55 protein-coding genes (2 of these 55 only partly in view) are annotated in these 56213 nt (G+C 64.6%); 37 read left to right on the top strand and 18 right to left on the bottom strand.

The window, feature by feature from the left end:
* The 3 genes in view from B0G82_RS17080 to B0G82_RS17070 are tightly spaced (each overlapping or abutting the next) and all read right to left on the bottom strand, a layout consistent with a single transcriptional unit that may run on beyond the window.
* Positions 1-153, bottom strand: the start of a protein-coding gene (locus B0G82_RS17080) for an efflux RND transporter permease subunit (RefSeq protein ID WP_121308053.1). Its footprint begins 2898 nt before the window's first position; 153 of the gene's 3051 nt are visible here — the first part of the coding sequence; the start codon lies at positions 151-153; its stop codon lies off the left edge, out of view.
* Entirely contained in the window at positions 150-1268 is a 1119-nt protein-coding gene (locus B0G82_RS17075) for an efflux RND transporter periplasmic adaptor subunit (protein WP_121308052.1), read from the bottom strand. The genes B0G82_RS17080 and B0G82_RS17075 overlap by 4 nt, the downstream gene beginning before the upstream one ends.
* Positions 1258-2733, bottom strand: coding sequence for a TolC family protein (locus tag B0G82_RS17070; protein WP_121308051.1), 1476 nt, complete (start codon positions 2731-2733; stop codon positions 1258-1260). Before B0G82_RS17070 ends, B0G82_RS17075 begins: the two co-directional genes overlap by 11 nt.
* A gap of 217 nt (positions 2734-2950) precedes the next feature.
* Between B0G82_RS17070 and B0G82_RS17065 the strand changes: the two genes are divergently transcribed.
* Positions 2951-3610: a response regulator gene (locus tag B0G82_RS17065; protein WP_106284342.1), complete on the top strand. Its 660-nt coding sequence runs from the start codon at positions 2951-2953 to the stop codon at positions 3608-3610.
* Entirely contained in the window at positions 3610-4974 is a 1365-nt protein-coding gene (locus tag B0G82_RS17060; RefSeq protein ID WP_121308050.1) for an ATP-binding protein, read from the top strand. Before B0G82_RS17065 ends, B0G82_RS17060 begins: the two co-directional genes overlap by 1 nt.
* Positions 4975-4999: 25 nt before the next feature.
* Here B0G82_RS17060 and B0G82_RS17055 read toward each other — a convergent pair whose 3' ends face one another.
* A complete protein-coding gene (locus B0G82_RS17055; protein WP_121308049.1) occupies positions 5000-5989 on the bottom strand; it encodes a LysR family transcriptional regulator in 990 nt (329 codons plus the stop codon).
* Positions 5990-6296: 307 nt separating this feature from the next.
* On the opposite strand from B0G82_RS17055, the gene B0G82_RS17050 reads away from it, so the two are divergent.
* The 9 genes from B0G82_RS17050 (at position 6297) to B0G82_RS17010 (ending at position 18537) form a co-directional block, all read left to right on the top strand.
* Entirely contained in the window at positions 6297-7781 is a 1485-nt protein-coding gene (locus B0G82_RS17050; protein ID WP_121308048.1) for a UbiD family decarboxylase, read from the top strand.
* Positions 7774-8400 carry a UbiX family flavin prenyltransferase gene (locus B0G82_RS17045; protein ID WP_121308739.1) on the top strand — a complete coding sequence of 209 codons (627 nt, stop codon included), beginning with the start codon at positions 7774-7776 and terminating at the stop codon, positions 8398-8400. The genes B0G82_RS17050 and B0G82_RS17045 overlap by 8 nt, the downstream gene beginning before the upstream one ends.
* On the top strand, positions 8397-11435 hold the full coding sequence (locus B0G82_RS17040; protein WP_121308047.1) for a molybdopterin cofactor-binding domain-containing protein: 3039 nt from the start codon (positions 8397-8399) through the stop codon (positions 11433-11435). Before B0G82_RS17045 ends, B0G82_RS17040 begins: the two co-directional genes overlap by 4 nt.
* On the top strand, positions 11432-12253 hold the full coding sequence (locus tag B0G82_RS17035; RefSeq protein ID WP_106284347.1) for an FAD binding domain-containing protein: 822 nt from the start codon (positions 11432-11434) through the stop codon (positions 12251-12253). Before B0G82_RS17040 ends, B0G82_RS17035 begins: the two co-directional genes overlap by 4 nt.
* Positions 12226-12807, top strand: a complete 582-nt coding sequence (locus B0G82_RS17030; RefSeq protein ID WP_116141606.1) for a (2Fe-2S)-binding protein — start codon at positions 12226-12228, stop codon at positions 12805-12807. Before B0G82_RS17035 ends, B0G82_RS17030 begins: the two co-directional genes overlap by 28 nt.
* Positions 12800-14377 carry an AMP-binding protein gene (locus tag B0G82_RS17025; RefSeq protein ID WP_121308046.1) on the top strand — a complete coding sequence of 526 codons (1578 nt, stop codon included), beginning with the start codon at positions 12800-12802 and terminating at the stop codon, positions 14375-14377. Before B0G82_RS17030 ends, B0G82_RS17025 begins: the two co-directional genes overlap by 8 nt.
* Before the next feature lie 4 nt (positions 14378-14381).
* Complete coding sequence (locus B0G82_RS17020; protein WP_121308045.1) at positions 14382-15188, top strand: enoyl-CoA hydratase-related protein; 807 nt, start codon at positions 14382-14384, stop codon at positions 15186-15188.
* 144 nt (positions 15189-15332) lie between these two features.
* Positions 15333-17066 carry a GMC family oxidoreductase N-terminal domain-containing protein gene (locus tag B0G82_RS17015; protein WP_121308044.1) on the top strand — a complete coding sequence of 578 codons (1734 nt, stop codon included), beginning with the start codon at positions 15333-15335 and terminating at the stop codon, positions 17064-17066.
* 94 nt (positions 17067-17160) lie between these two features.
* Positions 17161-18537 carry an MFS transporter gene (locus B0G82_RS17010; protein WP_121308043.1) on the top strand — a complete coding sequence of 459 codons (1377 nt, stop codon included), beginning with the start codon at positions 17161-17163 and terminating at the stop codon, positions 18535-18537.
* Here the strand turns inward: B0G82_RS17010 and B0G82_RS17005 are convergent.
* Positions 18534-19457, bottom strand: a complete 924-nt coding sequence (locus B0G82_RS17005; protein WP_121308042.1) for a LysR family transcriptional regulator — start codon at positions 19455-19457, stop codon at positions 18534-18536. The two genes, B0G82_RS17010 and B0G82_RS17005, sit on opposite strands and share 4 nt — an antisense overlap.
* Positions 19458-19657: 200 nt before the next feature.
* Between B0G82_RS17005 and B0G82_RS17000 the strand changes: the two genes are divergently transcribed.
* The gene (locus B0G82_RS17000; RefSeq protein ID WP_121308041.1) at positions 19658-20476 is read left to right on the top strand and encodes a ProQ/FinO family protein; all 819 of its coding nucleotides are present in this window, start codon (positions 19658-19660) and stop codon (positions 20474-20476) included.
* Between the two features lie 15 nt (positions 20477-20491).
* On the opposite strand, the gene B0G82_RS16995 is transcribed toward B0G82_RS17000, so the two are convergent.
* Complete coding sequence (locus B0G82_RS16995; protein ID WP_121308040.1) at positions 20492-21844, bottom strand: TAXI family TRAP transporter solute-binding subunit; 1353 nt, start codon at positions 21842-21844, stop codon at positions 20492-20494.
* Between the two features lie 129 nt (positions 21845-21973).
* On the opposite strand from B0G82_RS16995, the gene B0G82_RS16990 reads away from it, so the two are divergent.
* The 19 genes from B0G82_RS16990 (at position 21974) to B0G82_RS40085 (ending at position 39653) form a co-directional block, all read left to right on the top strand.
* On the top strand, positions 21974-22444 hold the full coding sequence (locus tag B0G82_RS16990; protein ID WP_199730099.1) for a DUF2946 domain-containing protein: 471 nt from the start codon (positions 21974-21976) through the stop codon (positions 22442-22444).
* Between the two features lie 106 nt (positions 22445-22550).
* A complete protein-coding gene (locus B0G82_RS16985) occupies positions 22551-23456 on the top strand; it encodes a hypothetical protein (RefSeq protein ID WP_199730098.1) in 906 nt (301 codons plus the stop codon).
* Between the two features lie 15 nt (positions 23457-23471).
* Positions 23472-23864: a copper resistance protein CopC gene (locus tag B0G82_RS16980; RefSeq protein ID WP_116141589.1), complete on the top strand. Its 393-nt coding sequence runs from the start codon at positions 23472-23474 to the stop codon at positions 23862-23864.
* Positions 23865-23998: 134 nt separating this feature from the next.
* Complete coding sequence (locus tag B0G82_RS16975; protein ID WP_121308038.1) at positions 23999-25054, top strand: HoxN/HupN/NixA family nickel/cobalt transporter; 1056 nt, start codon at positions 23999-24001, stop codon at positions 25052-25054.
* Between the two features lie 335 nt (positions 25055-25389).
* A complete protein-coding gene (locus B0G82_RS16970; protein WP_116117091.1) occupies positions 25390-26448 on the top strand; it encodes a hydrogenase expression protein HypE in 1059 nt (352 codons plus the stop codon).
* A 53-nt stretch (positions 26449-26501) separates the two neighbouring features.
* Positions 26502-28316, top strand: a complete 1815-nt coding sequence (locus B0G82_RS16965) for a nickel-dependent hydrogenase large subunit (protein ID WP_116141585.1) — start codon at positions 26502-26504, stop codon at positions 28314-28316.
* Positions 28313-28906, top strand: coding sequence for a NifU family protein (locus B0G82_RS16960; RefSeq protein WP_158608151.1), 594 nt, complete (start codon positions 28313-28315; stop codon positions 28904-28906). The genes B0G82_RS16965 and B0G82_RS16960 overlap by 4 nt, the downstream gene beginning before the upstream one ends.
* Positions 28903-29541, top strand: a complete 639-nt coding sequence (locus B0G82_RS16955) for a DUF5947 family protein (RefSeq protein WP_121308037.1) — start codon at positions 28903-28905, stop codon at positions 29539-29541. Before B0G82_RS16960 ends, B0G82_RS16955 begins: the two co-directional genes overlap by 4 nt.
* Positions 29534-30193 carry a DUF6084 family protein gene (locus B0G82_RS16950; RefSeq protein WP_121308036.1) on the top strand — a complete coding sequence of 220 codons (660 nt, stop codon included), beginning with the start codon at positions 29534-29536 and terminating at the stop codon, positions 30191-30193. The genes B0G82_RS16955 and B0G82_RS16950 overlap by 8 nt, the downstream gene beginning before the upstream one ends.
* Complete coding sequence (locus B0G82_RS16945) at positions 30190-31602, top strand: hypothetical protein (RefSeq protein ID WP_121308035.1); 1413 nt, start codon at positions 30190-30192, stop codon at positions 31600-31602. Before B0G82_RS16950 ends, B0G82_RS16945 begins: the two co-directional genes overlap by 4 nt.
* Positions 31599-32150 (top strand): hydrogenase maturation protease, encoded by a 552-nt coding sequence (locus B0G82_RS16940; RefSeq protein ID WP_121308034.1) that lies wholly within the window; start codon positions 31599-31601, stop codon positions 32148-32150. The genes B0G82_RS16945 and B0G82_RS16940 overlap by 4 nt, the downstream gene beginning before the upstream one ends.
* A 186-nt stretch (positions 32151-32336) precedes the next feature.
* Entirely contained in the window at positions 32337-34748 is a 2412-nt protein-coding gene (gene hypF, locus B0G82_RS16935) for a carbamoyltransferase HypF (RefSeq protein ID WP_121308738.1), read from the top strand.
* A 30-nt stretch (positions 34749-34778) separates the two neighbouring features.
* Complete coding sequence (locus tag B0G82_RS16930; protein WP_116117083.1) at positions 34779-35054, top strand: HypC/HybG/HupF family hydrogenase formation chaperone; 276 nt, start codon at positions 34779-34781, stop codon at positions 35052-35054.
* A 31-nt stretch (positions 35055-35085) separates the two neighbouring features.
* Positions 35086-35793 carry an SIS domain-containing protein gene (locus B0G82_RS16925; RefSeq protein ID WP_121308033.1) on the top strand — a complete coding sequence of 236 codons (708 nt, stop codon included), beginning with the start codon at positions 35086-35088 and terminating at the stop codon, positions 35791-35793.
* Positions 35790-37043 carry a hydrogenase formation protein HypD gene (gene hypD, locus B0G82_RS16920; protein ID WP_121308032.1) on the top strand — a complete coding sequence of 418 codons (1254 nt, stop codon included), beginning with the start codon at positions 35790-35792 and terminating at the stop codon, positions 37041-37043. Before B0G82_RS16925 ends, hypD begins: the two co-directional genes overlap by 4 nt.
* On the top strand, positions 37040-38122 hold the full coding sequence (gene hypE / locus B0G82_RS16915) for a hydrogenase expression/formation protein HypE (RefSeq protein WP_121308031.1): 1083 nt from the start codon (positions 37040-37042) through the stop codon (positions 38120-38122). Before hypD ends, hypE begins: the two co-directional genes overlap by 4 nt.
* 20 nt (positions 38123-38142) lie before the next feature.
* On the top strand, positions 38143-38472 hold the full coding sequence (gene hypA, locus B0G82_RS16910) for a hydrogenase maturation nickel metallochaperone HypA (RefSeq protein ID WP_121308030.1): 330 nt from the start codon (positions 38143-38145) through the stop codon (positions 38470-38472).
* Positions 38473-38513: 41 nt separating this feature from the next.
* The gene (hypB, locus tag B0G82_RS16905; RefSeq protein WP_241974605.1) at positions 38514-39389 is read left to right on the top strand and encodes a hydrogenase nickel incorporation protein HypB; all 876 of its coding nucleotides are present in this window, start codon (positions 38514-38516) and stop codon (positions 39387-39389) included.
* A gap of 66 nt (positions 39390-39455) precedes the next feature.
* Positions 39456-39653, top strand: a complete 198-nt coding sequence (locus B0G82_RS40085) for a hypothetical protein (RefSeq protein WP_181916750.1) — start codon at positions 39456-39458, stop codon at positions 39651-39653.
* A gap of 28 nt (positions 39654-39681) precedes the next feature.
* Here the strand turns inward: B0G82_RS40085 and hpaC are convergent, their stop codons facing one another.
* The gene (gene hpaC / locus B0G82_RS16895) at positions 39682-40221 is read right to left on the bottom strand and encodes a 4-hydroxyphenylacetate 3-monooxygenase, reductase component (RefSeq protein WP_121308028.1); all 540 of its coding nucleotides are present in this window, start codon (positions 40219-40221) and stop codon (positions 39682-39684) included.
* A gap of 259 nt (positions 40222-40480) precedes the next feature.
* Here hpaC and B0G82_RS16890 point away from each other — a divergent pair, with 259 nt between their 5' ends.
* The gene (locus tag B0G82_RS16890; RefSeq protein WP_121308027.1) at positions 40481-41143 is read left to right on the top strand and encodes a response regulator; all 663 of its coding nucleotides are present in this window, start codon (positions 40481-40483) and stop codon (positions 41141-41143) included.
* 57 nt (positions 41144-41200) lie between these two features.
* Here B0G82_RS16890 and B0G82_RS16885 read toward each other — a convergent pair whose 3' ends face one another.
* From B0G82_RS16885 to B0G82_RS16865, 5 genes are all read right to left on the bottom strand, one after another.
* On the bottom strand, positions 41201-41944 hold the full coding sequence (locus B0G82_RS16885; protein ID WP_121308026.1) for an SDR family oxidoreductase: 744 nt from the start codon (positions 41942-41944) through the stop codon (positions 41201-41203).
* Positions 41945-42008: 64 nt separating this feature from the next.
* The gene (locus B0G82_RS16880; protein ID WP_121308025.1) at positions 42009-43133 is read right to left on the bottom strand and encodes an amidase; all 1125 of its coding nucleotides are present in this window, start codon (positions 43131-43133) and stop codon (positions 42009-42011) included.
* Positions 43130-43645 (bottom strand): nuclear transport factor 2 family protein, encoded by a 516-nt coding sequence (locus B0G82_RS16875; RefSeq protein ID WP_121308024.1) that lies wholly within the window; start codon positions 43643-43645, stop codon positions 43130-43132. Before B0G82_RS16875 ends, B0G82_RS16880 begins: the two co-directional genes overlap by 4 nt.
* A gap of 20 nt (positions 43646-43665) precedes the next feature.
* Positions 43666-44043 (bottom strand): hypothetical protein, encoded by a 378-nt coding sequence (locus tag B0G82_RS16870; RefSeq protein ID WP_106284362.1) that lies wholly within the window; start codon positions 44041-44043, stop codon positions 43666-43668.
* Between the two features lie 56 nt (positions 44044-44099).
* Complete coding sequence (locus tag B0G82_RS16865) at positions 44100-45302, bottom strand: acyl-CoA dehydrogenase family protein (protein ID WP_121308023.1); 1203 nt, start codon at positions 45300-45302, stop codon at positions 44100-44102.
* A gap of 236 nt (positions 45303-45538) precedes the next feature.
* Here B0G82_RS16865 and B0G82_RS16860 point away from each other — a divergent pair, with 236 nt between their 5' ends.
* Positions 45539-47035 (top strand): ATP-binding protein, encoded by a 1497-nt coding sequence (locus B0G82_RS16860; RefSeq protein ID WP_121308022.1) that lies wholly within the window; start codon positions 45539-45541, stop codon positions 47033-47035.
* A 10-nt stretch (positions 47036-47045) separates the two neighbouring features.
* Here B0G82_RS16860 and B0G82_RS16855 read toward each other — a convergent pair whose 3' ends face one another.
* The 4 genes from B0G82_RS16855 to B0G82_RS16840 are packed head-to-tail and all read right to left on the bottom strand — an operon-like array spanning position 47046 to position 50599.
* Entirely contained in the window at positions 47046-48362 is a 1317-nt protein-coding gene (locus tag B0G82_RS16855) for an MFS transporter (RefSeq protein WP_121308737.1), read from the bottom strand.
* A 40-nt stretch (positions 48363-48402) separates the two neighbouring features.
* Positions 48403-48786 (bottom strand): tautomerase family protein, encoded by a 384-nt coding sequence (locus B0G82_RS16850; protein ID WP_116141548.1) that lies wholly within the window; start codon positions 48784-48786, stop codon positions 48403-48405.
* Between the two features lie 32 nt (positions 48787-48818).
* Positions 48819-49319 (bottom strand): aromatic-ring-hydroxylating dioxygenase subunit beta, encoded by a 501-nt coding sequence (locus B0G82_RS16845; protein ID WP_121308021.1) that lies wholly within the window; start codon positions 49317-49319, stop codon positions 48819-48821.
* The gene (locus B0G82_RS16840; RefSeq protein ID WP_121308020.1) at positions 49316-50599 is read right to left on the bottom strand and encodes an aromatic ring-hydroxylating dioxygenase subunit alpha; all 1284 of its coding nucleotides are present in this window, start codon (positions 50597-50599) and stop codon (positions 49316-49318) included. Before B0G82_RS16840 ends, B0G82_RS16845 begins: the two co-directional genes overlap by 4 nt.
* A gap of 105 nt (positions 50600-50704) precedes the next feature.
* Between B0G82_RS16840 and B0G82_RS16835 the strand changes: the two genes are divergently transcribed.
* Positions 50705-51625: a LysR family transcriptional regulator gene (locus B0G82_RS16835; protein ID WP_121308736.1), complete on the top strand. Its 921-nt coding sequence runs from the start codon at positions 50705-50707 to the stop codon at positions 51623-51625.
* 21 nt (positions 51626-51646) lie between these two features.
* On the opposite strand, the gene B0G82_RS16830 is transcribed toward B0G82_RS16835, so the two are convergent.
* Complete coding sequence (locus tag B0G82_RS16830; protein WP_121308019.1) at positions 51647-52534, bottom strand: LysR family transcriptional regulator; 888 nt, start codon at positions 52532-52534, stop codon at positions 51647-51649.
* A 103-nt stretch (positions 52535-52637) separates the two neighbouring features.
* Between B0G82_RS16830 and B0G82_RS16825 the strand changes: the two genes are divergently transcribed.
* The 3 genes from B0G82_RS16825 to catC all read left to right on the top strand — a co-directional run bounded on the left by B0G82_RS16825 (position 52638) and on the right by catC (position 55198).
* Complete coding sequence (locus B0G82_RS16825; RefSeq protein ID WP_121308018.1) at positions 52638-53795, top strand: muconate/chloromuconate family cycloisomerase; 1158 nt, start codon at positions 52638-52640, stop codon at positions 53793-53795.
* Positions 53796-53858: 63 nt separating this feature from the next.
* The gene (gene catA / locus B0G82_RS16820) at positions 53859-54767 is read left to right on the top strand and encodes a catechol 1,2-dioxygenase (protein WP_106284371.1); all 909 of its coding nucleotides are present in this window, start codon (positions 53859-53861) and stop codon (positions 54765-54767) included.
* A gap of 140 nt (positions 54768-54907) precedes the next feature.
* Positions 54908-55198, top strand: a complete 291-nt coding sequence (gene catC, locus B0G82_RS16815) for a muconolactone Delta-isomerase (protein ID WP_106284372.1) — start codon at positions 54908-54910, stop codon at positions 55196-55198.
* 49 nt (positions 55199-55247) lie between these two features.
* Here catC and B0G82_RS16810 read toward each other — a convergent pair whose 3' ends face one another.
* Positions 55248-56213 carry the 3' portion of a PDR/VanB family oxidoreductase gene (locus tag B0G82_RS16810; RefSeq protein ID WP_121308735.1) on the bottom strand. Its footprint extends 12 nt past the window's final position, so 966 of the gene's 978 nt are visible here — the last part of the coding sequence; its start codon lies beyond the right edge, outside the window — the gene reads right to left on this strand; it ends in the stop codon at positions 55248-55250.

Here is a 56213-nt window from a genome sequence, read left to right as displayed (position 1 = left end):
CGCGTCGAGCGAAACGACCGCGCGCGGAAACGCGACGTTCGGAAACAGCGAGATCGGCAGGCGGAACGCGGTCAGCGCGCCCGCTATCGCCAGCAACGCGATCACGAACAGCAGCGAGCGGCGGTGCTTCTGCATCCATTGACCGAAATTCATCGCGGCGCGCCTGCGCTGGTTCGCACCGCCATGCCGTCCTTCAACTCATAGTTGCCGCTGACCACGAGGCCTTGCGCGGCGTCGAGCGGGCCATCCACGCCGTAACGGTCGCCGTTCTCGACCTGGGTGGTCACCGCCACGCGGCGCGCCTTGTTCTGCGGCGTGATCTGGAACACGTACGCGCCTTGGCCGTCTTTCAGCACAGCGGCACGCGGCACGATCCAGTGCGTGCCGCTGCGGGTCTCGATGTCCGCGCTCACGCGCGTGCCGGGAATGAAGGCCGTCTGACCGAGCGGCACGTTCGCGCCGACATCGACGAGCTGGCTCTGCTGATCGATCGAGGCGCCGACCAGTGCCACGTGGCCGTTCGCCGAAGTCTTCGCGAGCGACGTGGACAGACCGTGCAGCGCGACGAGGTCGCCGGCGTGGATCGCGGCGGCATCGGCGGGCTCGACGCCGAGCATCACGTTGGCGCGCGCGTCCTTGCCGCTGCCGCCCGCGAGTTGCAGGATCGCCGTGCCGGCTTGCACCTGATCGCCTTGAGCGGCCGAAACCTGCAGCACGACGCCGTCGTTCGGCGCGGTGATGATTTTGTTGCCGCTTGCCACGCCGGTCTGGTTCTGCGCGGCGAGCGCCTGCTGCGCGTCGTCGGCGGCCTTGCGGGCGCTGGCGAGTTGCGACTGCGTGGCGAGTCCTTTGTCGTACAGCGATTGCGTGCGCGCCAGCTCGCCTTGCGCGAGCGTCACGGCGCTTTTCGCCTGGGTTGCGGCAAGCACGGCGGCCGGGTCGGCCTGCACGAGGAAGAGCGGCGCGCCACGCGTCACCGTTTGCCCGGATTGCACGCGCATCTGCACGATGCGCGCGGTGTACGGCAGATTGACAGTGGTGAGGTTCGACGCGGACGCCGCGACGACGCCATACGCGCGCACCGGCTGCGCGATCTCGGCGCGCTGCACGCGCACGGTTTGCACGGCGACCACGGGTTGCTCGGCGGTGTCGCCGGCGCTTGCCGCGCGGGCCGTATGAACGCCCGCGCACAGCAGCGTGGCGCAAGCGATCGAAATCGCACCGGCGGCAATGCGCGGCCGCAGCGCTGAAGTCAGGCTATTTCGCATGAGTGTCGGTCAAGGTGAGAGCGGTGGAGTAAGCGTCGGGAATCGCGCTGCCGAGCAGCGCCTGCAAGCCCACGCGTTGTTCGGCGAGCGACTCGCGCAAGGTCGCGACGTCGATCTGTTTGGTGAGCGCGGCGCTTTGCGCGTCGGTGTAGGCGCCGAGCGCGAGGTTGTGATCCGCGTAGGCCGCGGCCGCGTGCTGGGCGGCGAGGTCGACCTCGGGCAGCGCGGCTTCGGTTTGCTGCAATTGCCGCGTGAGGACCGCGTTGTCCGCACGCAGATGCGCGACGTCGCCGTAAGCGCTGTTCAGCCGTGTTTGATATTCGTCGCGCAAACGCTGGCGGCTGGCCTGCTCGATTGCGACGTTGCCTTGATTGCGGTTGAAGATCGGCAGGCTGAGGTTGATCTGGAAGCCGCTCGTGTAGATGTTCGACGTATCGCGCGCCCGCACGAAGCCCACCGACAGACTCGGGAACTGGCTGAGGATCGCGGCGCGATATTTCTGTTCCTGCGCCTCGTAGCCTGCTTGCAGCGCGATCAGATCCGGGCGGCGCCGAGGCAGCCGGGCGAGCGCGGCATCGAGCGTCGCGTCGGAGAGCGGCTCGATGTTTTCGCCGCCTGTGAGTTGCAGTTGCACCTCCGGCGAGATGCCGAGCAGCGCGTTCAGATCATGGTGCGTCTGCTCGGCTGCGCGCTCGGCATCGGTGTATTGCTTGCGGGCGTCGCCATAGGCGAGGAGCGCGGCCGTCAACGTGTCGTCAGTGAGGTTGCCGTCGCGGCGCGCTTCGGCCATGCGTTCATAGCGCGTGCGCGTGAGGTCACGCTGGCGCTGCAAGAGGGGCAGCGTGTCCTGCTGAAAACGCGTCTTGATGAACAACTGCCGCGCTTGCGCGACGATCTGCCATTCCTGCCACAGCAGACCGAGGTCGGTTTTCGCCACCGTGGCGTCGGCGGATTGTTTGTTGGCGCTGCGCAGCACGATCGCCATCACGTCCATGCTCAAGCCGTAGTTGAACGCGCGCACGGTGCCGATCTGGCCGGGATAATCGCTCGCTATGCTCAGTTGCGGGTCCGGCAGCAGGCCCGCTGAATAGGCCTGAGCGCGGGCAATGCCGAGGTCGTCGCGGGCCAGCCTCAGGTCTGGGTTGTTGGCGACCGCGAGCATCGCGACCTCGTCGATATCGAGTCCGTCGGACGGATCGAAACGATGCGCGGCCAGCTCCGGTAGAGGCATGCTCGCCGGATCGATGCGGATGCGTTCGAGCGAATGGGCGGAGGTGGACGTATCCTGCGGCGCGAGCGGCTCGCGGTGATACCACGTGCAGCCGCCCATCAGCAGCGCGCAGAGTGGCACCAGCGCGCGCAACCGTTCGTAGCGTCGCGGTGTGTGTCCGGCCACGGGCCCGGCAGCGGCGAACACAGACACGGCCGCCGATATAGCCGCGGACGCGGCATTGAGAACGGGCAAAATGCGGCTCCTGAACAAAGAAACGGGGCATCCGCGCGGGAAGGCCACGGAAAAGAAGCGATTTTGCTGATGGACTGCTTAAGACATGCTTAACGCCGATTTAAGCGGCCCTTCAGCGTCCCTTCAGTGTCCCTTCAGCAAAACATAAGCAAGCCATAAGGAAGCGTTAAGCTACCGGGCGGGACAATGCCGGAGCCAATAAGGGAGAGGAGAGGCCATGCGTCTGCTACTGGTCGAAGACGACGACATGATTGCGGAAACGGTTCTGGGCGCGATGCGCCGCTCCGGATACGCGATCGACTGGGCCGAAGACGGCCGCGCGGCGGAGCTGTCGCTCGGCAACGGCGTGTATGACCTCGTGCTGCTCGATCTCGGCCTGCCGAAGAAGGACGGCATCGACGTCCTCAACGCTTATCGCAAGAACGGCGGCGCCGCACCGGTCATCATCCTGACGGCACGCGACGCCGTCGACGAACGGATTCGCGGCCTCGACGCCGGCGCCGACGACTATCTGATCAAGCCATTCGATCTCGACGAACTGGCCGCGCGCGTGCGCGCACTGCTCAGGCGGCGCACCGGCCAGAAGCAGCCAGTCTACGCGCACGGCGAGATAACGCTCGACCCCGCGGCGCACGAGGTCAGCAAGTCCGGCGAGCCAGTACCGCTCGTACCGCGCGAATTCGCATTGCTGCAAGCGCTGATCGAAGAGCCGACGCGCGTGTTCACCAAGACCGAGCTCGAAGAAAAACTGTACGGCTGGGGCGAGGAAGTGGGCAGCAATACCATCGAAGTGCACGTGCACAGTTTGCGGCGCAAGATCGGCGCGGACCAGGTGGTGACCGTGCGCGGCGTGGGCTACCGTCTGAAGAGGTGCTGATGACGTCGATTCGCCGCTGGCTGCTGGGCTGGCTGATCTTCGGTCTGGCGGCCGCCTCGGGCGCGGCCGGCTACGGCATCTTTCATACGGCGCGTGAGGAAGCGAGCGAACTGTTCGACTATGAGTTGCGCACGATCGCGCTGTCGCTGCCGTTGAATCTCGCCGGCACGGGCGACCGCGAACATCGCGACCCCGACCTTGGTGGTCTGTCCGACGACCGGGTCGTCATCGAAATCTGGGACGGCGCGGGCAAGCTGATCTATCACTCGCTGCAGGCGCCGGTGTTCGCGCGCCAGCCGCCGGGCTACGACACGGTGGAGCGCGGCGAGTATCACTGGCGCACGTTCGCCGTGCAGCAGGGGGAACGCTATATTCAGGTGGCGCAGCCCATCTCCGTGCGCGAGGACCTCGCGATGCGCCTCGCGCTGCATACGCTCTGGCCGCTCGGCGTGCTGGTGCCGGTGACGATCGTGCTGGTACTGCTGGTGGTGGCGCGCGGGCTGGCGCCGATTGGCGGGCTGTCGCGCGCATTGTCCACCCGTACGATCGATTCGCTGGAACCGCTGCGCCTGGACAGCAGCATGCCGGTCGAGATCAGGCCGCTGGTCGAAGCGCTCAACGATCTGCTGCAGCGGCTGCACACGGCGTCGCAAGCGCAACGCACCTTCATCGCCGACGCCGCGCACGAGTTGCGCTCGCCGCTCGCCGCATTGAAGCTGCAATTGCAGGCCGCGTCGCGCGATGGTTCGTTAAAGGGCGAAGGCCAAACGCTCGAACGCGTCGAGGGGCGCGTCAACCGCATCATTCACCTGGTGCAGCAACTGCTGGCGCTCGCGCGTGAAGACGCGCATCCGGTCACGGCGATGCTGCCGGTCAGCCTGCGGCGCATCGGCGAGCAGGCGGTGGGCGATTTTTCGCTGCTGGCGGAAACCAGGGAGATCGACATCGGCCTGGAGTGCGAAGGCGCGCGCACGGAGGGGGATGCTTATACCGTGCTGGCCGAGCCGCACGGCATGAGCGTGCTGCTGGGCAATCTGATCAACAACGCGATCCGGCATACGCCGCGCGGCGGACGCGTCGACGTGATCCTCAAGCGTGACGGCAGGCGCGTTGGCTTCGAAGTTGCCGATACCGGCTCGGGGATTCCGGAGGCCGAACGCGAACGGGTCTTCGACCGTTTCTATCGCGGCGAAGGGGCGCAAGGCGAAGGCAGCGGCCTTGGGCTCGCAATCGTGTCGCGCATTGCCGCGCGGCATCAGTTGGATCTGTCGCTGCGCAACAACGAAGGCCGGCCCGGCTTGCGGGTGTCCGTGTCCGGTCTGAAGGCGCATGAGGTCGGCGCGCCAGTGGCCCTTAGAATCTGACAGTGTTCGAGTCACACCGCCACGTTCAAGCGCCGCGTTCGTTGCTGGACGAAAGCGCCGGAGGCGGATCGTTCGACGCATCGCCGGACTCGGTGCTCAGCGTCGCGTCCAGTTCCGGCGCGTTCGACACCTGGCGCAACTCGTCAGCGATGATCGACACCAGCGCATCCGCCGCGGCGCTCAACGGGCGTCGTGGATGGCTCACGCACACGATATGCCGCACGATGCGCGGCGCGAGAATCGGATAGGCGCGCAGGCTGCCCCGGCGCACCGCGCGCTGCACGGCGATCCGCGGCAGGATGGTCGCGAAGTGGGTGCTCTCCACCAGCTTCACGATCGTGCTCAACACGTCGATTTCGAAGCGCGGCGCGAGCAGCACGTCTTCATGCTGTGCCGCCGTATCGAGCACGCCACGCAAGCCGTGACGCTTGGTCGGCAGCACCAGTTCCAGTTCCGGCAGTTGCGCGAGTTCAATGGCGTGCGGCAACTCGGGGCCGTGCTCGGCGCTCGTCACCAGCACCATTTCCTCGTCGAGCAAGGGCTGCGCGTCGAGTGAGAAGCGCGCGCGCGGTTTGTTGATCAAGGCCGCGTCGAGCTGGCCGCCCGTTACCCAGTCTATGAAGGTCGCGCTGTAGCCGTCCGCCACGGTTACTTCGACATGCGGATAACGCGCGTGAAAACGCGACAATGCATCGGCCAGCACGCTTTCCGTGACCGACGCGATCAGCCCGATCGACACGTGGCCGGTCACCACCTCGTCGCGCTGCACGAGTTGCTGACGCGCGTGCGCGAGATCGCGCATGATCGGCAGAAACAGCCGGTACATGAGCCGGCCGGCAGCGGTCGGCGCCATGCCGTGCGCGTTGCGCTCGAAGAGCTGCTGGTGCAGTTCGTCCTCGAGTTTGGCGATCTGCATGCTGAGCGCGGGCTGCACGATGTTCAGGCGTTTCGCCGCCCGCGTGACCGAACCGTCCTCGAAGAGCGCGATGAAATACTGGATTTGCCTGAGGTCCATGTTGGTATGAATAAAACATCAGCAAACGTAATGAGAAAGACGCGCCGTATCAGATAAAGACAGGAACCGCGCTCCATGGATGCTCCTGAACCCTGGCTCCAGCTCCGCAGAATGCGCCGCGAGCCGCGCGGTGTCTATTGATATCCTGCCTACAATTGGCTGTCATTGGTGCTAACGCGCATATCATCGGGAATGATTCAACGCATCAATAATCAATATTAGAAGTTATACGCCGATCTCGTTACGCTTCCATCATCAACTGGCAGTCCGGTTCGGACATGAAGCCGGGGCACGGATGGAGACGTAGATGAATACTCGCGAAGCCGCATCGCACGGTACTTTCCAACTGACGTGGGGCCGCCCGTCCGGCGTGCTTACGCTGCGCGACTGGCTGGCGCATCTGGCGCGCACGGGCCGGCTGGCCACGATCGACAGGCCGGTGGCGCTCGAACACGAACTTGCCGCGATTGCCAAGCGCCTCGACGCCACGCAAGCCGCGTTCTTCACGAAACCGGGCGGTCACGACGTGCCGGTGGTCAGCGGTTTCATGTCGCGCCGCGCCTGGATCGCCGAAGCGATGGGTGTGGCCGAGGCCGATCTGCTGAAGCGCTTTCGCGACGCGGCCGATCAGCCGATTCCCTCGAAGGAAATTTCACGCGCCGAAGCGGCCTGCCAGCAGGTCGTGCATACCGGCGGCATCGACCTTCACAAGCTGCTGCCGATTCCCACGCACAGCGAGCACGACAACGGGCCATATATCACCGCGGGTCTCGTGATCGCGCGCAATCCGCGCACCGGCGTGCAGAACGTGTCGATCAACCGCATTCAGGTGCATGGGCCTGATCGCATGGCGATCCTGCTGCTGCCGCGCCACTTGTACGCATTCCAGAAAGCCGCGGAAGAGGCCGGCGATGCGCTCGACGTCGCCATCGCGATCGGCGTCGATCCGCTGACGATGCTCGCCTCGCAAGCCATTTCCCCAATCGATTCAGACGAACTGGAAATCGCCGGCGCGCTGCACGGCGCGCCGCTGCCGGTCGTCAAATGCGTGAGCAACGGCGTCAATGTACCGGCCTTCGCCGAGATCGTGATCGAAGGGCGCATTCTGCCCAACGTGCGCGAACTGGAAGGTCCGTTCGGCGAATTCCCGAAGTACTACAGCGCACAGGAAGCGCGTGAAGTGATCGAAGTCACCGCGCTCACGCATCGCGAGAAGCCGATCTTTCATACGATCGTGCCGGCGGAAATGGAGCATCTGCTGCTCGGCGCGATTCCGCGCGAGGCGACGCTGCTCGCCCATCTGCAACGTAGTCATCCTAACGTGAAGGACGTGCATCTCTCCGTGGGCGGCGTGTGCCGCTATCACCTGTGGGTGCAGTTCGATAAGAAGCGCGAAGGCGAAGCGAAGAACGTGATTCTGTGCGCGTTCGGCGCGCACTACGACATCAAGCAGGTGGTCGTGGTCGACACCGATGTGGACGTGCACGATCCGGCCGAAATCGAATGGGCCATCGCCACGCGCTTCCAGGCTGATCGCGATCTGGTCGTGATCGAAGGCGCGCAAGGTTCGCCGCTCGATCCGTCCACCACCGTCGGTCAGCCGGAAGACGCGCCGCCGCATCTGCAAGGCGTGAGCGCGAAGATGGGACTCGACGCCACGCGGCCGGTGGTGTATGCGTCGCACGTGTTCACGCGGGTGCGCATTCCGGGCCAGGACACGGTAAATCTGGACGAACTCGTCGCCGCCGACAACGCCGCGTTCGACAGCTATCTGGATGGCGCGCATGACTGAGCTCGCACATAAGCCGCAGCGCATCGTCGTCGGCATTTCCGGCGCGAGCGGCGCGTCGATCGGCGTGCGTCTGCTTGCGGCGCTGCGCCGCCTCGGCACGCACGAAACGCACCTGATCGTGTCGGCCTCCGGCGCGGTCACGGCGGCGCAGGAACTCGGCATGACGCGCGGCGATCTGGACAGTCTCGCCGACGTGGTCTACAACGTGCGCGACATCGGCGCGGCGGTGGCAAGCGGTTCGTTCATCACGGCAGGCATGGTGATAGCGCCTTGCTCGATGAAGACGCTCGCGGGCGTGGCCAACGGTTTCGCCGACAACCTGCTCACGCGCGCCGCCGATGTGATGCTCAAGGAGCGTCGCCGGCTCGTGCTGGTCGCGCGCGAAACGCCGCTCAATCTCGCGCATCTGCGCAACATGACTTCCGTGACGGAGATGGGTGGGATCGTGATGCCGCCGGTGCCCGCTTTCTACGCGCATCCCAAGTCTATCGAGGACGTGGTCGATCACACGGTGGGGCGCATTCTCGATCTGTTCGGTATCGAGCATCGCGAGATTGCGCAGCGCTGGAGCGGGCTCGCCGACGAATTCACGGAGCGCCGCTCGGGAGTGGACGAATGAATCAGCGCGACTTGCTTCACGCAGGCGACACCGCGACGCGTGAATGCGAACCAGAACTGGATAAACGCCCGCGACGTCATCTCGGCCGCCCGATGGAGCGTCTGGAAGATCCCGCGATTCTCACGGGTCGCGGCCGTTACGGCGACGACATCGGCATTCGTCCGGGCACGTTGCACGCCGCGATCCTGCGCTCGCCGCACGCGCATGCAGAGTTGGTGTCGATCGACACCGATGCCGCGTCGAAGCTGCCTGGAGTGCACGCGATCCTGACACGCGACGACCTGCGCGCCTGGTCGCGGCCTTTCGTGGTCGGCGTGAAATCGCCGATGGAACAGTGGGCGCTGGCAATGGACCGCGTGCGCTATGTCGGCGAACCGGTGGCGGTGGTGCTCGCGCAATCGCGCGCCATCGCCGAAGACGGGCTCGATCTGCTCAAGGTCGAATACGCCACGCTCGACCCGGTCACCTCGATCGAGCAGGCGGCGAGCGATGCATCGCCGGTGTTGCACGAGAAAGTGGGCAGCAACGTGATCAGCGACCGGCATTTCCGCTACGGCGAGCCGGAAGCCGCGTTCGACAAGGCGCCGCATCGCGTGAAACTGGTGGCGCATTATCCGCGCAATACCTGTGCGCCGATCGAATGCGGTGTGGTGATCGCCGAATACCTGGCCGGCGACGAAGGCTACGACGTCACGTCCAATTTCATGGGGCCGTTCTCGCTGCACGCGGTGATGGCGATGGCGCTGAACGTGCCCGCCAACCGTTTGCGTCACAAGGCGCCGCGCGATTCGGGCGGCAGCTTCGGCGTGAAGCAGGCGGTGTTTCCGTACGTGGTGCTGATGTGCCTCGCTTCGCGCAAGGCGGGCGCGCCGGTGAAATGGGTCGAGGACCGGCTCGAGCATCTGAGTGCGGCGACCTCCGCGACCGCGCGCCTCTCGACGCTCGAAGCCGCCGTGGAAAGCGACGGCCGCATCACGGCGCTCTCCTACGATCAACTCGAAGATTGCGGCGGCTATCTGCGCGCGCCGGAACCGGCCACGTTCTATCGCATGCACGGCTGCCTGACTGGCGCGTACGCAATCGACAATCTGCTCGTGCGCAACCGCGTCGTGCTGACCAACAAGACACCGACGGGTCTGGTGCGTGGCTTCGGCGGTCCGCAGGTGTACTTCGCGCTCGAACGGCTGATGCAGCGCATCGCGCTCGAACTGAACCTCGATGTGCTCGACGTGTACCGCCGCAATTTCGTCGCCGCCGATGCGTTCCCGTATCGCGCCGCGGCGGGTGCGCTGCTCGACTCGGGCAACTATCCGGAAGCGCTGCGCCGCGCGCTGAGCGAAGGCGGGTATGACGAGCTGCTTGCACGTCGCACGGCGGCACGCAAGGAAGGGCGGCTGTACGGGATCGGCTTCGCGGCGATCGTCGAGCCGTCGGTGTCGAACATGGGCTACATCACGACCGTGATGCCCGCCGAGGCGCGCAAGAAAGCCGGGCCGAAGAGCGGCGCGATCGCGAGCGCGACCGTGAGCGTCGATCTGCTCGGCGGCGTGGTGGTCACGATTGCATCGACGCCCGCGGGCCAGGGGCATATGACGGTGTGCGCGCAAGTGGTCGCGGACGTGCTCGGCGTGTCGCCGGATGACGTCATTGTCAATGTCGAATTCGATACGCACAAGGACGCGTGGTCGGTGGCGGCGGGTAATTATTCCAGCCGCTTCGCCGGCGCGGTGGCGGGCACGGTGCATCTCGCGGCCGTGCGCGTGCGCGACAAGATCGCGCGCATCGTGTCGAAGCAGATGGGCTGCGCGCCGGACGATATCCGTTTCGAAGAAGGCAGGATTTTTGCAAAGGGTGCCGAGGATCGCGCGCAGCCGTTCGGCCGCGTCGCCGCCAATGCGCCGCATTGGGCGCCCGCGCTGTTGCCCGAAGGCGAAGAGCCCGGCTTGCGCGAGACGGTGTTCTGGAATCCGCCGAACATGGCCGCGCCGGATGAGAACGATCGCGTCAACACATCGGCCGCCTACGGTTTTGCTTTCGACATGTGCGGCGTCGAAGTGGATCACGCCACCGGCCGCGTGCGGATCGACCGCTACGTCACCGCGCACGACGCCGGCACGCTGCTGAACCCTGCGCTCGCCGACGGCCAGATTCGCGGCGCGTTCGCGCAAGGACTCGGCGCTGCGTTGATGGAGGAATTCCGCTACGGCGCGGACGGCAGCTTCCAGTCCGGCACGCTCGCCGACTATCTGATGCCGACCACCTGCGAAGTGCCCGATCCGGTGATCGTGCATCTGGAAACACCGTCGCCGTTCACGCCGCTCGGCGCGAAAGGACTCGGCGAGGGCAACAACATGAGTACGCCGCCGTGCATCGCGAATGCGGTGGCGGACGCGCTCGGCGTCGACGATATCCGTTTGCCGCTGACGCCTTCGAAGGTCATGGCGCTGATCGGCATCGACGATCCGGAGCCGTCGCGACCCGAGTTGCGTGAAGCGCCCGCCGCCAAACCGGCGACGCCGGGTGGCGGCAAGGCGCTCACCGCGCAGGGCAGCGTCGATTTGCCGGCGTCGCCGGAAGCGATTTTTGCCGTGCTGCTCGATCCGAACGCGCTCGCGAAAGTGATACCCGGCTGCCACGCGCTCGAAGCCGAAGGCACGAACCAGTATCGCGCCGACGTGACGGTTGGCGTCGGCATGATCAAGGCGCGTTTCGAAGCGAAGATCGGCTTGTCCGAAATCGACGCGCCGCGTCGGCTGCGTCTGGCGGGCGCGGGCATATCGTCGCTCGGCAGCGCGCGTGGCAGCGGCCTCGTCGAACTGACGCCGATCGAAAACGGCACGCGTCTTTCCTACGACTACGAAGCGCAGGTATCGGGCAAGGTCGCGGCAGTGGGCGGACGCATGCTCGAAGGCGCGGCCAAGGTCGTGTTGCGCCAACTGTTCGAATCGCTCGGCCGTCAGGCGGCGGGCAAACCAGTTCACACCGGCGGCTCATGGCTTTCGCGCCTGCTGGGCCGTTTCAGGAGACAGCCATGAAGCCCGCGCCGTTCGATTATCTGCGGGCCATGACGACGCAGCATGCGCTCGACGCCCTCGCGCAACACGGCGAGGACGCCCGCGTGCTGGCCGGCGGCCAGTCGCTGATGGCGGTTCTGAACATGCGCCTCGCGCAGCCGCGCATGTTGATCGATATCTCGCGCACCGACGAGCTGAACTCGGTGCGTGTCGATCACAAGGCCGGCTTGCTGGCGGTGGGCGCGGCGGCGACGCAAGGCAGCGTCGAGTGGCGCGAATCGCTGCGCGACGAAGTGCCGTTACTGGCGATGGCGTTCCCGCATATCTCGCACTTTCAGATCCGCAATCGCGGCACGGTGTGCGGCTCGATAGCGCATGCCGACCCGAGCGCGGAATTGCCGCTGGTGCTCGCCGCGCTCGGCGGCGACGTGATGCTGCGCTCGAAAAAGAAACACCGCGTGGTGCCTGCCGGCGAGTTTTTCCAAGGCATGTTGATGACTGCGCGCGAGCCGGACGAACTGGTCGAAGCCGTGCGCTTCCCGTTGAAGCGGCCGGGCGAGCGCTATGGCTTCACGGAGTTCTCCGCGCGCCACGGCGACTTCGCGATGGCCGCGTGCGCGGCTGTCGTGACGAGCGATTCGATCCGCCTCGCGGTGGGTGGCGTCGCGGACCGGCCGGTGGTCGAGCAATGGCCGCGTCTGCGTGACGAGGATCTGCGCAGCGCACTGAACGATTTGAGCTGGAAACTAGGCGCACAGGACGACGCGCATATCAGCGCGGCGTATCGCCGGCATCTGGTCCGGCAACTGGGATGGCGCGTGATCGAGGAGGCGAAGTGAGCAACACATCGAACGGCAACGTCGTGCACATAGTGCGGCAGGGCGAACGGCAATGCGTCACGCTGACGCTCAACGGCCGTGAACGCAGCGGCTATTGCGAGCCGCGCGAACTGCTGTCGGATTTCATCCGTCATGAACTGGGCGCGACCGGCACGCACGTCGGCTGCGAGCATGGCGTGTGCGGCGCGTGCACGGTGCACGTGGACGGCGTGGCGGGACGCTCGTGCCTGATGCTGGCGGTGCAGGCCGATGGCCGCCGCATCGACACGGTGGAGGGACTCGCGCCCGACCTGAAGCTCGGCGATCTGCAGCAGGCGTTCCAGCGTCATCACGCGTTGCAGTGCGGTTTCTGTACGGCCGGGATACTGATGTCGTGCGCGGACTATCTGCAGCGCGTGCCCGATCCGAGCGAAGCCCAGGTGCGCGACATGCTCTCGGGCCATCTGTGCCGCTGTACGGGCTATACGCCGATCGTCGCCGCGGTGCTCGACGTGGCGGCACGGCGCCGGCAAGGCAAGGCGGCTAGTGAAACCGTGGAGGCCGCTCATGCTTGACCTCGGCCGAACTTTTTTGCAGAGCGTGGAACGCAGCCCCAATGCGCTCGCTCTCGTCGACGGTGAACTGGCGCTGACGTACGCGCAGTGGCATCCCCTCATCGTGAAGGTGGCCGAAGGTCTGCGCGGTCTGGGTCTCGGGCATGGCGACCGCTTGCTGGTGGTACTGCAAAACCGCTGGGAAATGGCGACCCTGCATTGGGCCTGCCAGTTCGCGGGCGTGGTGATCGTGCCGCTGAACTGGCGCGCGAAACCCGATGAACTCGAATACTGCGTAACCGATGCCGGTGTGAAGGCCATCGTGTACGAACCGGTCTGCGCCGATGCCGTGGCGCAAAGTCCCGCCGCGCAGCGCTTGCCGCGTATCGGTCTCGACGACGTGCAAGGCTGCACCGCGAGCTTCGACACACTGCTGGCGCAGGCCGCGCCGGACACGTCGAACGACGCGCAAGCGCGCGCGGATGCCAACGACTACTCGCTGATCCTCTACACCTCGGGCACCACCGGCAAGGCCAAAGGCGTGCCGCGCCGTCATCGCCATGAACGCGCCGCGGCGCTCGCGCATGTCGCGCAGAACCAGTACGGCCACGGCGAACGCACGCTCGGCGTGATGCCGCTTTATCACACCATGGGCGTGCGCTCGCTGCTCTCGATGGCGCTGGTGGATGGCCTGTTCGTCTGTGTGCGCCGCTGGAATGCGCGCTTCGCGCTCGCTGCGATCGTGCAACACAAGCTCACCTGCCTCTATCTGGTGCCGACGCTGTACCACGATCTGCTGGCCGATCCGGCTTTCGCGTCGACGGATACATCGACAGTGAGCAAGCTCGGTTTCGCCGGCGCGCCGATGAACGACGGTCTGCTCAAGCGCCTCTCAGCGGCGTTCGAACCGGACCTGTTCGTCAATCACTACGGCTCGTCCGAGGTCTACACCTTCAGCATCGATCAGGACGCCACGCGCAAGCCAGGCAGTGCGGGGCGCGCGGGCATCAACACGCGCTTGCGCGTCGTCAGGCTCGACGCCCTCACGCCCGAAGACCTGGCGCAAGCGGGCGAGGAAGGCCAGATCATCGCCGACCTGCTCGGCGACGAAGCCTTCGAAGGCTACTGGAATCGTCCCGATGCGAACGCCAAATCGTTGCGTGAGGGCTGGTACTTCACGGGCGACACGGGTTTCTTCGACGCCGACGGCGACCTGTACGTCTCCGGCCGCGTCGACGACATGATCATCAGCGGTGGCGAGAACATCTCGCCGGTCGATATCGAGTCGGTGCTGTCGCTGCATCCCGCGGTCGACGAGGTCGCGGTGGCCGGCGTGAAAGACGAACGCTGGGGACAGCGTGTGGTCGCCTTCGTGAAACGCCGCGAGTACGTCGACGCCGACGCGCTCGACGCGCACTGCCGCACCTCCGACCTCGTCAACTTCAAGCGTCCGCGCGAATACGTATTCGTGGACGACATACCGAAGTCGCCGGTCGGCAAGATTCTGCGCCGCAAGCTGTCCGCGGGCGAGTACGAGCCCGACACCCGCGGCGAAGCTATTGCATCTCACACGCAAACTACCAAGGAGTGAACCCATGACCGAATTGACTCACCGCGGCCAGAGCCTGCTGCAGGATCTCGACGGCTTTTCCATCGAGATCGACGCAGCGCGCGAGCGTGCCGACATTGTCCTGCACCGGCCGCCGTTCAACGTGATTTCGATGCATGCGCGCGATCAGTTGCGCGCCGCCTTCGAGGCGCTCGACGACGACCCGCGTGTGCGCGTGATCGTGGTGCGCGCCAAAGGAGAACACTTTTCGAGTGGCGGTGACATCAAGGGCTTTCTGGAAGCATCGCCGGAAACCGTGTCGAAGCTCGCGTGGAATATCGCGGCGCCGGCGCGTTGTTCGAAGCCGGTGATCGCGGCCAATCGCGGCTTCTGTTTCGGCGTGGGTTTCGAACTGTCGCTCGCGTGCGATTTCCGCATTGCCACCGACACCAGTTTCTACGCGCTGCCGGAACAGAAACTCGGGCAGATTCCGGGCTCGGGCGGCTCGGCGCGGTTGCAGCAGATGGTCGGCATCGGCCGCACCAAGGACATCGTGATGCGCTCGCGCCGCATTCCGGGCAAGCAGGCTTACGAGTGGGGCATCGCAGTCGAATGCGTGGCCGACTCGGAACTCGAGGCGACGACCGACGCGCTGGTGGATGAACTGCGCGCGTTCTCACCGCTCGCGCAACGGACCGCGAAGAAGCTGCTCAACGATACCGAGGACGCACCGCTGTCGATCGCGATCGAACTCGAAGGTCACTGCTATAGCCGGTTGCGCGCCTCGGACGATTTCCGCGAAGGCGTCGAGGCGTTTCACGGTAAGCGCAAGCCGGTGTTTCGCGGCAGTTAAGGCGAACGCTGGGCAAAGGGAAATCGGAAGATGCTTTGCATGGGACCGGAGTAAGCGCTGAAGCGCTAACTCCGGTCGACAGCTTTGCATGGGACCGGAATAAGCGCTAAAGCGCTAACTCCGGTCGACAAAGGAGACAGGTGGATGGAACGCTTCGATTACGTGATCGTCGGCGGCGGATCGGCAGGGTGCGTGCTCGCGCATCGTCTGTCGGCAGTCGCGTCGCTGCGCGTCGCGCTGATCGAAGCCGGCGCGGATACGCCGCCCGGCAAGGTGCCTGCGGCGATTCTCGACAGCTATCCGATGCCGGTTTTCTGCGGCGATAAATACATCTGGCCGGAACTGAAGGCAAGCGCCACACGCACCGCCGCGCCTCGGGTCTACGAGCAGGGCCGGGTGATGGGCGGCGGGTCGAGCATCAACGTGCAGTCGGCCAATCGCGGCCTGCCGCGCGACTACGACGACTGGGCCGCCAACGGTGCGAGTGGCTGGGCATGGCAGGACGTACTGCCGTATTTCCGCAAACTCGAACGCGATGTAGATTTTCCGGCCGGTGAGTTGCACGGCAGAGATGGTCCGGTGCCGATCCGCCGCATTCTGCCGGCGTACTGGCCGGCGTTCTGCGATGCCTTCGCCGACGGCATGCGGAAAAATGGTTTCGCGGCCTTGCAGGATCAGAACGCCGAGTTCGGCGACGGTTATTTTCCCGGCGCGTTTTCGAATCTCGACGACCGGCGCGTATCGACCGCAACGGCCTATCTGGACGAAGCGACGCGTCAGCGCCGCAATCTGCGCATCTATGCGGACTTGCGCGTCGAGTCGATCCTCATGGAAGGGCGTGTGGCGCGCGGCGTGGTCGCGGTAGAGCGCAGCGGCGCGCGCATCCGTTTCGACGCCAACGAAGTCATAGTGAGCGCGGGCGCGTTGCAATCCCCCGCGTTGCTGATGCGCGCCGGCATCGGCGCGAAGGCGGAACTGGACGCGCTCGGCATCGAGTGCAGAGTCGATCTGCCGGGCGTGGGACGCAATCTCCAGGATCATCCGTCGCTCACGTTCTGTCATTTTCTCGAGCGGCGTTTTCGCATGCCGCTCTCGCGCCGCCGCGCGAGCATGACGGCCGCGCGTTTTACCTCGGGCATAGCGGGCTGCGACGAGTCCGATCTGTATCTGTCGAGTGCGACGCGCGCCGCCTGGCATGCGCTCGGCAACCGGCTCGGCTTGTTTTTCCTCTGGTGCAACCGGCCTTATTCGCGCGGCCGCGTGCAACTCGTGTCCGCCGATCCAGCGGTGGCGCCGCGCGTCGATCTGAATCTGCTCGATGATCCGCGCGATCTCGCGCGCCTCGTCCACGGCGTGCGGATACTCGCGAAGATCGTCGAGGCGTCGGGTCTCGGCGACAACCCGCGCGACTTTTTCCCGGCCGCGTTTTCACCGCGTGTGAAAGCGCTGAGCCGCGTCGGCAAGGGCAATGCGGCGCTAACCTCGCTGCTCGGCATGCTGCTCGATACGCCCGCGCCGTTGCGGCGTCTGCTGATCGAGCGTTTCTTCACGCGAGGCCAGCGCATGTCCGCGCTGCTGGCCGAGCCGGGCGCGCTCGAAGACTTTGTCCGCGCGAATGTGTTCGGCGTCTGGCACGCGAGCGGTACTTGCCGGATGGGCGACGCGCACGACGCCACGGCGGTAACCGACACTTCCGGCCGTGTGCACGGCGCGCACGGCCTGCGGGTCGTCGACGCCTCGCTGATGCCGCGCCTGCCCGCGGCGAATACGAATATCCCGACCATCATGATGGCCGAAAAGATTGCCGACGCGATGCTCGCGCGGCGCGAGGCCAATGCTGGATCGAAGACGGCGCCGCTCACCGCGGCCTCGCCATAAGGTTTCTTAACACCACCAAGAGCACGCGCAAGAGAACGTGCCTACAAACGGGGACGATCGAGAGACGGCCCCGCTGATAGTCAAGGAGATGACGATGTCTGTAGCAGCGCAAAATGGCGCCGCCTTGCCCGCGGTAGACCAGCGGCAAGTGATGGGTGCGGTAATGGCCTCGTGCCTCGGCTGGGCACTGGATCTGTTCGATCTGTTCGTATTGCTATTCGTCGCGCCGGTGGTCGGGCGGCTGTTCTTTCCGTCCGAGCATGCGATGCTCTCGCTCGCTGCGGTGTATGCGTCGTTTGCCGTGACATTGCTGATGCGCCCGCTGGGTTCGGCATGGTTCGGCTCCTACGCGGACCGCCACGGACGCAAGGGCGCGATGATCATCGCGGTGGTCGGCGTGGGGCTTTCCACGGCCGCGTTCGGCCTGCTGCCGACCGTCGCGCAGGTGGGTCTCGTCGCGCCGATCCTGTTCCTCATGCTGCGCCTCGTGCAGGGCGTGTTCGTGGGCGGCGTGGTGGCATCGACGCATACCATCGGCACCGAATCGGTCGCGCCGAAATATCGCGGCGCGGTGTCGGGGCTGATCGGCGGCGGCGGAGCGGGGCTCGGCGCGTTGCTCGCCTCGCTCACGTATCTGGCGATGTCGGCGCTATTCCCCGGCGCGGCGTTCGAGGTGTGGGGCTGGCGCTGCATGTTTTTCACCGGCATCATCAGTTCGGTGCTCGGACTGTTCGTCTTCAGCAGTCTCGAAGAGTCGCCGCTGTGGAAAAAGCTCGCCGCCGAAAAGGCCGCCAAGGCCGCGGCACAGAAGCACGACACGCCGGTCGAAATCGCGCGCTCGCCCGTGCGCACGCTGTTTTCCCGCGACTATCGGTCGATTCTGTTCGTCAACCTGTTGCTGACTATCGGCGGCGGCAGCGGCTATTACCTGACCTCGGGCTATCTGCCCACCTTCCTCAAGGTGGTCAGCCACGCGCCGAACGGCGCCGCGGCGGCGATCCTGCTGATCTGCAGCGTGGCGGTGGTGATCGCGTCGGTGGCGGCGGGGCATCTGAGCACTTTCATTGGCCGCAAGTCCACTTTCATCTGGCTCGGCCTGATCCGGCTCTTCGCGTTGCCCGCACTGTTCCTGCTGCTGCCCACGGCGCAAAGCGTCACCATGATCGGCGTGTACGCGGTGATTCTCAGCGCGCTCGGCAGCGCGGGCTATGCGCCGATCCTGATCTTCCTGAACGAACGGTTCCCGACCGCGATTCGCGCGACCGGCACCGGGCTCTCATGGAACATCGGCTTTGCCATTGGCGGCATGATGCCGACCGCCGTCTCGCTGGTGGCGAAAGACGCGAGCGAGTTGCCGATGACGCTGGCGATCTTCGTCGGCGCGATCAGCGTGATTTTCCTGATCGGCGCGTTCGTCGTGCCGGAAACGCGCGGGCGGCTCGAACAGGCCGCGGCGCGCGAACCGGTTTAGCTCGGAGACGGGTCGACGGGTGCGCCCGTCGTCACGCGCCGGATCTCTTCGCCGATGATCTCGATCAGCGCGTGCGCCGCGGGCCCGATCGGCCGCTTCGGATGGCTCACGCGGATGATGTGCCGCACGATTGGCGGCGACGTGATGGTGCGCGCGCACAGCACCCCCTCGTCGACCTTGCGCTGAACCACCACGCGCGGCAGGATTGTCGCGACGCTGCTCTGTTCGACGAACTGCACGATGGTGTTCAGCAGGTCGATCTCGAACTTCGGCTTGATGACCACGTCTTCGGCCAGCAGCGCCGCGTCCAGTACGCCGCGCAGGCCGTTGCGGCGGGTCGGCAGCACCAGCTCGATGCCGGCCAGTTGCGCGAGATCGACGTCCGGCGGCAACTCGGGGCCGAGCGCGGCGCTCGTCACCAGCACCATTTCCTCGTCGACCAGCGGCACCACGTCGAGCGTGAGACGCCCGCGCGGCTTGTTGATGATGGCTGCATCCAGCCGGCCCGCTTCGACCGCGTCGATCAACTGCGCGCTGAACCCGTCGGCGACCGACACTTCCACTTGCGGGAACATCGCGTTGAACCTGGCGAGCGACTCCGGCAGCACGCTTTCCGCCTCGGACGACACCATGCCGAGCGACACTCGCCCCGTCACGATTGCGTCCTGGCGGCTCAACTGGTCGCGCGCCCGCTCGATGTCCCGCATGATTGGTGTGTACAGGCGGTACATCTGGCGCGCCGCGTCGGTCGGCGTCATGCCGTGCGGGCCGCGTTCGAAGAGTTTCTGGCGCAATTCGGTTTCGAGCTTCGAAATCTGCATGCTGAGCGCGGGCTGGACGATATTGAGCCGCTTCGCCGCGCGCGTGACGGAGCCGTCTTCGAACAGCGTGATGAAATACTGGATTTGCTTGAGGTCCATGAAACGCGGGAGCGGGTCGGAAACCGATGTAAAAACGCGAGGAAACGGGGCGGGAAGGACCGGAAGCTCCGAGTTTAACCGTGCCGCGCCGCGCCTGCTTGCAAGCCCGCGGGGAAGCCCGCGCGGCGCGGCGTGCGCGTCGTCACGAACCTGTTTCCTTACACTGCTACAATCTCGTCTTTCTCGATCGACTGTGCGCTATGGGTTTCGAACAACTCGCTGAACTGAAGAAGCAATTGGCCGCGGCTCGCCGCGAGGCTGCGCCTGCCGCGAAGTCCGGCGCCAGGCCTGCTTCGAAGGACGCATCCAAGCCGGCCAAGGACGCTTCCAAGCCCGCTTCCAAGCCCGCCGCCAAAGACGCCGCCAAGCCGGGCGCGAGGCCTGCCCGCAAGCCGGCGCCGCCGCGCCGTGCCGCGCCCGCAGCCGCGTCCGACGCCAAACCGGCGGTGGAGGCGAAGCCGGTGGACCCGGTGGTGAAATCGATCGGGCGGCTGCAGAAACGCTTCCCCATTGCGTTCCCCAAGAATCCGGCGCCCAAGCTGCCGCTCAAGGTCGGTATTTTCGAAGACCTCGTGGTGCATGCCAAGGAACTGTCGCTGAGCGAAGCCGAATTGCGCGACGCCATCAAGACCTGGTGCCGTGGCAGCCGCTATTGGAAATGTCTCGTGGAAGGCGCGGCGCGCGTCGATCTGACGGGCGCCGAGGCGGGCAAGGTCACGGCGCAGGAAGCCGCCGGTGCGCAGCGTCTGCAGGCGCATCGCGCGGCCAGGGGTGCGGCGAAGGCGGCAGCCGGCGCGGCGAACGCAAACGCGGCCGGCGAGGCAGGCACGGAAGCGGGCGCTCAAGCCGCTGCCGAAACGCCGAATGCGCCAGCCGACACAACCATTGCGCCGGCCGAAGCCGCTGCGGACTCGCAAGCCGCCGAAGCAGGCACGCCGCAGGCCGATTCGACGGCTACGCCGGTCGCCCACGAAGCGGCCGCCGAACCGGCCGACTCGCCGGCCACCCGCGAAGCGTAAAACCCGCCACCCCGCCTAAGGGTGGCTGCCTTGCCGCGACGCAGCCGCCAGCCGGCTGCGCACGAAGCCGACGTGTTCGCGCAGTACATAGAACGCGTCGGCGTAAGCGAGCGGCATGCGCAGCCGATTCAACGAATCCTCGATCTGATCCAGTTCCGCGAAGAGCCGCTTGCGCTCCTCGTCGGTCGAACCGATGAGCGCGCCGCGTTCGATCGCAATCAGCGAACCATAGTAGCGATAGATGCGCGAGCGCACCCGCCAGCGATACAGCGCCGGAATCAGACGCATGGCCGGGAACAGCAGCACGGCCATCGGCAGCAGCAGAACCAGCGTACGGTCGCCGATGCTCGCCAGCCAGAACGGCAGCGTGCGGTACAGAAAGCTCTTGCCGGTCTTGTAGTAGCGCTGCGCGTCCTCGCTGATCTGATATTCACGCGCGACCGGACTCGGAAATTCTCCCGCCCGCTGCAACAGCCCCGGCATGCCGTGCACTTCCTGCGCCGCTTCGATCAGCAGATCGGAAATGGCCGGATGCAGCGTGGTGCGCGCCACAAGTTCGCCGGTCGGGCTGATCAGATGCACCGTTTCCGGCGGAATCCGGCGCTTCAGATCCAGCACGCCGGCGGGCAGGTCGATCTGGTCCAGATAGGGAAAAAGACGCGTATAGGCGCCCGCTTCGTCGAAGTTCATCACCGACACGCCGGGCACCTTGAGCAGGCGCAGCATCAGGCCGCGCGTGGCCGAATCGCCGTTCAGGATCGCCGCGTCGACATTGCCGGCCACCAGTTGGGTGGCGGCCTGCAGGCCGTCGCTCGGCACCAGCGTGGTGTCGCCGCCCGGCTCGATGCCGTTCGCTTCCAGCAGTTTCAGCGCAAGCAGGCGCGTGCCGCTGCCTTCGCGACCCACCGCGATGCGCTTGCCTTCCAGTTCAGAAAGCTGGCTCAAGCCCGTGCCGCGATAGAACACCACCACCGGGATATAGAAAACGCTGCCGAGCGACATGAGCGACGAGGTGTCGAGCCCGTCGGCCACGCCGCCTTGCACGAGCGCGACGTCGACGTGCTGCTTCGGGTCCAGCAGCCGTTGCAGATTCTGCACGGAGCCATCGGACTCCAGCACGTTCAGCTTGATGCCGTTGCGGGCGAGAATTTTCCGGTACTGCTCGGCGGCGATGAAAAACGAGCTGTCGCGCGGGCCGGCGCTCAAGGTGATCGTCTTGGGCGGCGCCGGATCGATCAGCCAGACGACCAGCGTCACTGTCAAAATGATGGCCGCCGCCACGACGGCATAGAGCAGGGTATGGTCGCGCCACTCGGCATGCGGTTCTTCGCCGGGAAACTGCGGGGGACGCGGGCGCTGCGCTTTCATGGACACTCCATGCCGGGAGCCGGGATGATCGCATTGTCCACTGTCCGCGGCGGCTTTACCGTCGGCAGTTTGCTCTATTGACCGTGGCATAATCCGCGACAGCTTCCCCATTGTGTTGCCAGGCGCATCGTGAGTCGTTTCTATCGGAAGATCGGCAGTTGGCTGGGATTGTTCGCGATCCTGATGGCCACGCTCGCGCCGACGATCTCGCACACACTCGCCGCTCGCGCCGATGAAGGCGCCATGTCGGACGAGCATTGCGATATGCCGTCGATGGCGTCCATGGGGTCGATGGACGCCATGCGAAAGGACATGCCGGACGCGTCGTCGGTCGTGTCAGGCATGTCCGATCAGGCCGCCGGCAAAGACACCGGCCACACCGACCACACCGGCCACACCGGCCACACCGCCATGTCCGACGGCGACGCCTGCGGTTATTGCAGCCTGCTCGCCCACATGCCGGCCGTGCCGAGCGTCGAGGCACTGTTCGTCGTTGCCGTCCGCGCTCTGCAGCACACCGTCGCGACCCGCTTCGAAAGCGTGCGCCGCGTCGAGCCGCTTACGTTCGCTCAACCCCGCGCCCCTCCGTTCGCATCCTGATTCGAGTCACCACGGCGCGATGCATCGACTGCATCGCGGCTGCCGCCGCACGTCCCTGTCGACTGTGCGCGCCGGCATTGTCACGACCCATGAAACAGGATGAATCATGCTTATCCACTCAACGCCCCGCGCGCAGCCGCTGCGCTCGGCGGCGCTGCTCGTCACTATTGCCGCCATTGCCGGCGCCTTGCTGTGCGCGCCAACGCTCGCCGGCGCCCACGCCATTGCGGGCAACCGCGTTTTCCCAGCGACGCTGGCCGTCGACGACCCCGGCGTCGGCGACGAAGCCAACCTCCAGTTCGGCCATCAACGCGTGCCTGGCGAGAACGGCGACCAGAGCATCAATACCTTCGACTTCGAGTACGACAAGCTGATCACGTCGCGGCTCGCGGTGTCCGTCGACGGCACGTATGCGATGCAGAACAACCCGCGGGCGAGCGGTTTCGACAACTTCGGCGTCGGCTTGAAGTACCTGCTGTACGTCAACGACGCGCACGAGTTCATGACCTCGATCGGCGTGGATGCCGAACTCGGCGGCACGGGCAGCCGCGCGATCGCGGATAACTTCTCGACCATCTCGCCCACCGTCTACGTCGGCAAGGGCATGGGCGATCTGCCCGAGTCGCTCGCGTATCTGCGGCCGATCGCGATCACGGGCGAAGCGGGGCCGGCGCTGACCACCGGCGCGGGACAGCCGAACGCGTTCAACTACGGGTTCACCGTGCAGTACAGCTTGCCGTATTTGCAGCAGCACGTGCGCGATGTTGGCCTGCCGCAACCGTTCGCCAATCTGATTCCGCTGGTGGAAATTCCATTGTCGCGCAGCCAGGGGCAGACGACCGGCACGGTCAATCCGGGCTTCATCTGGATCAACCGTTATGGACAGTTCGGCGTGGAGGCGCAAATCCCGATCAATCGCGCAAGCGGCTCGCATGTGGGCATTCTGGTGCAGGCGCATATCTTCTTCGACGATGTCGCGCCGACCACGATCGGCAAACCGCTGTTTCAGTGACGCAGGAGAGTAACGATGAATGACACGATGAAACATCCACGTTTGCGTGGCACACGTACCGTGGCGAAACTGGCGTCGTTGTTCGCCGGACTTGCATTGGCAAGCGCGGCTTTCGCGCATGTCTTTCCGCAGAAGCAGGAGCCGGGCGCGGGCGCAACGGTGACGTCACCCGCGCAGGTGCGCGTGATGTTCGACGGCCCGCTCGAAGCCGCGTTCAGTTCGCTGACGGTGACCGACGCGAGCGGCAAGCAGGTCAACACGGAGAAGGCCACGGTCGATGAGCATCAGCGGGCCTTGATCACCGTGCCGTTGCCGGCGCTCGCGGCCGGTCACTACACGGTGCACTGGGTGGCCGTGGCGTCGGACGGACATCGCACCCACGGCGACTATGCGTTCAATGTGAAGTAGCTGAAGCGGTGATGCGCTGCGTCATCCATCGGGCGATGGCGCAGCGTCTGAAAAGGTCTATTATCGAAAAGACGCTTTGAGCGCCAGGCTGTGCAAAGCAGCCGTCTTCGCCTTCGCTCTGAGGAGAAGAACACATGACGGAGTCCGTGAAGGCGTTTCCGACAGCGGCGCCGGGCCACCAGCGCCGGCGGATCGCCTGGCTCTACGCGTCGCTATTGACCTTCAATCTCGCCGCATGGCTTGCGGCCCTCGCGGCGTTTCGCGGCTATCCGCTGCTGATGGGTTCCTGCCTGCTGGCTTATTCGCTCGGCTTGCGGCACGCCGTGGACGCGGACCACATCGCCGCCATCGACAACGTCACGCGCAAGCTCATGCAGTCCGGCCAGCGTCCGCTGAGCGCAGGGCTGATGTTCTCGCTCGGCCATTCCACCATCGTCGTACTGGCGACGCTCGGCATCGCCGTCACCGCGATGGCCCTGCAAACCCGGCTGGGCGGATTCAGGGAAACGGGCGCGATGATCGGCACGCTCGTGTCGACGTTTTTCCTGTTTGCCATCGCGCTGCTGAACCTCATCGTGCTGCGTTCCGTGCTGCGCGCGTTTCGGCGCGTGCGCCGCGGCGAGCCGTATGTCGACGAAGATCTCGACATGCTGCTCGCCAATCGCGGCTTTCTCGCGCGCTTCTTCCGTCCGCTGTTTCGCCTGATCACACGAAGCTGGCATATGTACCCGCTCGGCTTTCTGTTCGGCCTTGGTTTCGATACCGCGACCGAAGTCGGCTTGCTCGGCATTTCCGCGGCGGGCGCCGCGCAAGGCATGTCGATCTGGTCGATCCTCGTGTTCCCGATGCTGTTTACGGCGGGCATGACGCTGATCGATACCACCGACAGCATCCTCATGCTGGGCGCCTACGGCTGGGCCTTCGTGAAGCCGGTCCGCAAGCTCTACTACAACCTCACCATCACGACGATTTCGGTGCTGGTGGCACTGCTGGTCGGCAGCATCGAAGGACTTGGGCTCGCGGCCGACAAGCTGCATTTAAATGGCGGATTCTGGCAGACGGTGGCGCTTCTTAACGATCACGTCGGCATGCTCGGCTATGCGATCGTTTGCGTCTTCGCGGCCGCCTGGTTATTGTCCGCCGCGGTTTATAAGTGGCAGCGAATCGGCGAAATGGAAGTCCGTTCCTGATGACCGCGCATGAAAAATAAGCGTGGCCCGAACCCTTAAGGGCTATCGTCAGAGAATTGCACAGGCGCACGGATGCGGTTATCGCGGCACGCGAAGTTTCACGAAAAGCTATGAAAATTGGGGTATTTCGTATCGCTGAACTATACTCGAACAAGTTTTTCGGGCTCATTGCGATGAGCACCATTCAAACGAAAACATGCAGCAAATCCGATCTTTTTAACCGCTCCCCACGCGGAAATGACCCCTGATCGATTGCTGGACACGTGACTGCCGTGCGGCGCTCGCCACGTATCTTTGCTTGTCCAAAAAGAACGTGAACGTAGTGGAGACACATCATGGCGGAAGCAGACAACGTCCCCTATGGGCGCAAGACTCAGCACGCGCCGGCCCTCAAGGAAGTGCACATCATCTGGATTACCGCGGGCCTCGGCTGCGACGGCGATTCGGTATCCATCACCGCGGCCACCCAACCGAGTATCGAGGACGTGATTCTCGGCGCGATTCCCGGCTTGCCGAAGGTCCATCTCCACAATCCCGTACTGGCGTACGAAAACGGCGACGAGTTTCTCAAGCCGTTTCATCAGGCGGCGCGTGGCGAACTGGATAACTTCGTGCTGGTGATGGAAGGCTCGATTCCCAATGAGCGTATCAATCGCGAGGGCTATTGGGCCGCCCTGGGCACCGACCCTGACACGGGCGACCCGATCACGATTCCGCAATGGCTCGACCGGCTCGCGCCGCGCGCGCTGGCGGTGGTCGGCGCGGGAACCTGCGCGACGTATGGCGGCATTCACGCGATGCAAGGCAACCCCACCGGCTGTATGGGCCTCGCCGATTATCTCGGCTGGGACTGGAAGTCGAAAGCAGGCCTGCCGATCGTCAACGTGCCGGGCTGTCCGGTGCAGCCGGATAACTTCATGGAGACGCTGCTGTATCTGCTGTATCAGCTCGCGGGCCTCGCACCCATGATTCCACTCGACGACGCATTGCGGCCGAAGTGGTTGTTCACGCGCACCGTGCACGACGGGTGCGACCGGGCCGGTTCGTACGAGCAGGCGATCTTCGCGACCGAATACGGCAGCCCGAATTGCATCGTCAAGCTCGGTTGCTGGGGACCGGTCGTGCAATGCAACGTGCCCAAACGCGGCTGGATGGCGGGCATAGGCGGCTGTCCGAACGTGGGCGGCATCTGCATCGGCTGCACGATGCCGGGCTTTCCTGACAAGTTCATGCCGTTCATGGACGAGCCGCCCGGCGCGGTGCTGTCGTCGAATCTGATCAGGAGCTATGGCCCGCTGATCCGCAGCTTGCGCAAACTGACCAGAAACACGCTCAACGATGAGCCGAAATGGCGTCACAACCGTTCGGAACTCACCACCGGTTACCGTCGCTGAGCAGGCGGATTTCGCGCAGTCAGTGTCGTCAGCATAGTCAGCAGGAGAAGGTCATGGCCGTCAGCACCGCACCTGAAGCGACCAGCACCACCCAGGCAGCGCCGGGCAAGCTGGTCGAAATGAACTGGGATCCGATTACGCGGATCGTCGGCAGTCTGGGGATTTACACCAAGATCGATTTTGCGAACCGTCGGGTGGCGGAATGCTACAGCACGTCGTCGATCTTTCGCGGCTATAGCATTTTCATGAAGGGCAAGGACCCGCGCGACGCGCATTTCATTACGAGCCGGATCTGCGGCATTTGCGGCGACAATCACGCGACCTGCTCGGTCTACGCGCAGAACATGGCCTACGGCGTGAAGCCGCCGATGATCGCCGAGTGGATCGTCAACCTCGGCGAAGCGGCCGAATACATGTTCGACCACAACATCTTCCAGGACAACCTGGTGGGCGTGGACTTCTGCGAGACGATGGTCAAGGAAACGAATCCGGGCGTGTGGGCCAAGGCGCAAAAAACACCCGCTGCGCATGCGGACAAGCACGGCTATAAAACCATCGCGGAGATCATGACCGCGCTCAATCCGTTTACCGGCGAGTTCTACCGCGAGACGCTGATGGTGAGCCGCTACACGCGCGAAATGTTCTGCCTGATGGAAGGGCGCCACGTGCATCCGTCGACGCTATATCCCGGCGGTGTGGGCACCGTGCCGACCATTCAGCTCTTCACCGACTACATCACGCGCCTGATGAAATACGTGGAGTTCATGAAGAAGGTCGTGCCGCTGCACGACGATCTGTTCGACTTCTTCTACGAGGCATTGCCCGGTTATGAAGAAGTGGGCCGGCGCCGTGTTCTGCTGGGCTGCTGGGGCTCGTTCCAGGACCCGAACGTGTGCGACTACAACTACAACACCATGACGCAATGGGGTCGCGGCATGTTCGTCACGCCGGGCGTGGTGGTGGACGGAGAACTGGTCACGACCGATCTCGTCGACATCAACCTGAACATTCGCATTCTGCTCGGCAGTTCCTATTACGACGACTGGGATCACGAAGAAACCTTCGTGAAGAACGACCCGCTCGGCAATCCGGTGGACCGCAAGCATCCGTGGAATCAGACCACGCTGCCGCATCCGCAGAAGCGCAAATTCGACGGCAACTATACGTGGGTAATGTCGCCGCGCTGGCTCGACAAGCGCACGGGCGACCACCTCGCGCTCGATACCGGTGGCGGTCCGATTGCGCGACTGTGGTCCACGGCGTTGGCGGGACTGGTGGATATCGGCTATATCAAGGCGACCGGTCACAGCGTGAAGATCTATTTGCCGAAGACCGCGCTCAAGCCCGAGGTCGAATTCGAATGGAAGATTCCGAAGTGGAGCAATGCGCTCGAACGCGATCGCGCTCGGACGTATTTTCAGGCTTATTCGGCAGCCGCGGCGCTGTATTTCGCCGAGCAGGCGCTCGCCGAATTGCACGCGGGCCGCACCCGCACGTTCAGCGACTTCACGGTGCCGGAAGAAGGGCTCGGCTGCGGCTTCCATGAGGCGGTGCGCGGCGTGCTCTCGCATCACCTGGTGATCCGCGAGGGCAAGATCGCCAACTACCATCCGTATCCGCCCACGCCATGGAACGCCAATCCGCGCGATATCTACGGCACGCCCGGACCTTATGAAGACGCCGTGCAGAACACGCCGATCTTCGAAGAGAACGGCCCCGACAAGTTCAAGGGCATCGACATCATGCGCGCGGTGCGCAGCTTCGATCCATGCCTGCCGTGCGGCGTGCATATGTACGTGGGCAACGGCAAGACCATCGACACCTCGCACTCGCCGACCTTCGGTGTGATGCAGGGAGCGCATACGTGAGCACCCGGACGAGCGACCAAAGCCCGGTCGCCGCCCAGCAACGCCGCATCGAGGAACTGATTGCGGCGCTGGAGACGCTCGACGATCCGGCGGCGCGCGAGAGCGCTCAGGAACTGCTGCAGGTGGTGCTCGATCTGCATGCGAACGGGCTCGCGCGTCTGCTGGAAATCGTTTCGTCCGTCGGGGCGATGGACGACGCCATGCTCGAAGCATTCGAACGCGACGCCGGCGTATCGGCGCTGCTGCTGTTGCACGGTTTGCATCCGCAAGACCTGCCGACGCGCGTGTCGCGAGCGGTGGAGAAGATGCGGCCGTTGCTCGGCGTGCAGGGCATCCAGATCGAATTGCTCGACGCCGCCGAAGAAGCGGTACGCGTGAAAGTGGCCGGGCGTCTGCAAGGCAAGCACAATTCGATCGGCGAATTGCGGCAGGAAATCGAGCTTGCGATTTTCGAAGCCGCGCCGGAGGCGACGCGTGTCGACATTGCGGGTTTGCAGGACGTCAACGTGCATGAACTGCGCTTCATGCCTAATACGCGCACTGAGACGCAAACCAGGGTAGCCGGCCGGACCGAGGCCGGCGCGCAATGACGTCCGCCGTCGCCACGACGCGCGGCTGGGTCGCGGCCGTGCGCCATTTCGTGCGCAAAGCCGACGACACGCACTGCGAGTTGTGCGGCGCGCTGCTGCTGGCCGACCATCCTCATCTGTTCGAGATCGCCAAACGGCAACTGCATTGCTGCTGCCGTGCCTGCGCATTGTTGTTCGGCAATCAGCAGAACGCGCGTTATCGTCCGGTGCCGCGCGACGCGCGTTATCTCGACGGCTTTCGCATGAGCGACGCGCAGTGGGACGCGCTGGCGATTCCCATCGACATGGCTTTCTTCTTTTACGACAGTTCGGCGCAACATATCGTCGCGCTGTATCCCGGACCGGCGGGCGGCACGCAGTCGCTGCTGGATCTGCAGGCGTGGACCGAACTCGTTGCCGACAACCCGTGGCTCGCGCAACTGGAGCCCGACGTCGAAGCGCTGCTCGTGAACCGCAGCGAAGGCGCGCGCGAGTATTACCGTGTGCCGATCGACCAATGTTATGCGCTGACCGGCGTGATTCGCGCGCGATGGCGCGGCGTCTCGGGCGGCCGGCAGGCCTGGAATGCGATCCATCGTTTCTTTGCCGCGTTGAAGACTCATGGCCGCGTACCGGAGGGCTTGCTTCATGCCTGATCTCGCATTCACCGTCGAGTCGGCGGAAGTGGTGCCGTTTGCGGCGGCGCCGCTGCTGATGTTCAAGCTGCATATCGTCGATACGGCGGCTGACCCGTCGGCGCAGCTCGAGATCGCCAGCATCATGCTGCAATGCCAGATCCAGATCGAGGCCGCGAAACGTCGCTACGCACCCTCCGAGCAGTACGGGCTCGAAGACCTGTTCGGTATTCCGCCGCGTTGGGGCGATACGTTGCGCACGATGCTGTGGACGCATGCGTCGGCGGTCGCGCCACCGTTCACCGGCGAATGCACGCTCGATCTGACCGTACCGTGCAGCTACGACTTCAATGTCGCCGCCACCAAATACTTTCACGGTCTGGAAGAGGGCGAGATTCCGCTGATGCTGCAGTTCAGCGGCACCGTGTTCTATCGCGAGCCCGACGGCGCATTGCAGGCCGCGCCGATTCCATGGCACAAGGAGGCAGCGTACCGTCTTCCGGTGGCGTTATGGCGCGACATGATGGCTCGCTATTACCCGAACGGCGCGTGGCTATGCCTGCATCGTGACGTGTTCGATCGCCTCTCCCGTTTTAAAACCCGTGGCGGTCTGACGAGTTGGGAGCAGGCGGTGACGAGTCTGCTCGACAAGCTCGAGGAGGACATATCGTGAACGCGGTCGAGAGCGTGGTGCAGGCGGTGCTGTACGAAGGCTACATGCTGTATCCGTACCGGCCGACTTCGGTGAAGAACCGGCAACGCTGGACCTTCGGCGGCGTTTATCCGCGCGCCTATGCGGAGGCATCCGGCAGCGATCCGTGGGTGACGCAAAGCGAGTGTCTGCTGCGCGGCGGCGAGCACACGCGCGCGGCCGTGCGGCCCGGCTTTTTGCAGGTGATCGAGCGGACGGTGCTGGACGTCTCGGAGAGCGCCGCGGTGCGGCCGGAGTCGGGCGAGCCGGCATGGCGCACGGTATCCCGGCTCGATATCGACGAACAGCGCTACACGCCGTGGCAGGAAGCGGCGGAACGGCATCTCGCGCTGCCCGTGCTGGTGCTCGGCGAGTTGCTGAACGCCCCACGTGAGATTCCCTTTTCATTCGATGCCGGCCATGAACTCGAACCGCTGGCGGACTGGCATGGCACGCTGCGTGGCGCGTTGCGCCGCACGCGTGCGGCGCTGCAAGGCCGCGTCGAAATCAGTGCGGCGAGCGTGGCGGCGGGCGTCTATCGGCTGAAGGTGCGCATCGTCAATGAAACGCCGCTCGAGCAGGCGCGCAACCTCACGCGCGATGCCGCGTCGCTGTATGCACTGGTCTCGTGCCATACCGTGCTGAACATCGAGCGCGGCACATGGATCTCGTCGATCGATCCGCCCGACGACCTCGCGGCGGCCTCGGCCGCGTGCCGCAATATCGGCGTGTGGCCGGTGCTGGTCGGCGATGAAAAGCGGCCCGACACGATGCTCGCCTCGCCGATCATCCTCTACGATTTCCCGCAGATCGCGCCCGAAAGCGCAGGCGATCTGTTCGACGCTACGGAGATCGACGAGATTCTCACGCTGCGCATTCTCACCATGACCGACGATGAAAAGCGCGAAATGGTCGCCACCGACGAGCGCGCTCGCGCCTTGCTCGCGCGCACCGAAGGTCTGGGCGCCGAGCAGATGCAGAAGCTGCACGGCACCTTGCGGCAGGTGCGCGCGCTCGATGCGGCGAGCGTGGACGCGCCGGTTTCTCCGGCACGGAGCGCCGTGCCGGCTTCGCCGTGGGCCGAACTCGATGCGCGACCGCATCTTGCCTGCGTGCGGGTCGCGGGCGTGGAGATTCGCATCGGCGATCAGGTGCGTCTGCGCCCGCGCGGCCGCGCGGACATCTTCGATATCGCGCTGAGCGGCATGGTCGCGACGATCGAATCGATCGAGCGCGATTTCGACGACCACGTGCACGTTGCCGTGACCATCGACGACGATCCGGGCAAGGACTTCGGCGTGCAGCGCATGCCGGGCCACCGGTTCTTCTTCGGGCCGGACGAAATCGAGCCGCTCGGCCAGGCCGCCGGCGCACGGCGGGGGCAGGTATGAGCGCGATTCTGGTGGCCGGCATCGGCAACGTGTTTCTCGGCGACGACGGCTTCGGCGTCGAAGTGGTGCGCCGTTTGCAGCAACAGTTGGCCGCGGGCGACTTGCCGGGATTCGCGGCGGACGTGGACGTCGCGGACTTCGGCATTCGCGGCGTCGATCTGTGTTACGCGCTGCTCGACGGCGTGGACAGCGCGATCCTGATCGACGCCACGCAGCGCGGCGGCGCGCCGGGCACGCTGTACGTGATCGAGCCGTCCATCGACGAGTCGGACAGTACAGCGAGCGAAGATCCGTACGCGCTGCCGATCCTGACGTCGCCGCATGAGATGGACCCCGCCAAGGTATTGCATACCGTGCGCATGCTCGGCGGCTGCTGCGAGGACATTGTCGTGCTCGGCTGCGAGCCGCAGGATTTCGGTTGCGAACAAGGCGAAGAAGGGCGAATGAGTTTGAGCCGCCCCGTGGCGGCTGCGGTGGAGCTGGCCGCTGACACGGTGGTGCGGCTCGTGACGGCGAGGCTCGCGCAGCGCGCCGCGCGCGTGGCCTGATATGCGGGGTGTGCGGGCACGTCATGCATACGGCGTGGAATAACTGAAGCGGGAGACATCATGAAAGGTTTTTTCAAGTACCTCTTATTGCCGGCATTGGTGGTGGGCGTGCTGGCAAATATGAAGGACATCAAGCGCTATATCCGAATTCGCAACATGTAGGCGGCGACGGTCAGGGAGATGGCGATGAGCACGCATGCACGGCCCGCCGGGCCGGGTTCGACGCAGAATCCGGCGGTCGCGGGACCGGTGGGTGAAGAGATCCGCGTGCGCGGGCTGGTGCAGGGCGTCGGCTTCCGGCCGACCGTGTGGCGGCTGGCGCATGCCTGCGGCGTGGTGGGCGACGTGTGCAACGACAGCGACGGCGTGCTGATTCACGCATGGGGCGACGCGTGGATGCTGCAGCGTTTCATCGACAGCCTGAGCGCCGAGTGTCCGCCGCTCGCGCGGATCGACGCGATCGAGCGGCATGAGTTGAACGAGGCGGCCGGAGCAAGCGACTTTCGTATCGTGCCGAGCGTGCGCGGCCCGGTGCAAACCGGCGTCACGCCCGACGCGGTCATCTGCGCCGACTGCGCGGCGGATACCGCCGACCCGGCGAACCGCCGCTATCGCTACCCCTTTACGAACTGCACGCACTGCGGCCCCCGGCTGTCGATCGTGCAGGCCATTCCCTACGATCGCGCCAATACGACCATGGCGGCGTTCGTCATGTGCGACGCGTGCCGTGCGGAATACGACGATCCCGCCAACCGGCGCTTTCACGCGCAACCGGTCGCGTGCCCCGCATGCGGCCCGCGTGTCTGGCTGGAGAGCCGCGATGGCGCGCGCGTGCGCGGCGACGATCCGTGCCGCGCGGCAAGCCAGTTGCTGCGGCATGGCGCGATCGTCGCGATCAAGGGCTTAGGCGGTTTTCAACTGGCCTGCCGCGCGAACGATGAAACCGCGGTCGCGCGTCTGCGGCGGCTGAAACGGCGCGAGCGCAAACCATTTGCGCTGATGGCGCGCGATCTGCAAGCCGTGCACCGGTATTGCACACCGAATCAAGCCGAATGCGCGCTGCTCGCGAGCGCCGGCGGACCTATCGTGATTCTGTCAGCCGATGGCGCCGAATGCGTCGCGCCGAGTGTTGCACCGGGCGTCGGCACATTGGGCTTCATGCTGCCGACCACGCCGCTGCATCGGCTGCTGATGGAGTCGATCGATTCCGCGCTGGTCGTGACGAGCGGCAACACCAGCGACGAGCCGCCGTGCATCGATAATGCGGACGCCCGCGCGCGTCTCGGCCGTATCGCCGATGTCTTCCTGATGCACGACCGCGACATTTCGCGCCGGGTCGACGATTCGGTCGCGCGCGTGGTGCGGGGAACGGCGCGGATCGTGCGGCGCGCGCGCGGCTATGCGCCGGCGCCGCTGCTGTTGCCTAAAGGTTTCGCCGATACGCCGGCCGTGCTGGCGACGGGCGGCGAACTCAAGAACACCTTCTGCCTTGCGCGAGATGCGCAGGCGATCGTCTCGCATCACATCGGCGATCTGGAAGACGCGCTGACGTATGCGGACTATCGCCGCGCGGTGGCGCAGTATCTGCGTCTGTTCGAGCATGAGCCGCAGGCAATCGCGCTCGACCTGCATCCTGAGTATCTGTCGCGCAAGATCGGCTACGAGCTCGCGCAAGCCTCGCAGATTCCAGTGGTCGAAGTGCAGCATCATCACGCCCATCTCGCCGCGTGCATGGCCGAAAACGGCGTGCCCTTCGATGCGTCGCCGATGCTGGGCGTCGCGCTCGACGGTCTCGGTTACGGCGACGACGGCACGCTGTGGGGCGGCGAATTCATGCTGGCCGACTATCGCGGCTATACGCGGCTCGGCCGCTTCAAACCGGTGGCGATGCCGGGCGGCACGCGCGCCATCGACGAGCCGTGGCGCAATGCCTACGCGCATCTGCGGGCGGCTTTCGACTGGTACGGATTCACGCGGCACTACAGCGGTCTGGAGATGCAGCAATTCCTGAGCAGCCGCCCGCGCGCGGCGCTCGATTCGATGATCGCGCAGCGCGTGAACAGCCCGCTCGCGAGTTCGGCGGGCCGTTTGTTCGACGCGGTGGCCGCCACGCTCGGCGTGTGCCGTGAGCGCGTGCTTTACGAAGGTCAGGCCGCGATCGAACTGGAGGCGCTGGTCGATCAGCACACACTGCGCAACGACAGCGACGCGCATGCGTATCCGTTCGAGCTGACCAACACCATGCCAGGTGGGTTGCGCTGCATCGAACCCCGGCCAATGTGGGAAGCCTTGCTCGACGATCTGCTGCGCTGCACGCCCGTGCCGGTGATCGCGGCGCGTTTTCACAAGGGCATGGCGATCGCGATCGTGCGCATGGTGGAGTGTCTTGCCGATCTGCTGACGGGCCCGGCCGACACGCGCAGCGTCGCGCTCTCGGGCGGCGTGTTCCAGAACCGCATCCTGTTCGAACAGGTCGCCACGCGCCTCAACGAAGGGGGTTTTCGCGTGCTGACGCATCGCCAGGTGCCGGCCAACGACGGCGGATTGTCGCTCGGGCAGGCGGTGATCGCGGCGGCACGGCCGCGCGACGAGGGTTGATAGTTTGCACGGGGTAGAGGGGAGAGCGACATGTGTCTGGGCATTCCAGGGCAGATCGTCGAAGTGACGGATGCGGCGAACGATCTCGCGCTCGTCAATGTCGGCGGTGTGCGGCGCGTGATCAACATCGCCTTCGTGATCGACGAAGACCGGCCGGCTAGCGCGTGCGTCGGCGAATGGGTGCTGGTGCATGTCGGCTTTGCAATGAGCCGCGTCGACGAGCGGGAGGCGGCGCGCACGCTTGCGCTGCTGCATGAACTGGGCGTCGCGCAGGGCGAGATGGATGAGTTGCGCGGCGCGCCGTGAGCGCGCCGGCACCCGCACACGGAGACCGGTCATGCCCGAACACGAATCGCTGCAAGCGCTGTATCCGTTCCTGCATGGCGCGCATCAGGACGCGGAGCGGCTCGACGCCGCCCTGCTCGAATCGGTGCGTCGCAAGGCGCAGGACAGCGTGGACGCGAAAACGCGTTTCTTCGAGGAAAGCGCGCCCGAGGTCGTGCGCGTGGCTCACGCGATTGCCGATGTGTATCGCCGTGGCGGACGGCTCTTCGCGATGGGCAATGGCGGTTCGAGTTGCGACGCGGCGCATATCGCGGTCGAGTTTCTTCATCCGGTCACGACAGGACGCCCCGCGCTCACCGCCGTCAATCTCGTCGCCGACATGGCCATGTTGACGGCGGTCGGCAACGACATCGGCTTCAATCATATTTTCGTCCGGCAACTGGTGGCACAGGCACGGCGCGGCGATGCGCTGATCGGCGTGTCGACGAGCGGCAATTCGGAGAACCTGCTGGCGGCATTCGCGAAGGCGAAAGAGATGGAACTGCTGACCATCGGGCTCTCCGGTCACGACGGCGGACGCATGGCCACGAGCGCCGCTCTCGATCATTGCCTCGTGGTGAGAAGCGACAGCATTCATCGCGTGCAGGAGACGCATGTCGCGATTTATCACATTCTGTGGGATCTCGTGCATACGCTGCTCGCCGACGATCGCGGCGGTCTCGGCGCTTCGGCCGCGGTTGCTGCGGGAGGCACGCCATGAAATACGTCGATGAGTTTCGCGACCCGGACAAGGCGAAAACGCTCGCGAAAGAGATCCGCGCGCTGGTGTCGCGCATCGAGCGCGCGAAGCAAAGGCCGCTGCAAATCATGGAAGTGTGCGGCGGCCACACTCACACGATTTTCCGCTACGGCATCCAGCAACTGCTGCCCGACACCGTAGAGTTCGTTCACGGTCCCGGCTGTCCCGTGTGCGTGCTGCCGATGGGTCGTGTCGACGATTGTGTCGCGCTGGCGGAGCGTCCGGAAGTGATTTTCACGACATTCGGCGACGCGATGCGCGTGCCCGGTTCGAAGAAAAGCCTGCTCAAGGCGAAAGCCGACGGTGCCGACGTGCGCATGGTCTATTCGCCGCTCGACGCATTGAAGATCGCGCAACTCAATCCGCACCGCGAGGTGATCTTCTTCGGCCTTGGCTTCGAGACGACCATGCCGAGCACCGCGATGACCGTCTTGCGGGCGCGTGCGCAAAAGGTCGCGAATTTCTCGCTGTTCTGCAATCACATCACCATCATTCCGACCATCAAGGCGATTCTCGATTCGCCGGACTTGCACCTCGACGGCTTTCTCGGCCCCGGACATGTCAGCATGGTGATCGGCACGCGCCCGTACGACTTCATCGCGCGGCACTATCGCAAGCCGATCACGGTGGCCGGCTTCGAGCCGCTCGACGTGCTGCAGTCGATGTGGATGGTGCTCAGGCAGATCGCGGACGGCCGCTGCGAGGTCGAGAACCAGTATGGACGCATCGTGCCGGAGGATGGCAACGCGCAGGCGCTGTCGGCGGTGGCGCGGGTGTTTGAGACGCGTGAGTTTTTCGAATGGCGTGGACTCGGCTCGATCGATCATTCCGGCGTGCGGATGCGCGAGACATTCGCGGCATTCGACGCCGAGCGCAAGTTCGCGGTGCCGAATCTGAAGATCGCCGATCCGAAAGCCTGTCAATGTGGCGAGGTGCTCAAGGGCGTGATCAAGCCGCATCAATGCAAGGTGTTCGGCACAGCGTGTACGCCCGAGTCGCCGCTCGGCGCGCTGATGGTCTCGAGCGAAGGGGCGTGCGCGGCGTATTACAACTATGGGCGCATCGATACGTCGCGGATCGATGAACGGCGCGCGGCGCGGCAAGCGGCGGCTGAGTTGGCGACTCAGGTAGCGCCGTGTCTCGGCGCGGGCGGCGTGGCCGATGCGGCTGCGGCGATGCTCGCCGCCTCCACCGTGCGAGGCGGCCCATGAATGACCGCGCTGCCACCTCGATCAAATCCAGCGCGCCACGCCGCGTGCGGGACGCATCCGTCAATCTCGCGCACGGTGGCGGTGGCCGCGCAATGCGCGATCTGATCGAAGACGTGTTCGTGTCGGCGTTCGACAATCCCACGCTCGCGGCGCTGGAAGATCAGGCCGTCTTCGCGCTTGCCGATCTCGCCGCGCACGGCGACCGGCTTGCCTTTACGACCGATAGCTATGTGGTCGATCCGCTGTTCTTTCCGGGCGGCGACATCGGCACGCTGGCGGTGTCCGGTACGGTGAACGACCTGGCGGTGTGCGGCGCGACGCCTTTATATTTGTCGTGCGCGGTGGTGATCGAAGAGGGATTCTCCGTCGATCTTCTGCGCCGCGTGGCGGCGAGCATGCAGCGTGTCGCGCTCGAAGCCGGCGTCGCGATCGTCACGGGCGACACGAAAGTGGTGGAGCGCGGTTGCGCCGACAAACTGTTCATCAACACCGCGGGAATTGGTGTGGTGCGCCGCGATGTCGCGATCTCGGCGCGCCACGCGCGTCCCGGCGACGTGGTGATCGTCAACGGGTATCTCGGCGATCACGGCGCGGCGATTCTGGTGGCGCGTCAGCAGCTTGCCCTCGAAGCCGACATGGGAAGCGACTGCTGTCCGCTCAACGGCCTGATCGCGGCGATGCTCGACGCGTGCCCGCAGATCCACTGTCTGCGCGATGCGACGCGCGGCGGCGTCGCGACCGTGCTCAATGAATTCGCGCAAAGTTCGAACGTGACGATACGGCTCGATGAAGCCGCGCTGCCCTTGCGTGAACAGGTGAAGGGCGCGTGCGAGATTCTCGGCCTGGACCCGCTGTATCTCGCCAATGAAGGCAAGGTGGTGGCCGTCGTGCCGGCCGATGCCGCCGAACGCGTGCTGGCTGCCATGCGCGCGCATCCGCAGGGACGCGAGGCGGCGGTGATCGGCACGGTCGAACGCAGCGAGGCGGAGGCGAGCGGACTTGTCGTCATGCAGACGGTGTTCGGCGGACAACGCATCGTCGATATGCTGGTGGGCGAGCAACTGCCGCGCATCTGCTGAGCGGTCAAAGGGAGCGCGGCGTGCACGAGTTGAGCATTGCGAACAGCGTCGTCGAGATTTGCGCGGAACAGGCACACGGCGCGCGCGTGCGGCGCGTGACGCTGGAGATCGGGCAACTGTCGGCGGTGATGCCGGAGGCGATCCGGTTCTGCTTCGACGTGTGCGCGAAGGATACGTCGGTGGAAGGCGCGGCGCTCGAGATCGTCGTGATGCCGGGCGAGGCGCGCTGTCTCACGTGCGGTGCGACGGTCGCGCTCGACGTGCCGTACGGGCAGTGCGCCTGCGGGAGCGAGCGTCTCGAACTGATTTCCGGTCAGCAGTTGAAGATCCGGCGGATGGAGGTGGTGTGATGTGTACGACATGCGGATGTTCGAATACGCAGAGCGCGGCAGTGACCGATCTGGATGAGACGGTGGAGGGTGGTGCACAGGCGCGGCCGGAAAGCAGCAGCGCGGGTTCAGCTGCAAACGCTTATCGGCGAGTCGGCCAGCATCCGCATGCGGGTGTCGGTGGCCATTCGCATTCACACTCACACAGCCAACGCGATGATCACGAGCATGAGCATGGAGATGTCCCACACCATCATCACGAACATGAACACGAACACAGCACCTCGATCGACCTCGAACGCGACATCCTGGCAAAAAACCAGCTACTGGCCGAACGCAATCGCGGCTGGCTCGCCGGCCGTTCGATACTCGCGCTGAACCTGATGAGTTCGCCGGGCGCCGGCAAGACGACCTTACTCGAACGGACGATCCGCGATCTGGGTAACGCGTTCCCGCTGACGGTGATCGAAGGCGATCAGGCTACGCTCAATGACGCCGAGCGGATTCGCGCAACCGGCGCGCGAGTGGTGCAGATCAACACCGGCACTGGGTGCCATCTCGACGCGGAGATGGCGTCGAGGGCGCTGACACAACTCGACCCGCCGTTGCATTCGGTGGTGATGATCGAAAACGTCGGCAATCTGGTGTGCCCGGCGTTATTCGATCTCGGTGAAGCGGCCAAGGTTTTGATTCTTTCGGTGACTGAAGGCGAGGATAAGCCGATCAAGTATCCGCATATGTTCCGGGCGTGTTCGCTGCTGTTGCTGAACAAGATCGACTTGCTGCCGCATTTGCGCTTCGATGTAGAGCGCTGTGTCGCGTATGCGAAGCGTGTCAATCCGCAAATGGAGATTCTTCAGGTGTCGGCGCAGAGCGGGGAGGGGATGGATGGGTGGTATGGGTGGTTGCGGACGAGAGCAACCTCGATTCACGCGTAGAGTGAGGAGCGAGGCCACCGCATATACACGGTGAGCCACCGCTTCTGTGAGCCAGAGTCAGAAGTTATGGCGCATGCCAATCCGCACCACCGCCTGCTTATCATCCGCCGAAGCAGATGGCCCGTTGATCGCGGCAACCGCCTGTTTCATGCCGACCTACGGGCAAATCGGTCGGCCTGCGATTATCTGATCGACTGTTTCGTCGAAGCCGTCGCGTCGGCACCGGTTTTCCAGTTCGATACCGTTCGCGCTGATGCGCTCTGACTGCCACACACGCCGCCACTGTGCGTGATCAATGCGATGCCACGCGTTTGATGCGATGGAAGTTGCGATCGAAGTAGATCAACCCGTCGCCATCGCTGCGCACGCTGATGCGTGTGGTCTTCACGAACATCACCGAGTGCGAGCCGACTTCCTTCAGGTCGACGATCTCGCCTTGCAGACTCGCCAGTGCGTCGCGCAGGACCGGCACGCCGTGCGAGCCTTCATCCCAGATCGGCCAGCCGAAGCGTTCTTCCATCGGCACCTGGGTCATGCCCGCGAAGTGGCGTGCGAGCACTTCGTGCTCGCCGGGCAGCACGTTGACGCAGACCTGCCGGTTGCTCTGGAAGGTCGCATGCATCGCGCTCGACCGGTTCAGGCAGACGAGCAGTGTGGGGGGCGTATCCGTGACGGAGCACACGGCGCTCGCGGTCACGCCGCAACGTCCGTGCGGGCCGGCTGTCGTGATGACGTTCACGGCGGCACTGAGGTGCGCCATGGCTTGACGGAATTGCTGTTTGACGTCGATAAGAGCGTCGGCGTCGGGCATCGCGTGTTGGGTCGGCGTCATCGTTTGGATTCCTCGGGCAGGTGTCGAGTGATTGGATTCAAGCGTACTCAATCGCCATGCAGAAAAAAATCCGCACGAGCGGCAGGCGGGCAGGCGTGTTTCCCAGTGCATCTAAAGCTTTCCCCAATGGGTGGTTGAGCGCTGGACGCATGTACCACGATTAATGAGTCTTTCAGGGTAACTATCGCTTTGCAACGCTTTTACCGCTGGTTATGATGGACCGGGTATTACGCTTCGAATCGCATCTACAACGACCACCATGTCCCAGTCCTCGCCATCCGCCACGCCCCTCGCACCGATCGTCTACATCGTCGATGACGACAGCGGCATGCGCACGTCGCTCGCGTGGCTGCTCGAATCGGTTGGCGTGAAGGCCGCCGGTTTCGCGAATGCGAGCGAGTTTCTCGGCGCATTCGATGCGAACGTGCCCGCCTGTCTCGTGCTCGACGTGCGTATGCCGGAGCAAAGCGGCTTCGACGTGCAAGCGGAATTGAATCGCCAGGGCGTCACGTTGCCGATTATTTTCGTGAGTGGCCACGGCGATATTCCGATGTCGGTGCGCGCGCTGCAAAACGGCGCGATCGATTTCGTCGAGAAACCGTATAACTCGCAGCAGATGCTCGACCGCGTGCAAAGCGCACTGAAGCTCGCGGCGCATCGTCATGCGGCCGGCCAGAAGCAGCGCGAGTTGCGCAAGCGGATCGAGTCGCTGACCGCGCGTGAAAAAGAAGTCCTGCGCGGCGTGATCGACGGCAAAGGTAGCAAGCGCATCGCCAGCGATCTGTCGATCAGCGTCAAGACCGTCGACGTGCATCGCGCGAGCATCAAGGACAAGCTTGGCGCGGCGTCGATCGCGATGCTGGTGCGCGAAGTGATGGCGGTGTGGGATCAGGATGCGAACGTGGGTGCGATTCCGCGTTGATGCATGCCGCGGTGGCGTTCGCGCGCAACCGCAACTGCATCAACATCAACATCAGCATCAGCGCATGAAGAGTCCGCCGTTCACATCCCAGCACGCGCCGTTCGCGAAGTAGGCATGTTCCGCAGCCAGCATCACGGCGACATCGGCGACATAATCCGCGGAGCCCAGACGTCCCGCTGGAATGTTCGCGATCACCGCCTTCAGTTTGTCGGGCGCCACGCTTTCATGCACGATCGGCAGATCCATCGGTCCGGGCGAAATGGCGTTGACGGTCACGCCCGCCGCGCCGAGATCGCGCGCGAAGACCTTGGTGAGCGTAATCACACCGCCTTTCGCGGCCGCATAATGCGCGCCGGTTGCGGAGCCGCCATTCTGTCCCGCAAGCGACGCGATATTGACGATACGGCCCGCGCCCACGTCGGCGAAGTGCTGGCCGAACACCTGGCAGCCGAACAGCACGCTGCGCAAGTTGACGTTGATGACCTGATCGAATTGCTCGGCCGTTATATCCATCACGGAGACGACTTTGGAGGCACCCGCGTTATTCACCAACGCGTCGATACGCCCCCAGCGCTGCAGGATCGTGTCGCGCGCCGTAGTGAAGGCGGCTTTCGCGGTGACGTTGAGATTCAGCGCAAACGCAGTGGAACCGTCGGCGCTGAGATCGCGTGCGAGCGCATCTGCGGCATCGAACGCGATATCGCCGATGGCGACCGCGTAACCCGCCGCATGAAAGCGCGTGGCGATCGCGGCTCCCAGACCGCGTGCGGCGCCGGTGACAAGAACGACTCTCTTCTGCATTGCATCCACTCCACTTCGAAATAACGGCCGCCGTTCGCGCGGCCCGAGGCATCGCCCAAGCGAATCAAGCGGCGAGGGCGGCTTCGAAACGCGCCGCGATCGCACACACCTGCTCATCCTGGCCCTTGCGTCCGACGATCTGCAAACCTGCCTTGAGCGACGAGCCGGGGATCGGCAACGGCAAACTCAGCGCGGGATGACCGCTCAGATTGAACGGCCGGATCAGCGACGACATGGCGATCACCGACGTGCCGCTGCGCGCCTGCTCAAGTGTGATCGGCAGCGCGGGAAGCGTGGGCAGAATCAGCACGTCGACATTGTCGAGCGCGTGGTCGACCGCTGCGGTGAAGTGGCGGCGCACCTGTTCCGCCGCGTCGAGTTGCGCGGCGGTGGTGTTGGCCGCGGCGCGCAGGCGCGCGTCGAGATCCGCGCCGAGTTTGCCGCTTGCCACCAGATGGCCGAACGCGCGCGAGGTCTCGACGTTGATCACGGCGACGCCCGCGTCGAAGGCGGCGGCGAGACCGGCGAGCGGCGGGTTGTTCGCGACACAATCCGCCTTGTCGGCCGCGCGCGTCACGGCGTCGAGGATTTCGGCCGTGGCGTCCGCCTGCACGATGCCGACCTTGCACGTGCCTTGCCATGCGTGCGCGGCATTCGTATCGAAGTTAGCGGTGATGGCCTGCATCGCGGCAACGAGCGTGCGCATGTCGCGAGCAAACGGCCCGACACAATCGAGCGTGGATTCTCGCGGCGCCACGCCGAGCCGCGACACGCGCCCGAAGGTGGGCTTCAATCCGATCACGCCGCAGCAGGCGGCGGGTCCGCGAATCGAGCCGCCGGTATCGGTGCCGAGCGCGGCGTCGGCGTGTTTCAGACCGACTGCCGCCGCCGATCCGCTCGACGATCCGCCCGGAATACGCGCAGCGTCCTGCGGATTCTGCGGCGTGCCCGTGTAGTCGTTGATACCGGTCATGCCGAACGCCAGCTCATGCATGTTCGCCTTGCCGACAATGTGCCAGCCGGCCGAAAGCAAACGTTCGACGACTTCCGCATGCCCTTGCGCGGGCGGCGTATCGGCGAGCGCGCGGCTCGCGGCGGTGGTGGCGTAACCGGCGATATCGATCGTGTCCTTGATCGCGATGCTCGGACCGGTGCCGCCTAACGACAGCGTCTGGATAAACTCGTTCATGGGTGCGGTTTCCTTGCATTGACTTGCCACGGCGCGTCGAACAGGCGCTCCGTGCGAAAGTGCGTGATGAGCCAGTTACGGCCGTTATCGGCAGGCGCGAAATCCACTTCGAGGCGCGCCGAGATCAGTTCGGCCGGCGCATCGACATAGCCCGAGGCCTGCAGCATGATCCAGCGGCCTTTCGCGCTCGCCGCCTGAACGTCGATGCTTTCCGACGTGAGGAAGTGCACGTTCACAGAGAAATGCGGTGAGGGCGGCAGGTAGCGTGTGAGCATCGCGAGAATCTCAGCGTGGCCTATCAGGCGGCCAAACTTGCTCGCGTACTGTGGGCCGATGCCTTCCCAGATCGCGTCGGCGCGGAAGAGAGCAGCGAGCGTTTCGCCTTCGAGCACGCCGGACGGCACGTCGCATAACGCCATATAGCGCGCCATGGTGCGGCGCACGGCCGATTCGGCTTCGAGCGCGGCAAGCCGTTCGGTCAACTTGGCAAGCGTATCCTGGTTCGCGTTCATTGCAGTGCGCTCCGTTACGCTCAAGCGGCATTGGCGTGTTGCGGCGGCACTTGCAGCGCGCGTCCGACACGCGCTTCGATCTTGCCGTAGCGCCACAGATTGTATTCGCCCACCGGCGTGGTGCGATACAGATTGCACACGGCGACAGTCGTGTCGAAATCGCGCACGTCGGCCATGATGTAGAAGGTCCACGGCGAGTTGTCGGCGTGGCCCACGGTGAGACGGTCGTCGTCCATGATGCCGAGCACCTTGACGCCTTCCATCGACTCGATCGCGGCCAGCATCTTGCCGTAAGCCTGCCAGACTTCGCCGATCTGTTCGCGCGGCAGGTCGAAGAAATTCTGCGTGACGCCGCAGCAGAACAGAACACGCAGTGGCAGAGTTGAGGTATCGGACATGAGATGTTGCTCCTTTCAATCCGGGTTGTGCGAATAGTGATCGATCAGAAAATGGCTTACAGGTAGCCCGGAATCGGCGGCACGCCGACGAACACCGCGCCGGCGCCGTCATAGTTGCCTTCGCCGAGAAACGCGTGCTGCGTCACGACCATAGAATCGCGCATCAGGCGTTGCAACGGATGCGAGCGATAAATCGCCATCGTGCCGCCGAGCCGGTAAGCGCGCTGCACGACGTCGGCGCCTTCGCGGGCGATCTGCGTCGCCGAAAGACGCAGCAGGCTCACTTGATCCGCCGTGACGGGATCGCCGGCGAGGATCGATTGCCAGACCTGGTGAGTGGTGTCGTAGAAGAATGCGCGCGCCGAGCGCAATTGCGCCTCGGCTTTGGCGAGTTCGATGCGGTAGTACGCGCGGTCGGCGAGTTGCGGCGCGCCTGTGGTCGTCTTGCGGCCGCCGGCCATGTGGTTGGCGACGTCGAGCGCGGCGCGGGCGAGGCCTAGGTTGACGACGGCGAGCACCTGCGCGGCGTAGGCGATGGTTGGATAGCGATACAACGGCTCGTCCACGCACGGTTCGCCGCCACGCACGAAGGTCCAGTCGTCCGCGACGAACTGGTCGGAGACGCGCAGATCGTGACTGCCGGTGCCCTGCATGCCGACCACCTCCCAGTTCTCGACGATCTCCACCTGATGCGGACGGAACACGGCCGTGCGCGGTTTGCCGCCCGCACCTGGAGCACCGACACCGATGCCCACGCCGAGCCAGTCCGCGCCTTTGCAGCCGCTCGCGAATTTCCACGTGCCGTTCACACGCCAGCCGCCTTCAGCGGGCTGCGCAGGCTGCACCGGGAAGAGGCCGCCCGCGAACACCTGGTCGGGGCCGTCGGCATAGATTTTCGCTTGCGTATGCAACGGCAGCGCCGCCAGATAGACGTTGGCCGAGCCGAAGCTCGCGACCCACGCCGCCGAACCGTCCGCGATCGCGATGCGCTCGATCATGTCGAGAAACAGGGCAGGCGCCAGCGCGTCGCCGCCGAACCGCCTCGGCGTGGCCGCGCGATACACACCCGCACGCTTGAGCTTCGCGATCACGTCACGCGGCACATGCGAAAGGCGGTCGAATTCGTCGCGGCGCGCGGCGATCTCGGCGATCACTTCGTCGAGCGGCAGGCGGGCGGTATTTAACGTGTTCGACGTGTTCGACGTGTTCGACGTGTTCGACTGTTCAACAGCAACGGCGGCGGTGGCGGTGGCGGACATGGTGGGGCTTCTCCTTGATTCGTTATTGACTGAAACGCATGACGTTGGGCCCGAAACGACGAGCCGCGCAGATTCAGACCAGTCTAGAAATGCAAAAAGAACGCTTCAATTGGGACGCGGCGCGCAGTTTTAGGTAATGCTCCGGGGTCGTCTAAAGAAATCTTCAGAGGCGCAACACGCGCACTGGTGTTATGTTTCCGTCCATACGTAAGCGAACCTGCGTGCCGTACTCCCCGATGAATTTCCCCGCCGAAGAAGACTTCCACCGCCTGCTCGACGCGCTCACGCTGTGCGTGCTGCTGCACGACGCCGACACCAAGGCGATCGTGTGGGCCAATCGCGCGGCCTGCGAGGCGCTCGGCTTTACGCTCGCCGAATTGCTGCCGCTCAAGGCGAAGGACATGACGCGGCCGGTGCCGAAATACCGCCGCGAGATCGGCGTCGGCGCGATGGACCGTTCGATCACCGAAGGCCCGCAGGTCTACGAGTGGTGTTACCGCTCGCGCACCGGCGCCGACATGTTGTCCGAGGCGATCGCCACTTACGTGCCGCTGCGCGAGCGCGCGGTGGTGATGGTGCAGTTCCGCGACATCAGCGTCGAAGACACGCTCAAGCAAACGCTGCGCCGTTACGAATCGCGGCTGCGCGAATTCATGCAGGATCTCGGCGAAGGCGTCGCGGTGCTGACGCCCGCGGGCGAAGTGGAATTCGTCAGCGAATCCGGCCGGCGCGTGCTCGGCCTGGAAGAGGGCGCGCCGATGGGCGCCGTGCTCGACTATTGCAGCGAGCCGGACCGCGAGCGTCTGCTGGAACAGCTCGCGAACGCGCCGCGGATTCAGCCGTCGGCGCCGCAGCGTTATCGCATCACGCGGCGCGACGGCACGCCGCGCTGGCTGCGTATTACGTGCCGCCGTATCGAGATCGAAAACGACCTGAATGGAAGGCTGCTGCACTTTCGCGATGTGACGGACGAGGTCGCCGTCGAAGACGCGCGACGCGACGAAGCGCGTTTGCTCGAATATGCGGGACGTTACAACGCGATGGGGGAAATGGCGACCGCCATCGCTCATGAATTGAGCCAGCCGCTTGCCGCCGTGCGCAACTTCATCGAAGGCTCGATCCGGCGGCTCGCGCAACCCGCTTCGATCGACGACGCCGTATGGGGTTTGCGCAGCGCCGATCGTCAGGCTGAGCATGCTGCATTGATCATCAAGAGTGTGCGCGATTACATTGTCAAGCGCGAGCCGAGCGAGACGCATGCGGATCTGCGCGAGGTGCTCGCGGACGTTGCGTACTTTATCGAGTTGCGCGCGCGCGAGGCGGGCGTGACGCTCACGATCGAGCAGGCGACGCAGCCGCTGCCCGTGTACGTTGAGCGTGTATTGATCGGCCAGGTGGTGTTGAATCTGGCCTTCAACGCGATCGAAGCGCTGGGAGAAGGGACAAACAAAAGCGTAACCCCGGAGAGCCGTGAGCTTCGCCTCGTCACGCACCTGCGCGGCAAATACGCGATTGCCCAGGTCATCGACAACGGCCCAGGCGTTCCCGCCGATGCTCACGGCCGTCTGTTCGACGGCTTCTCTTCGTCGAAAGCGGGCGGCAACGGCATCGGACTTTCGCTGTGCAAGAACATCGTCACGCGACACGGCGGCGAGATCTGGGCAAAGCCGGCGCGGCATGGCGGGCTCGAATGCAGCTTCTCGCTGCCGCTCGCCGCCGCGCCGGCCGGCTGATTGCAACAGATCAATCATGCGTGGTGCTGGTGTTGCGCGGAATCGTCACGAGCGTGAGCGCGGTAATCACGCCGAAGCCGATCAGCATCAGCGCGACCGGCCACGGTGCGCGCACTTGTGCGTACAGCGCGGTAGCGACGAGCGGCGCGAGTCCGCCCGAAAACACCGAAGCGATTTCGTGGCCGAGCGCCATGCCCGAGTAGCGCACTTCGGTAGGGAACAGTTCGCCCATCAACGCGGGTTGTGTGCCGATCATGGCCGCGTGGCAGAAGGGCAGGCCGAGCACCAGCGAGAGGAACACCAGCATCGGTTGATGCGTGTCGATCAGCCAGAAGGCGGGAAACGCGATCACCACCAGCCCGAGCGCGCCGATCATATACACGGGCCGCCGTCCGATTACATCCGATAGACGTCCCCACAACACGATCGTCACGAGTTCGAGCAGCATGGCGGCCATCACGCCGCCGAGCATCACCGAAACCGGCACGCCGATCGTCTTGCCGTACACCAGCACGAACGACAGAAAGATATACGTTCCGCCGTTTTCGGCGACGCGCAGCCCCATCGCTTGCAAGACCTGCTTCGGATGATTGCGCAGCACCGTCAGCACAGGCATGTGCTTCGGTTTGGCGGCGGTGAAGTCGCGGCTCTCCGGCAAGCGCCGGCGAATGTACACGCCGACGCCGAAGATCAGCACGCTGGCCAGAAACGGCACACGCCAGCCCCACGACATGAAGCTTTCCACCGGCAAGCGCTGCACCAGATAAAACGCAGCCGCCGACAACACGAAGCCACCCGCCACACCCAACTGGCTGAACGCCGCATAGTAGCCGCGACGATTGGCCGGCGCACTCTCGCTGATCAGCAGCACGCCGCCGCCCCATTCGCCGCCTGACGCAATGCCCTGTACGACTCGCAAACATACGAGCGCGGCGGGCGCAAGAAAGCCGACTTGCGAGAAGGTGGGCAACAGGCCGATGCCGAAGGTGGCCACGCCCATCATCATCAGCGTGATGACGAGCGCGCGCTTGCGGCCATGCCGGTCGCCGATATGGCCGAACACGATACCGCCCAGCGGCCGCGCGAGGAAACCGATCGCGAAGCCCGCGAAAGCGGCCAGCGTGCCGAGCAGCGGATCGCCGTGCAGCGGGAAGAACAAAGGTCCGAAGATCAGCGCGGCGGCCGTGCCGTACAGAAAAAAGTCGTACCACTCGAGCGCATTGCCGAGCACGGAGGCGACGATGATCCGCCGCAAGGTTTGCGAAGTGGCCGGCGCGGCGGATAAAGGTGGCGATCCGGCCGTGGGAGAAAACGTGTCGTTTTGCATCTGCGTGCCCATTGGTTCGCGTTGACTAAAAGGAAAGGCGCTAGCGCCCCAGTGATTTCGCGGTCTGCCCGCCAATGCCGAAATCGGTATTCGGAATGTCCTTGATCATCACGCGGGCGGCGTCGAGCGGCGTGTCGAGCACGTCCGCGCCGGTCCGGCTGAGCGCGGAGATCAGGGCTTCCTTCTGCGCGGGCGTGCGGCCCGCGATCAGGATCGCCACGATGGTCAGCAGCGGCGCCCGACCATTCGCGTTGCTCACGCCGCCCGAACCGAAATCGTGCGACGGCAGTTCACTCAGCAGAATCCGCACCGATTCGGCGGGCGCGCCGATTGCTTTCACGGTGGCCTGAGTAAGGCCCGCGATCAATTGCGCCTTGCGCGCGGGCCAGTGACCGTCCGGCAAATAAACTTCTAGTGTAGGCATGGCTGCGCTCGCGGTTCTTGAAGACCAGAAGATCAGAGCAGGAAGCCGATCGCGCTCAACGCTTCGGTCGAATCGATCAGGCGGATCACCTTCTCCACGATGCGCGGCTCGCCGCTTGCGAAACTGATGCGATGCGTGAGGTCCGCAGCGAACAGCGTCGACTTGCCGCGTTTATAAGCGACGATCACTTGCGCCGAATTCACCGTGACTTCATCGCTGGCGTCGCTCGTGAGCGTGAAGCGCGACACGGTACGAACGGTGCGGGCGGCGTCGGTGGCCGATGCCGAATAGCCGGACATCATGCGTTGCACGCGCTTTTCGCGCATGTCCTGATCGTCGTACGCGTAGTTCAGCGTGGCGGCGAAGTCGGTGGTGTCGTGCTCGATCGGCACCACGTAGAAGCCGGCCGGGTCCCACAGCGTGAGCCACTCGCGATAGTCCTTGCGGTCCAGCAGTTCGGCTTCACGCCAGATGAGCTCGATTGCACCGGCAAAAGTCTTCTGCGAAAACAGCGTGTTCCTGTCGTCCATCATGCCTGCTCCATCATCGTGCGCCATTGCGCGTACGCTTCGCGCATGCCGGTTTCGTCGGTGGCGTGCGCGGTTTTTTCGCCGTTCGGCGCGGTGCTCTCGCGATTCAGGCCTCGGTTGACGAGAATCGGCAGATCGGGGCCGGCGTGCGAGCCGCGCTGCACGCGCTCCCATGCTTCGGCGTCGTCCGGGCTGCCGAAACCGAACGGGCCCTGGAAGTGTTCGTGAATGCGCAGGCGCACGCGGTTCGCCTCTTCGGGGCCGCCGTCCATGGCGAGCGCGACGTGACGGATCTCGGTCTCGTTCGCGGAAATGGGCCGCAGTACGCGGAAAAACGCCATCGACAGCGCGAGGTTCGGAAACAGATTCAGGTTGAAGCCGACGCCCATCAGCGAGCGCACGATGCGGCGCACTTCCTCCGGCGTGTGGTCCTTCGCGAGCGAGGCGGCGAGTTCTTCGAAGCGCTCGGGAATCGGCGCACCGTCGTCCTTGTCGAGATCGACGATTTCCGGCACCAGCACGGCGAGGCTGTGACCGTTGCCGAGCGAGCGGCAAAAGGCCTGGTCGCTCGTCATGAAGCTGGTGATCGCGGCGGCGGTTTCGTCGTCGATCGATTTCATCCACGATTTGTGGACCACGGGGAAGTGATACAGGTCGGTGGTGTTCTCGAGCTGGATCTTCCAGTTGCCGTTGAAGCGGAAGCGGTGTTCGCCGTTGGCCTTGATCGGATAGCCGGCGCCTTGCTTCATGAACAGATCGATCCACGGCCTGGCGCCGCCGAGGAAATCTTCCAGCGGCTCGATCTCCTGATTGAAGCTCGCGAAGATCAGGCCTTGATAGATGCCCACGCGCAGACTGGCGAGCGGCAGTTCGGTCTTGTCGATCACGCCTTCGTAACCGTCGCCGTACGGCAGCGCGCGCAAGGCGCCGTCGAGGCCGTAGGTCCAGCTGTGATACGGGCACGTGAAGCCTTTCGCGTTGCCCTTGTGCTGTTCGCAGACGGTCGCGCCGCGATGACGGCAACGGTTCTGCAAGACGTTGACCGCGCCGCTCTTGTCGCGCACCACGATCACCGGCTGGCGGCCGATCGTGGTGGTGCGGAAGTCGCCCGGATTCGGCAGTTCGCTTTCGTGCGCGACCCAGATCCACGTCTTGTAGAAAATGCGCTCGAGTTCCGCTTCGAAGACAGCCGGGTCGTAGTACAGCGAAGGGGCCACGCGGTCGGGCTGCGCGCGCTGATACAACGCGCTCGTATCGACGGTCTGATATGAGGATTCGCTCATGGCTCGTGTAGGTGGGGTGGTCGATGAAGGCAAGTTTCGTCGACTGCTTGATATGCGTCAAATTGATCTAAAATGAAATATAAAATCAACCACATGGATATCTTGATGAACTCGCTGGATCACGTCGACCTCAATTTGCTGCGCGTTTTTCAGGCGATCGTCGAAGAGCGCAGCCTGACTCGCGCGGGCGAGCGGCTGGCGCTGTCGCAGCCGGCCATCAGCTATTCGCTGGGGCGTTTGCGCACACTGTTCGACGATCCGCTCTTCATCCGCACGCGCGCCGGCATGCAGCCCACACCGATCGCGCTGGAACTGTCGACCATCGTGTCGCGCGCGCTCGACACCGTGCGCGAAGCGCTGCGTTACGCGGAGCATTTCGACCCGGCGGTGAGCACGCGCACGTTCCGGCTGTCACTGTCGGACGCGGGCGAGTTGGCCTATCTGCCGCCGATCTGCGAGGCGTTGCACCGGCAGGCGCCGCGTGTGAGGCTGCGTATCGAGCCGCTGCCGGTCGAGGAAATGGAAGATGCACTGCGCGCGAGCCGGCTCGATTTCGCCATCGGCAATCTGCCCACGCTGACCGCGCGCACGCGGCATCAGGCGCTGTTCGAAGAGACGTACGTGTGTATGACGAGGAAGCGGCGCGGCTTGCCGCGCACGAAAGAACTGAGTTTGAAGGCGTTTCTGGATGCGTCGCACGTGCAGATCACGTCGGTTGAGCACAGCCACCACTCGCTCGACGATGAATTCCGCACGCAAGGCGTCGGGCGTCATATCGCGCTGGAACTACCGCATTTCGTGGCGTTGCCGAGTGTATTGGCCGTGACCGATCTGTTCGCTACGCTGCCGCGCCGCCTCGCGCACATTTTCAATCGCGACGGCGGTTTTCAGATCTATGATTTGCCCGTGACCTTGCCGATCGCGGCGGTCACGATGCATTGGCACGAGCATTTCGATCAGGACGAGGGCAACGTGTGGCTGCGCAATCTGATGGCGGATATCGTGAGGCGCTTCGACGAGAAGTGACAAGGCCAGGCTCTCAGCACTTCAGGCCTTTTTGAACAGGTCTCGCGCGATCGAACACAGCAACGTGGTGGTCGGCGATTCGTCCTGCAAACGGCGGCTCATGATGATCGGCGAAGCGACGTTGGCCGCCGGAATGGGCCGGTACACCACACCGTGCGCGCGCAAACCCTCCACGCTTTCCGGCACGAGACACACGCCCACTTGCGCCGCCACCAGGCCCAACGCGGTCTGCAATTCGCGTACTTCATGAATCGCCTTCGGCTCCAACGCATGATCGTGCAAGGCCGATAGCTGCTGATCGGCGTAGCTCGGCCGCGGCGTGCTCGGGTAGACGATCAAGGTTTCCTGCGCTAACGCTGCCAGCGTGAGCGGCTTCTTTTGTCGGGCGAGCGGATGGTCTTGCGGCAATGCGGCAATCATTCTTTCTTCTAAAAGAACCTCGCGCGCGAGTTGCGCGTCGTCGAAACGCAGGCGGCCGAAGCCCACGTCGATGCGCCCGCCCTTGAGCGCCCCGAGTTGTTCGATGGTGAACATTTCGATCAGCGACAGCTCGATATGCGGCGCGGCCTCGCGAAAGGCGCGGATCACGGCCGGTAGCGCGCCATACAGAGTCGACGGCACGAAGCCGATCACCACGCGCTCAGCCAGCTGCGCAAGACGGCGCGTGAGCGGCGCGAGTTCGTCCGCTTCGTCGACGAGCCGCCTGGCCTGGGTATAGAAAATCCGCCCGGCTTCGGTCAGCCGCAGCGGCCGCGAGCCGCGCTCGAACAGCGCCAGGCCGACGCTTTCCTCGATCTGCTGGATCTGGCGGCTGAGCGGCGGCTGGGTCATATGCAGGCGTTGGGCGGCCCGCGTGATGTTCATTTCTTCGGCGACCGCGATGAAATAGCGGAGTTGGCGAAGTTCCATGCATACCCCTACGGTATGGAAGTAGTCGGAATCGGTGTTGGACTGCTTCGCGGGTTGTTTCTACTATTGGGGCTCCCGGTTCAGCAGTTCAGGAGGGCAACGAATGATAGCAACACCCGTGAAGATCGAGAGCGTGGAGACGATTCTCGTCGACGTACCGACGATCCGTCCGCACCGTCTCTCGGTCGCAACGATGAACTGCCAGACGCTGGTGCTGGTGCGCATCCGTTGCGCCGACGGGTTGGTCGGCGTGGGCGAGGGCACCACGATCGGCGGCCTCGCGTATGGCGAGGAAAGCCCGGAAAGTATCAAGGTCAATATCGACACCTATTTCGCGCCATTGCTCAAAGGCATGGACGCGACGCGTCCAGGCGCCGCGATGGCGAAACTGCGCGAGCTGTTCCAGGGCAACCGCTTTGCGAAGTCCGCGCTGGAAACGGCGTTGTTCGATGCGCAGGCACAGCGCCTCGGCATGCCGCTGTCGGAACTGTTCGGCGGCCGTGTGCGCGATTCCGTGGACGTGGCGTGGACGCTCGCGAGCGGCGACACGCAACGCGATATCGACGAAGCCGAACAGGTGTACGAGACGAAGCGCCATCGCGTGTTCAAGCTGAAGATTGGCACGCGCGCCGTGGCCGAGGACGTGGCGCATGTCGTCGCGATCCAGAAAGCGGTGCAAGGACGCGGCGAAGTGCGCGTCGACGTGAACCAGGCGTGGAGCGAATCCGACGCGATCTGGGCCGCGCGGCGTTTTGCCGATGCGGGCGTGACGCTGATCGAGCAACCCATCGCGGCGGAGAATCGCGCGGGCCTCAAGCGTCTGACCGATCTCGCTCTCGTGCCGGTCATGGCCGACGAAGCGCTGCACGGTCCGGCCGATGCATTTGCGGTGGCCAGCGCGCGCGCCGCCGATGTGTTCGCCGTGAAGATCGCGCAATCAGGCGGCCTGGTGGGCGCCGCGGACGTGGCGGCCATAGCGTCGGCCGCGAACATCGATCTGTACGGCGGCACGATGCTCGAAGGCGCGGTGGGCACGATCGCTTCCGCGCAACTCTTCAGCACCTTTGGCGAGTTGAAGTGGGGCACGGAACTGTTCGGCCCCTTGCTGCTGACCGAGGAGATTCTCACCGAACCGCTGTGCTACGAGAATTTCGCGCTGCATCTGCCGCAAGGTCCGGGTCTTGGCATCACGCTCGACTGGGACAAGATCGACCGCCTGCGGCGCGATACGCGCAAAGGCGCCAGCGTCAGCATGAACTGAAGCATTGAAGCACTGAAGGCTCATCCGTTAGCCATCCAGAACATCAATCGAAGGAGATACCCCATGAACAAGCAAGCTATCGACGCGCTGCTCAATAAGATCAACGACAGCGCCACCAGCGAAGGCAACCCGCGCACCAGGCAGATCGTCAACCGGATCGTGCAGGATCTGTTCTATACGATCGAAGATCTCGACGTGCAGCCCGCCGAATTCTGGACCGCGCTGAATTATCTCGGCGACGCCGGCAAGAGCGGTGAACTCGGTTTGCTGGCCGCGGGTCTGGGTTTCGAGCATTTTCTCGATCTGCGTCTGGATGAAGCGGAAGCGAAGGCCGGCATCGAAGGCGGCACGCCGCGCACGATCGAAGGCCCGTTGTACGTGGCCGGTGCGCCGGTCTCCGACGGGCATGCGCGACTGGATGACGGCACCGATCCGGGCCAGACGCTGATCATGCGCGGCCGCGTGCTCGGCGAAGACGGCAAGCCGCTCGCTCATGCGCTCGTCGAAGTGTGGCACGCGAACCATCTGGGGAACTACTCTTACTTCGACAAATCGCAACCGGCCTTTAATCTGCGCCGTTCGATCCGTACCGACGCCGAAGGCAAATACAGCTTCCGCAGCGTCGTGCCGGTCGGCTATAGCGTGCCGCCGCAAGGGCAGACCCAACTGCTGCTCGATCAGTTGGGCCGGCATGGGCATCGTCCGGCGCATATTCACTTCTTCGTGTCCGCGCCGGGGTTCCGCAAGCTGACCACGCAGATCAACATCGACGGCGATCCGTATCTGTGGGACGACTTCGCCTTCGCCACGCGCGACGGTCTCGTACCGGCGGTCAAGCAGGCTGAGGGCGCCGAAGGCAAACCGTATGGCGTGGACGGCAATTTCGCGTTGATCGATTTCGACTTTACTCTGTTCAAGGAGCGCGACAACCTGCCGGACGCTGAAGTGGAGCGTCTGCGCGCTGAAGCCTGATGTCGCTTTCGCAGGGCTGAAGATGGGCGTTTGAGAGAAAAGGCCCGCACGTATCGCACGAATCTGTCGGCCCTGGTTGCGCGGCGCGATTGGCCGGGCTGCCGGGGCTTTTAAGTTACCGATCAGAGAGGAGAGCAAGCATGCTGTTTCACGTTGAGATGACCGTCCACCTTCCGGCCGATATGGATGCCGAACGCGCCGCGCGCCTGAAGGCCGATGAGAAAGCGATGTCGCAAAGGCTGCAACAGGAGGGCGTGTGGCGGCACCTGTGGCGCATTGCCGGCCGCTACGCGAATATCAGCGTGTTCGACGTGCAGAGCCCCGCGCATCTGCACGACGTGCTGAGCCAGTTGCCGCTGTTTCCGTATATGGATGTCGAAGTGCGCGCGCTGTGCCGGCATGCGTCGTCGATTCGCGACGACGACCGGTAATAGAAGGCGTTTGAGAAAGGTGCTGTCAACGCAGCACCTTGTTGATGCTTTAGAGATCCAGCACCAGCACCGGCGACGTAGCGCGTGAAATGCAGCAGCAGATCACCTTGCCGCTCGCGCGCTCCGCTTTGCTCAGGCAATGGTCGCGATGCTCGGGCGTGCCGCTGACCACATCGACCATGCACGTGCCGCACACCCCTTCGCCGCACGACGTATCCACCTCGATGCCGATCGACGCCAGCGCCGCGACGATGGTCGTGTCCTTGTCCACCCGAACGGTCGCGCCGCTGCTCGCGATCCGCACGTCGAAGGTATCGAGCGCGGCCGATTCGGCGCTCGTAGTCGACGGCGGCTCAGCAGCGAAGCGCTCGAGATGGATCGCTTCAGAGGCAAGGCGCGATTCGCCGATCACCACCACGCGCTCCATGAAAGGTGCCGGCCCGCAGGTATAAACGTGCGTGCCTTCGCGCGCATTCGCGAGACAATCGCCGAGCACCGCATCGAGTTGCTCGCGAGCGACGCCGAAGTGCAGCTTCACATACTCACTGAACGGCGCGCGTGAGAGCAGCGGCAAAAACGCGGCGTGTTCCGCGCTGCGCGCGAAATAGTGCAGCACGAAGCGCTGTTGCTGTTTGAGCAGGCGATACGCCATGCTCAGCAGCGGTGTCACACCGATCCCTGCGGCGATCAGCACATGTTCTTCGGCGCCCGGCGCGAGCTGGAAAAGATTGCGCGGCGCGCCGATGGTCAATTCGCTGCCGACCGCGACATCGTCATGCAGCGAACGCGAACCGCCACGTGACGCGTCTTCGCGCTTCACGGCGAACAGATGCGCGTCCCGCTGGTCCGGGTCGCCGCACAATGAATATTGCCGCGTGACGCCCGATGGTCCGGTCACGTCGATGTGCGCGCCGGGTTCGTAGTGATCGAACAGTTGCCCGTCCAGTCGCGACACGCTGAACGAGCGCACGCCATGCGCTTCGTCGTGGACGCTATCGACACGCACGTTGAAGGT

The organism is Paraburkholderia sp. BL17N1 (assembly GCF_003634175.1).
In the GTDB taxonomy this organism is placed as follows: domain Bacteria; phylum Pseudomonadota; class Gammaproteobacteria; order Burkholderiales; family Burkholderiaceae; genus Paraburkholderia.
Note: the sequence above shows the minus strand (reverse complement) of the source record. Positions and strands in the feature narration are given on the sequence as shown.

Bases quoted from the DNA above. Each gene is read 5' to 3' on its own strand.
- B0G82_RS17075 (WP_121308052.1), bottom strand. From the start codon at position 1,268: ATGCGAAATAGCCTGACTTCAGCGCTGCGGCCGCGCATTGCCGCCGGT.
- B0G82_RS17065 (WP_106284342.1), top strand. From the start codon at position 2,951: ATGCGTCTGCTACTGGTCGAAGACGACGACATGATTGCGGAAACGGTT.
- B0G82_RS17060 (WP_121308050.1), top strand. From the start codon at position 3,610: ATGACGTCGATTCGCCGCTGGCTGCTGGGCTGGCTGATCTTCGGTCTG.
- B0G82_RS17055 (WP_121308049.1), bottom strand. From the start codon at position 5,989: ATGGACCTCAGGCAAATCCAGTATTTCATCGCGCTCTTCGAGGACGGT.
- B0G82_RS17050 (WP_121308048.1), top strand. From the start codon at position 6,297: ATGAATACTCGCGAAGCCGCATCGCACGGTACTTTCCAACTGACGTGG.
- B0G82_RS17045 (WP_121308739.1), top strand. From the start codon at position 7,774: ATGACTGAGCTCGCACATAAGCCGCAGCGCATCGTCGTCGGCATTTCC.
- B0G82_RS17040 (WP_121308047.1), top strand. From the start codon at position 8,397: ATGAATCAGCGCGACTTGCTTCACGCAGGCGACACCGCGACGCGTGAA.
- B0G82_RS17035 (WP_106284347.1), top strand. From the start codon at position 11,432: ATGAAGCCCGCGCCGTTCGATTATCTGCGGGCCATGACGACGCAGCAT.
- B0G82_RS17030 (WP_116141606.1), top strand. From the start codon at position 12,226: ATGGCGCGTGATCGAGGAGGCGAAGTGAGCAACACATCGAACGGCAAC.
- B0G82_RS17025 (WP_121308046.1), top strand. From the start codon at position 12,800: ATGCTTGACCTCGGCCGAACTTTTTTGCAGAGCGTGGAACGCAGCCCC.
- B0G82_RS17020 (WP_121308045.1), top strand. From the start codon at position 14,382: ATGACCGAATTGACTCACCGCGGCCAGAGCCTGCTGCAGGATCTCGAC.
- B0G82_RS17015 (WP_121308044.1), top strand. From the start codon at position 15,333: ATGGAACGCTTCGATTACGTGATCGTCGGCGGCGGATCGGCAGGGTGC.
- B0G82_RS17010 (WP_121308043.1), top strand. From the start codon at position 17,161: ATGTCTGTAGCAGCGCAAAATGGCGCCGCCTTGCCCGCGGTAGACCAG.
- B0G82_RS17005 (WP_121308042.1), bottom strand. From the start codon at position 19,457: ATGGACCTCAAGCAAATCCAGTATTTCATCACGCTGTTCGAAGACGGC.
- B0G82_RS17000 (WP_121308041.1), top strand. From the start codon at position 19,658: ATGGGTTTCGAACAACTCGCTGAACTGAAGAAGCAATTGGCCGCGGCT.
- B0G82_RS16995 (WP_121308040.1), bottom strand. From the start codon at position 21,844: ATGAAAGCGCAGCGCCCGCGTCCCCCGCAGTTTCCCGGCGAAGAACCG.
- B0G82_RS16985 (WP_199730098.1), top strand. From the start codon at position 22,551: ATGCTTATCCACTCAACGCCCCGCGCGCAGCCGCTGCGCTCGGCGGCG.
- B0G82_RS16980 (WP_116141589.1), top strand. From the start codon at position 23,472: ATGAATGACACGATGAAACATCCACGTTTGCGTGGCACACGTACCGTG.
- B0G82_RS16975 (WP_121308038.1), top strand. From the start codon at position 23,999: ATGACGGAGTCCGTGAAGGCGTTTCCGACAGCGGCGCCGGGCCACCAG.
- B0G82_RS16970 (WP_116117091.1), top strand. From the start codon at position 25,390: ATGGCGGAAGCAGACAACGTCCCCTATGGGCGCAAGACTCAGCACGCG.
- B0G82_RS16965 (WP_116141585.1), top strand. From the start codon at position 26,502: ATGGCCGTCAGCACCGCACCTGAAGCGACCAGCACCACCCAGGCAGCG.
- B0G82_RS16955 (WP_121308037.1), top strand. From the start codon at position 28,903: ATGACGTCCGCCGTCGCCACGACGCGCGGCTGGGTCGCGGCCGTGCGC.
- B0G82_RS16950 (WP_121308036.1), top strand. From the start codon at position 29,534: ATGCCTGATCTCGCATTCACCGTCGAGTCGGCGGAAGTGGTGCCGTTT.
- B0G82_RS16940 (WP_121308034.1), top strand. From the start codon at position 31,599: ATGAGCGCGATTCTGGTGGCCGGCATCGGCAACGTGTTTCTCGGCGAC.
- hypF (WP_121308738.1), top strand. From the start codon at position 32,337: ATGAGCACGCATGCACGGCCCGCCGGGCCGGGTTCGACGCAGAATCCG.
- B0G82_RS16930 (WP_116117083.1), top strand. From the start codon at position 34,779: ATGTGTCTGGGCATTCCAGGGCAGATCGTCGAAGTGACGGATGCGGCG.
- B0G82_RS16925 (WP_121308033.1), top strand. From the start codon at position 35,086: ATGCCCGAACACGAATCGCTGCAAGCGCTGTATCCGTTCCTGCATGGC.
- hypD (WP_121308032.1), top strand. From the start codon at position 35,790: ATGAAATACGTCGATGAGTTTCGCGACCCGGACAAGGCGAAAACGCTC.
- hypE (WP_121308031.1), top strand. From the start codon at position 37,040: ATGAATGACCGCGCTGCCACCTCGATCAAATCCAGCGCGCCACGCCGC.
- B0G82_RS40085 (WP_181916750.1), top strand. From the start codon at position 39,456: ATGGCGCATGCCAATCCGCACCACCGCCTGCTTATCATCCGCCGAAGC.
- hpaC (WP_121308028.1), bottom strand. From the start codon at position 40,221: ATGACGCCGACCCAACACGCGATGCCCGACGCCGACGCTCTTATCGAC.
- B0G82_RS16890 (WP_121308027.1), top strand. From the start codon at position 40,481: ATGTCCCAGTCCTCGCCATCCGCCACGCCCCTCGCACCGATCGTCTAC.
- B0G82_RS16885 (WP_121308026.1), bottom strand. From the start codon at position 41,944: ATGCAGAAGAGAGTCGTTCTTGTCACCGGCGCCGCACGCGGTCTGGGA.
- B0G82_RS16880 (WP_121308025.1), bottom strand. From the start codon at position 43,133: ATGAACGAGTTTATCCAGACGCTGTCGTTAGGCGGCACCGGTCCGAGC.
- B0G82_RS16875 (WP_121308024.1), bottom strand. From the start codon at position 43,645: ATGAACGCGAACCAGGATACGCTTGCCAAGTTGACCGAACGGCTTGCC.
- B0G82_RS16870 (WP_106284362.1), bottom strand. From the start codon at position 44,043: ATGTCCGATACCTCAACTCTGCCACTGCGTGTTCTGTTCTGCTGCGGC.
- B0G82_RS16865 (WP_121308023.1), bottom strand. From the start codon at position 45,302: ATGTCCGCCACCGCCACCGCCGCCGTTGCTGTTGAACAGTCGAACACG.
- B0G82_RS16860 (WP_121308022.1), top strand. From the start codon at position 45,539: ATGAATTTCCCCGCCGAAGAAGACTTCCACCGCCTGCTCGACGCGCTC.
- B0G82_RS16855 (WP_121308737.1), bottom strand. From the start codon at position 48,362: ATGCAAAACGACACGTTTTCTCCCACGGCCGGATCGCCACCTTTATCC.
- B0G82_RS16850 (WP_116141548.1), bottom strand. From the start codon at position 48,786: ATGCCTACACTAGAAGTTTATTTGCCGGACGGTCACTGGCCCGCGCGC.
- B0G82_RS16845 (WP_121308021.1), bottom strand. From the start codon at position 49,319: ATGATGGACGACAGGAACACGCTGTTTTCGCAGAAGACTTTTGCCGGT.
- B0G82_RS16840 (WP_121308020.1), bottom strand. From the start codon at position 50,599: ATGAGCGAATCCTCATATCAGACCGTCGATACGAGCGCGTTGTATCAG.
- B0G82_RS16835 (WP_121308736.1), top strand. From the start codon at position 50,705: ATGAACTCGCTGGATCACGTCGACCTCAATTTGCTGCGCGTTTTTCAG.
- B0G82_RS16830 (WP_121308019.1), bottom strand. From the start codon at position 52,534: ATGGAACTTCGCCAACTCCGCTATTTCATCGCGGTCGCCGAAGAAATG.
- B0G82_RS16825 (WP_121308018.1), top strand. From the start codon at position 52,638: ATGATAGCAACACCCGTGAAGATCGAGAGCGTGGAGACGATTCTCGTC.
- catA (WP_106284371.1), top strand. From the start codon at position 53,859: ATGAACAAGCAAGCTATCGACGCGCTGCTCAATAAGATCAACGACAGC.
- catC (WP_106284372.1), top strand. From the start codon at position 54,908: ATGCTGTTTCACGTTGAGATGACCGTCCACCTTCCGGCCGATATGGAT.